The organism is Pseudoalteromonas sp. S327 (genome assembly GCF_005886415.1).
GTDB lineage: Bacteria > Pseudomonadota > Gammaproteobacteria > Enterobacterales > Alteromonadaceae > Pseudoalteromonas > Pseudoalteromonas atlantica.
On sequence record NZ_PNDP01000019.1, the window covers coordinates 1 to 57,671 of the forward strand.

Sequence of the window (57,671 nt, forward strand, 5' to 3'; positions counted from 1 at the left end):
GGCGGAGTGGACGGGACTCGAACCCGCGACCCCCGGCGTGACAGGCCGGTATTCTAACCAACTGAACTACCACTCCGCATTTTCGTTTCTGCTTAGGTCTCCCTTTGCAGCGGCGTGAATAATACGAATCAGCCCCTACTTCGTCAAGGGCTTTTTTGTTTTTTTACAGGTTTTTTAGTCATCTGACATCGAAAGGTTTAAAATTTCACCTGATTTGTCACTTTTTGAGCCATTTTTGCCGACTTGATTTTTTTCTGCATCGGCGTTGCTCTCATCGTTTACTTTCTTTTTGTTTAAAAAAGGCAGTTTAAAGTTAAATTTGATTGGCTTTTTCTGTACAAAAATACGAATTGCTAACCACCCTAACAATAAAATGAGCAAATTACAGCCCACGATTAAAGTCACTAATGTAGAAGTGGCCATTTTTTCTTCAACGGGCTCAGCTTCCAAGGCCAGGTTTTGATCAATAAGCGTAGCAGGGTCTATTTCTGGTACTGCTTCTATTGGCCTTTCTATCTCAAATTTGTATGTTGGTATTGTGGCCATAAACTCACGACCGTTTATATTAGTGCCAAAAACAGACAGTTCAACGCTGTATCTTCCCCAATCATAGTTTTTAATTGCTAGTTGGCGTGTATCACCCGCTTGCGCGTCAATAGTGAACATTTGCTCTTCATTGTTAGGGTAATAAATTTTTCCCTGCACAATAACAGTTTCGGGTTTAACTATGTTGCTATCTATATTAATAGATAGCTGGTGATCGTCAGTATCAAGCTCTGCCAGTGCGACCTCAGATTTAAATGGCGGTTCATGCACAATGATAGGGTCTTGCACAATCCGTCGCTGTAATAAGGGGGTCGCTATATAGAGTTCTGGTGTCCACTGCCCTGCTGGAAAGTCTAATTTAAATTCGCCAGTAAACACTCCATCGTTAGGGCGTTCATCAAAGCCGCGGCCATCGTCTTTAAATTCGGCAACTTCTTGAGTGCCTGCACCAAAGTTTGCATAGCTTTCATCGTTGGTACTTACAAAGTCAACGTTTAGGCTAACTACATCTGTGAATAAGTTAGCATCGATAGGCTCATCATCATTTAAAATTTCGCCCGTTATTTTTATTGTCTCGCCTCTAAATAACATAGGAGGTAATGGCTGTGCTTTTAAAGACACTTCCCCTAACACCACAATGCGGCTGTCGGGCAAAATGCGGCCAATAACTTGCCATGGGCCAGCCATCGGTTTTTTTATGGTGATTAAGTCGTAACTAAGCTCATCAAACCAATCGAGGTTGGGATCTTTAACGGCGTTAGTGGCAAAGTACTTGCTGCCATCGGGCCTGACTAAAATAACCGCGGGCGAACCTGGCTTTCTAAAAAATAGTAAGGTTATTTCGTCTAATTGGCTGTCTATACGAAAACGGTTATCTAGCAGCGGTATTTCATTTTGTTCGCCGTCGCGTTTAAGCAGCTCTACTTGCTTAACGGCAAACGCACTGGCGCTAAACAGTGAGGTGGCGCACAGTACAGTTATAAAATACATCGTTTTCATAGTTGGCCTTATTCAGCGCGCCATAAACAGTGGCCGCCTTCTTTGTCTATAAGATCGAGTCGTGCTTCGTGTGCGCTTTGCTCAGCGTCGTTTGCGCGCAATACAACTAAAGGTGCTCGGTCACTACTTAAGCGTCTTATGCCACCAGTCTGTTGCTCGCTGCCGTCATCTTTATTTTGGTTTAAGTTTAGCTTGGTTTGCCCGCCAGTCATGGCAAGGTAAACATCGGCTAAAATTTCAGAATCCAGTAATGCGCCGTGTAATGTTCGTTTTGCGTTGTCTATATCGTAACGGCGGCACAAAGCATCTAGGTTGTTCTTTTGACCAGGATGCAAGTCACGCGCCATTTTAAGGGTGTCGAGAACTTGGCAGTACTCGTGCGTATTTGGGTAGCCTTGGTTAAGCAGCGCAAACTCGTTATCCATATGGCCCACATCGAACGGGGCGTTATGTATTACAAGCTCTGCACCTTTAATGTAGTCAAAAAACTCTTGCGCTATATCGCGATAAAGTGGTTTATCACGTAAAAACTCGTTGGTAATACCGTGAACATCTATTGCTTCTTCTTCAATGCTGCGTTGTGGGTTAATGTAAACATGAAAATTATTACCGGTTAAACGTCGGTTTATTAATTCTACACACCCAATTTCTATAATCCGGTGCCCCTGTTTGGGGTCGATGCCGGTGGTTTCTGTATCTAAAACTATTTGTCTACGTGCCATATCGAATTTAGCCTGACTCTGGTATCTTTCTATAATCACTTTATTGTACATAATATCAAGGTAAAACAGTGCAAAAAACCGTAGAGATTTACACCGATGGCTCATGTTTAGGTAATCCGGGCCCTGGTGGTTATGGTATTTTTATGATTTATAACGGCCACGAAAAAAAATTAAGCCAAGGGTATAAGCTAACCACAAACAACCGTATGGAAATGCTCGCTGCCATTGTTGCCCTTGAATCACTCACCCGCCCTTGCACCGTTAACCTCACCACAGATAGCCAGTATGTTAAGCAGGGTATTGAGTCGTGGATTGCAAATTGGAAAAAACGGGGCTGGCAAACATCGGCAAAAAAGCCGGTTAAAAATGTTGATTTATGGAAGCGACTTGATAGCGCTTGTAGCGAGCACACGGTTACATGGAAATGGGTAAAGGGACATAGCGGGCATAAATATAACGAAATAGTTGACGATTTGGCCCGTGACGCTGCAGGCAGTAGCAACCTACTTGATGATGTAGGGTATCAACCTTAACCCGTTAAAGCTTTTGCACTTTTTAGTGCCATGAGTGTAAGGCTCATGGCTGGGTTAAAAAGTGCCTACTTACATTTTTTAACTATTATTATTTTTTTGCTCACACTGTTTAAAGTGCTGCTTTGATGTTTGTCTAAGCCCTGCCCCCTTTACAGGTGAAAACTGCGGCCTTGCATGCCACTTAGGTTTTATAGGCGTAAGCGGAGCCACGCGTTTTCGCGCCACCAGCATATACACACTCCCCATAGGTTTTAAATACTGTTTGGCAAAGCTGCGCCAAAATGCAAACCGCGAAAGCCTGTTACCCCGCGCAAGAGATGAGTAAATAAAGCGCTCATCGCTAATAATTTCAAACCCCAATAAATTAAGCCAATCTTTTACCCGCGCAGGCGTAAAAAAACGCCCCGTCCACGGCAGCTTTTGGCCGCTAAAGGGCAACATTTGCGCCAATCCACATAAACTAAACGGATTAAATCCGGTAATAACAATGTAACCACCGGGTATAAGTGTACGATGCGCCTCGCGTAATATGTGATGTGGGTCTGAGTGATACTCTAAGCAGTGGCTTAAAATACACGCATCAACACTGTGCTCATAAAAAGGCAGTTCGTCTATATCGGCTATTACACCTGTGTAAGGCCCCTCTTCGGCAACACATACTTGGTGTTTTATAGTGCTTATGCTGGTATTAAGCTCGCCACTTAAATTACCTAATTTAAGCATATGGTAACCAAACATACGCGGCAGCCATTGATCCATTTTTTGTTCAATGTCAGCACGTAAATAATCCCCATGAGGGAACTGCTGCCATGACAGCGGTTTGGGTCCTTCTTGAAAACTAAGGGCTGGTTTCATTTTTATAGCTCGTTATACTAGGTGTTACCCGTCACTTTATAGAGCAAATTAATATGGTGCAAGTTAAAGCAATTAAAGCATTTTCTGACAATTATATTTGGTGTTTAACTACCCATAATAGCGACCTAGCGTGGGTGGTTGACCCAGGCGACGCCCAGCCCGTTATGGCGCATTTAGCAGAGCACAACTTACAGCTTGGTGGCATTTTAATTACCCATCATCACAGCGATCATACCGGTGGCGTAGCCGAGCTTGTAAAACAGTTTTCAAACATTGCAGTGTACGGTCCTATTAACAGTCCGTTTGCGGGGATCACCAATACACTGGTTGATGGCGATAGCATTGAGGTATTGGGTACGCGTTTTAACATTATTACCACCCCTGGCCATACGCTTGATCACATTTGTTATATTCATGAAGAGTTGGCTTTTACAGGCGATACGCTTTTTAGTGGGGGCTGTGGGCGATTATTTGAAGGGACGCCTGAGCAAATGTGGGAGTCGTTTAATAAGCTGCGTGAGCTACCTAAAACCTGCAAAGTATATTGCACGCATGAATATACGCAAGCCAATTTAGCATTTGCAAAAGCCGTAGAGCCGCGTAACCCTGAGCTACTCCAATACAGCGATAAAGTAGATGCACAGCGTGCTAAGGGCGAAATTACACTGCCAAGTACAATAGGCCAAGAGCTTAAAGTTAATCCGTTTATGCGCAGCGACCTACCTACTATTACAGAGTTAATTCCAAAAGAATTTGTGTTGGTTACAAAAAACAATGAACCATGGGAAAACTTTGCAAGTCTGAGACGATTCAAAGACAACTTTTAGTTAAGATATGTTGACCTGTTGTAATTAATTTTGCAGCATCGTGGTTAGGTATATCCTAGGTAAAACCATTGGTTTAAAAATAGCGAATGGTTTTACCAACATGTTAAAGTTGGTCGTTAAGTGGCAATGTTGACTCATAACGGGTAGTATTCGCCGAGTTTTTTTACCTGATGTATTGGTATATATGAATAAATCTCCTCTATTAATTGCCTTGGCGCTTGCGCTAAGTGGTTGTCAAACATTAACAACCGTAGATTCAGACGCACAAGCTGCTACCCAAGCAAATAAGCGCTTAGAAGGCGCAAGCCCTAACGATATTAACAATGCATTGATGGTAAACGCCCAATATCAACACGTTGAGCAGAGCGAAGACGCCCCCGTTTTTGACGATGTGTGGGAGCGCATTCGCTACCAACTGTCTATTGATGTACCGCAAAACCGCCCTGTTGTTACCGAGCGAAATTACTATGCGCGTCATCAAGCTTATTTAGACCGCATTTCAAAACGCGCAGAACCTTACTTACACTTTATTGTTGAAGAAGTAGAAAAGCGCGAAATGCCTATCGAAATTGCCCTTTTACCTATTGTAGAAAGCGCGTTTGACCCATTTGGCTACTCTAATCGCAGTGCTTCGGGTATTTGGCAATTTATGCCAGCCACTGGCGAGCGTTTTGATTTAAAACAAAACTGGTGGTACGACGGCCGACGCGACATAGTGCAATCTACGCGTGCTGCCCTTGATTACTTATCGTATTTACACAAAACCCTTGAAGGCGATTGGTTAAACGCCATTGCCGCTTATAATTCAGGCGAAGGGCGTTTAATGCGTGCGATTAAGAAAAATCGTAAAAAGCATTTACCAACAGACTTTTGGTCTCTCGACTTACCAAGCGAAACCACCGCGTATGTACCAAAGCTTTTAGCCCTTGCCGATTTATTAAAACGCGCTGATGAGTTTAATGTAAAGTGGAAACCGGTTATCAACGCGCAAGTTGTAGAAGTAGTTGATGTAGGCACGCAGATTGACTTAGCACTGGCCGCAGATATGGCCGATATGACTCTTACTGAGCTATACAGGTTAAACCCAGGCTTTAACCGCTGGGCGACCGACCCTAACGGTCCGCATTTTTTACTATTACCCACCGATAAAGCGGAACAATTCAGCCAAAAGCTGGCGCAAACCGATGTTAAAGACCGCTTACGCTGGCAGCAATACACTGTGGCGAGCGGAGATAGCCTATCGGTTATTGCTAAAAAGTTTACCACTAGCACCAGTGCTATTCGCTCGCTTAATAAATTAAAGTCAAACACCATACGTATTGGCCAACAGTTATTAGTACCCTTAACCGATGGCGCAATTAATAGCGAACATTTACCTAAGCAAATGCGTTTAGCTGCTAATAAAGCCACCCGTACTAAGCTGTCGCACACGGTTAAAAGTGGCGACACCCTGTGGGACATTAGTCGCGAATACGATGTCACCATGGATGAGTTGGCCTCGTGGAATAAACTGAAGAAAAACTCAGTATTGCGCTTAAATCAAAAGCTCACTGTTTATAAATCAGCGAGTAAACCACAAGCAACTGCAAGTACTAATCGCACCATTACGTACAAAGTACGCCGTGGTGACTCGCTTGCTCGTATTGCGTCTAAATTTAATTTAACCGTAAACGAAATTATTAAGTGGAATAACTTAGCCGGCCAAAAGTATTTACAGCCAGGCCAAAAGTTAAAGCTTAAGGTTGATGTAAGAAGTAGTTAACCCACTGTTTAATAATTAAAAAAGGAGCGCATGCGCTCCTTTTTTTGTACGTATAAGCAGTTAATACCAATTCGCTTAATTAAATGCTCTATTTTGAGGCCGGAAAAACGTGTTAATAGCTAGGCAATAAATTCGCTATTTAGTTGTTCTCGGCAATTGCTCCTGCATGGCTCTACCTTCTGCATCCATGCAGTCGTAAATGAGCATTTTTTAACGAAGGTAGCGACACATTTAACCCCGCAAAATGATTAAGCATTATTGCGCATTGGTGTTACTAAGCTGGTAATTTTTCAAGCCATGCTTTTAACCACGGCTCTGCTACAGGCCATGGCTCAAAGTCTTCGCAGGCATCTATTTCTAAACGGTTTCCTACCGGCTTAGCTTGCAAGTCACGTAGTAGCTCATCAAAGCTGCGCCCTGCACCGCAAAACGTATCGCCGTAGCATCTATCGCCCATGGCTATAACACCAAATGGCTTATCAGTTAGCATCGGAAATGTGCTGTTCATAGCAAAGTAGAGCCCAGCTAAATTGTTAGGTACATCGCCTTGCCCTGTGGTAGAGGTAACAACTAATATATGTGAGGCGTTTTTAATATCATCAAGTGAGGCCTCACTAATAACGCTCGCAGTGTGCCCCGCTTTTTCAATTGTATTTGCAACGTCGTAGCTTAAACGTTCTGCACCGCCGTTAACGCTGCCTACAAAAATACTAATATGTGCCATTAATAATCCTTTTCTTGCTGTGGCCAACCTAGTTGCTTACATATACTAAGCATGTCTTCACCTAGTGGCGCTTTAATTACGATGGGTTTATGCGTGTAAGGGTGCACAAAACTAAGCTGCGTTGCAAATAGCATTAACCGCCGCAGTGCAAAATGCTCCCTAAAAAATTGATTATGCTGATTATCACCATGATTTACATCACCAATAATAGGTATTGATAAATGATTAAGGTGGCGCCTAATTTGATGCTTTCGTCCTGTTTTTGGAAAACACTCTACGAGCGAGTAACGCACCGTGGGGTATTTACCAATAGGAATTGGTAGCGTGGCTTGATGTAGGCAATTAAATTGCGTTTGCGCCGCTTGTGGCGCTTTATTTTGCGAGGCAAATTTGTCAGCTATTTTATCAAGCTCTTCTTTTAACGGTTTATCTAAAAACACCGATTCAGGCGCAAAACCACGTACAAGCGCTAAATAACGTTTTGTAATAGTGCCTTCAATAAATAGCTTGTTCATGTCTCGGGCAGATTCTGAACTTAAAGCAAATAGCAGCACACCTGATGTTGGTCTATCTAGCCTGTGCACCGGAAATACATGTTGCCCTAATTGGTCGCGCAGCATTTGCATTGCAAACTGGGTTTCATGTTTATCTAAAAAAGAGCGATGAACCAATAAGCCTGCGGGCTTATCTATGGCAACAAAGTATTCGTCTTGGTAAAGAATATTAAGCTCGCCGTACTCTACAGGTTCACCCTTTTCAGTCATGGGGTTTACCTAAAAAAGCATCAAGTTCACTAAGTAGCGTTATAATTTCGCCGCTGCCGGTTTTATCCACTAACGCCATTTCAGCCATAGGCGCAATGGCAAAATTTTGCGGCAATGGTTGGTTAAGCGTTATTAATTGCTGCATTTTTTCAATAAATACAAACTGTAACCATTGCTCAAATGCCATGGTATCGTGACAAAAAGGCACTTGAGATTGTAATTTATGCGCCTCTATTGGCGTGCTTTGCCACAGCTTATGTTTTTTTAAAAGTGTGCTTAATTGGTTTAAATAAGCCTGAGTTTGCTGATACATAACCACTCTTCTTTTTACGTTATAGGGCAATTATACCCTGTTCCCTCAATGCCTGCTATGGCGTATAATTGAGGCAATTTTGCAGTAAAAACAATTGAGATAACGATGAGCGAACACATAGCGACACTTGGCCAACTTTTAGATGGCGCCGGTACACAATGGCGTGCTTTTGATATTGGCAGGCATATTACTAAGCTTGATAAAAAACAGTTTTTAGCTATTGAGCAAGCACAAGTTCCTTATCCTTATCCGCTTGCGGGGCATGCATGGCTGGCTATTCAATTTTGGGATAGCAAAGCAAGTAAAGAACCTTATGTATGGTTTTTAAAGTTTCCACTTGATGAGCAAAGTAAATTAGTGAGCGCGAGCCGCGATCATTTCGCTAATATGGTAATTGAAGCCCTAGGCAGCAAAATAACCGGCGAGCAAGCCGATGGTAAGCTAGATAATAACCCTTATGTGTTTACCCCTAATGCAAATAAATTAGCGGCTTTTAACGCCCAACTTAAAGTATTGTTAAAGCAACCAGCCTCTAAATATTACGAGCATACGCAGCTGTACTTTAGTGGCACTTTAGGTTTTGATGATTGGCAAAGCGTTGCGCTACAAGGGATTGCCGATTTTGCACTACGCTTAAATAACGACAACAACTTAGCAAACTTGCAAAAAGCTTGGCCGCATTTACCACTAGAGGTATTGCAGCCTTTGAGCGCCATGCTTGAACATGTAGAAATACCGCCATCACTCAGTGAGCTTTTATTCGCCTATGGCCACACTGCCATTGAAAATAACGATACAATTGCACTAACTGCCGCACTGCGCTCACTTTCAAAAGGCCAAGCGCAAGGGCTGTGTACACAACTAGTAGATGCTGCATTAAGCTCATCTGTTGGCACTGATTCAGATGTACTTTTAACGATTGCAGGACGATGCTTTTCTCAACTAGAAGAGCCTGAGCGCTTACATATTTTTATGGATAATTGTGCGCACCACCAGCAAATTGCCGAGCTATTCCCGAGTATCTTTGCTGATTTAGTTGCAATACCCACTATACGCCCACACTTACTAGGCTTATTACGTAAAGAAAATCGCAGCGAAACGCTCGCTCGCGCAATTGGAAGGTTGTTCTCTTAATGGCTACTTTGTGGACGTTTATCGCCATTGGCGCTGTAATTTACTTATTTTGGCTAAACCGAAAAGTAGCAGAAGCTGCTAACAGTCATGCCGCGCGCCAAGCTGAGCAATTACAGGTTCAGTTAATGAGCGTAGCGTGCACAAAACGCCGCTTTGGCATTTTAAAAAATGGCAAACCGGGGATCAAAAGCGAATTTATGTTTGAGTTTTCAAGTGATGGCGAAAATGCCTATCAAGGTATTTTAATTATGGAAAATGAAATGCTAAAAAGCGTTGTTGTGCCGCCACACAAAATTTAATTCTAATCGTTAAAACCGGTGGGGTTAAAGTGAAACCACTAAAATAAGTTAATACATAAAACTAAGGCGTAACAAAAGTTACGCCCCACTCTTACAGCATCCTGCTTGTTATCCTTGACCCAAAATCCGTATTATCATCCCCTGAACGAGTAAACAACCCTATTTACCCTCAACATTGCATCCTGCAAAATCCATAACCATCCTGGCTAACCCACGTAAACTAACGCTTGGCTACTTACTTTAGCATCATCCTTGGTCATCCTTTTAAGTAGCTCCTGCCACTTTAAATGCATCCTGCATTTTCCACTTGCCGCCTTGGCCATCCTGCGTAAACTAACGCTCCTGCTACTTCCTGTAGCCTCATCCGTAAATATCCTTAGGTAGTTCCAACTACTAAGCGCTTCATGCACTTCCTAGTTCGTCCTTGCGTCCTTTTTAACTTGTCCTTTATGCTTCCTGCTAGCATCTGCTATGTTGCCTATTCCGTATCCTTGGCAGTAGCTTAGTCATTAAGCTATGTCGTCTTGACAAGTTAAATACTACGCGAGTTTTGGTTTCATCCCACTAGGTAAACAAAATTAATTTTTCGTAATATATATGAAAAAATATAAAACCCAATATAAAACAAAAACCTACCCTTTTAAAGCTGCATTTATGAACGACCGTAACTGATAATGCGCACGTCAATGTAAGATATGTCTCACGGGCATATGTCCGTAATGGCGCTTATCGCTTACAGACTTACTTTGCATATGGTTTATAAAGAAGCTCTCCGGATACTTTATTAAAGGCAAGTGCTTTAAAAGTGCTAAATCCTTCTGATTTAAAAAACGTATTATGCTCTTGGCGTGTAACAAAAACGGCAAGCCCTTTAGCCCCTGTGTTTTTAGTTGCTAAATCATCTAAGCCTCGTAACAGGTAGCGCCCAAGCCCGTGGCCTTGCACGTGCGGGTCTACCGCAATAAACGCTAAATAGTAGTAATCGCCAATCTCATTAAGCGCAGTGCGTATTGTTTGCTCTTTTTCTATTAGTTGGTTGGTTTGCAAATACCCTGCGCTCAGCATTAACTTTAAGCGCCAATGCCAATAACGCTCTGGTTGTAATTGGCTGCTTGACTCAAATACACACGCCACTGCTTTTAATTTATCATCGCGGTACAAGCCTATTAATGGCAGCTTTTCTTGCCAAAAAGCACTGAGTTCTTCGCGTATCACTGAGCGTAATTTTTTCTCGTAGGCAGCCATATTATGTTGATCATAACCTAATAAATTTTGAAGGAGCGGATCATCATGATAGGCCTGATAGATTAAACTCCCTGCAGTGCTTATATCTTCAGGGGCAAGGTATTGTACGCTTAATGTGTGCTCATTAGAGGTGACTGTCATTGTGTATCCTTTTTGCTTTACTACCCTCAACGTTGCCAAACTATTTACCGTATATAAAGTAATTGGTAATTGTATGGCGAAAATGTTTATCTATACTGCAAGTTAACTATATACCTAAAGCAAAAATACCGTCAATTCAGCGAGAGTTTAACTAGCAAAGCCTATAGTCTGGCTCTAAGCTTGGTTTAATTTAATCAGATGGAGTAATAATATGGATACAACAAAACACGATATGAAAACGTTGTTTGCACAATTGGGTTTACCTAGCTCAGAACAACAGATTGACGATTTTATTGCTTCTCACTCACTAGAAGACACAACGCTTTTACAACAAGCTCCTTTTTGGGATGAATCACAGCAGCATTTTTTAGCAGAATCGCTAGCAGAAGATGGCGCGTGGAGTGAAGTAATTGATGAACTTGATGTGAGGCTTCGCCAAGAAGGTAAGTAATACTAATTTGCTCAATTATGCGACCTATTTTGAGGTTCGATAAACGTGTTTATAGCTAAGCAAAAATTCACTATTGGCTGTTCTAAATGAAAAATTTTTAACACAGGTAGCGACCCGTTTAGCCCCTCAAAATGATTAAGTATTATTGCGAATTGGTATAATCCCCCCTCTGCTTATACCAAGGCTTTATGCTCCTTGGTATTGTTGCTACTATAGCACCCGCGCAGCAAACACTTGCTGCGCTTATATATTAAAGAGTTACAAATCTAATGAATGCAGTTGTATTTGATGCAATTAAAGTCCTTCTTGATGAAGGCAAAACCCCTACTGTTGCCCTAACTAAAAGCCGTTTAGCACAACCTGTGCCTATGCCGATTATTATTGCCGCAGTAAGCCAATATAAAAATAATCCTGATTCAATTCATAATTTAATGAAAAACCCTGAGCAGAGCATCGTTGAGCCTAAAACATCTCAACTCGATCGCATTGAGAAAAAACTCGATAGGTTGCTAGCCCTGTTAGAGCAAAAATAATTTGAGACTATAAATGTTCGTTGTTGATTTAACGTTTGACTGCTACCAAGACACCACCCTAGAGCACGCCGAGCAAGCCATTAACCGATTAGTTAATGCACTGCGTTTTAACGGCCAAATTATGGGTGAAGAATTCCCAACTGTACTAAAAGATGGCTATTTTATTACCCGTGTAATGTGCCCAACCGAAGACGCCATGCACCCATTAAATAATAGCCCTTTTGTAAAACACAGTATTGAGAAGCTGCACAGTGCAGGTTTACTTGCTCCTAAAATAAAAGTTATTGGCCAAGACATTCACTCAAACGGTGCCGATACCTGTAAATCGCCTTCAAGCTATATTTTATACACAACCTATGTGCATACTTGTAGCCCACTGTATTGTGGTGATGACTTTTTACCCGTGCCATTATTTACTATTCCGGCCATTGCTAATGGGGATTATAAAACACTCATAAAATGGCAAGAAGATTGGCAAGCTTGCGATCAAATACAAATTAACGGCGCTACTCGCTGTGAATTTCCAGCGCTTGAAGAAATATCAAGCACACAAAGTGACTTATACCGCCGCGGTAAAGACATTGCTAAACGTATCCGCTTTTTAACTCAAAAACCGGTTTATTATTATTTATACCGTGTAGGCGGTGTAGATAAAGCCTCAGAACTTGAGCGTAAATGCCCTAGCTGCAATAGTGAGTGGAAATTGCCAGAGCCGTGGTTTGGGTTATTTGATTTTAGGTGTGAGCCATGTGGGTTGGTATCTAATGTTTCGTGGGATTTTCAGTAACTAAAAGCCCGTACTTTGCAAAATAAAGTTACACACCTTATAAAAAATCAGCTTAATGCATTGCACTAAGCTGACTTTTTAATGCTCAATTAAATTAAGTAAAGGCCGCGAGTAAGGCTACAATATCGCTCTTTTCGCTGTAATAACTAAGCAACCTTTAACGCATCTTGCACAGGGCTTATCCTGCACAATAATTAACGATTACTGCACATTGGTTTAATTAATCTAAACCTCAAGCGCTTTTAAAAAAGATTCTATATTGGGTGCAAGTACATGATGCGGCTTTTTACCTACGTACTCTAAACATACCTCACCGGTATTTACCTGCACGGTAACCAGTAAGTCATCTTGCTCAGTTAAACCTATAAATAGGGTTTCTGGCTGCTTTAATTTTCGTTTCATTAATACATGACCGGTAATATTTTGTTGCAGCAGGTCAAAATCATCTTTATTCCAAGCTTGTAATAACTCCACACGGTGACCATCTATACTAGCTAAAATGCTACCGCCATACATGTGCCCATAAAACTCATCAACCCCTGCTGGGAAGCTCAGCTCAAGCGCGTTAGCTAAATCTGATAACGAACCTGCGGGGGTTTGCAAAGCACTTTTCCATTGAATATTGCCTTGTGCGTCTACCTCGCCAAACTCGCAAGGGCTAGGCCATTGTTCATCGTGTGCCATAAGCGGATATTTAGCGGTGTTTTTAACGGTTTTTTCACAAAATTGCGTGTGAAGTTGGGCCATTTGCATTGCAACAGACATACTGCGAAACTCATTTAAATTAGATATAATGTCCCTATTGTAACTATTTAAGAGCAAACATGACAGATTACAGCAATTCTCCAGACCTTAAAGGTAGTGTGTTAGGACAATCTACTGAATACGTAGATGTATATTCGCCTAGCTTGCTTTTTCCTATTGCCCGCAAGTTAAATCGTGATGCTTTAAATATTGACGAAGCCGAGTTACCCTTTAAAGGCCAAGATATTTGGACAGGTTATGAGCTTTCGTGGTTAAACGCTAAAGGTAAACCGCAGGTTGCCGTGGCGCTGTTTACTTTTGCGTGCCAAAGCAGCCATATTATTGAGTCTAAGTCGTTTAAACTTTACTTGAATAGCTTTAATCAAACCCGCTTTGAAAGTATTGAGGTGGTAAAACAGCATTTAATTGAAGACTTATCAAATGCGGTAAATAGCGATGTAGCGGTAACGTTATACGCACCTGATGACTATAACTGCTTACCTTGCACGCCATTACCAGGGCAATGTATTGACGATTTAGATATTGAAATAGATAACTACGATATTGACGCCTACTCACTTAAATCAAAAAGTGACACCCTGGTTACTGAGACCCTGCACAGCCATTTGCTTAAATCTAACTGCTTAATTACCTCGCAGCCAGATTGGGCCAGTATAATTATTCGTTACACTGGTGAGCAAATATGCCATGAGGCACTCTTGCGTTATTTAATTTCATTTAGAACCCACAATGAGTTTCATGAGCAATGTGTAGAGCGTATTTATAGTGATTTAACCACGCAGCTAAACATTAAAGAGCTTGAAGTCTATGCGCGTTATACGCGCCGCGGTGGGCTGGATATAAATCCGTATCGTTCAACGCACTATAACGATACGCCTTTTGCGGTAAAAATTAATCGCCAGTAATACCAATCGACTTAAATATCACCATAAAAAAGGAGCTTAAGCTCCTTTTTTATACCCGTTATAAGCTAGTCAATGCGCTTAGTCGGAATAGGCATTGCGCACACATCAACATAATTATGGGCGTATACAAACCAAGGTTCGGTACGATTTTTTCGCGCCTCAATCAATTCTCTAAATGATTGCGAGTCTGTTTTCATAACATTAAAGGTGCTTTTATCACGCTTAATATCGGCTAACACCTCAATGTTTGTAATTGGGTTAAATGGCGTATTAGCAACAGGCTTACGCTGTAAACGATTAAAGTGCTGCATACCTTCAAGCACTCTTCCAAATACGGTAATATTTTTATCAAGGTAGCGCGGTCCTTGGCCAATGGTGACAAAAAATTCAGTGCTTGCACTGTTTATCTCATTGCCACGCGCCATGGCAAACACACCGTGGCAATGTACCTGCCAAGTTTGTGTATTAGAGGCGTTTTGTGCGACAGCAAAACCGTTTAAAAACCCCGTTACAGGCGCGTAACCATCGCCTTGTAGCTCTGTAATTTTAAGCGGCTGTGCGGTGCTATGGTAAAACTCCGCAGGCACAGTTTTATTAGCCTTTTTAATTGCTTTATTGCCTGAGCTGTCGCCTCCTTGTGCCACAAACCCTTCAACAAAACGATAAACACGGGTATTTTTATAAAAGCCTTCTCGTGCAAGTTGTTTTATGTGCGCAGTATGTTTAGCTGCAAGCTGTGGGTTAAGCTCAACATAAGCCGCCCCTGTAGGCAGCGTAATTTTTAAAACATTTTGCCTGTCTACATTTCGCCATTCGTGCGCTTTAGCATGCTTTATTACCTCGCTTGCGCTACGGGTTGGGGTTTGTTGAGTGCCCGCGTGTTGCTCTGTGTATTGGGCGCAGCCAGTTAACCCTGTTATTAGTGCTGCTAAATATAGTCCTTTCATATAATCCTTATACTGCCTATTTAGTCCCAATCAAACTTATAGAGTAAATCAACATTTTGATTTAAACCACTGGTGATCTCTACATAAAACTGCGAAAGCAGCTGATAGCGAATAGCGACCTCGCTGAGCGAGTCAAATACCCCTACGCTGTATTTAACTTGTAAGCTAGGCGCTACATAGCCCGATATTTCAAGCTTAGTGTTATCGCCAGAGCCCGTTGAACTTAAGCTTACATCAGATAAACCAATGGTTTCGCCAACTTTAGATACAACGCCTTCACTACGGCTCACCCCTTGTGAGAGCAATAACTGAGTAAGCATAGCATCGCTGGAACTGTCGCCCTCGCCTAGCGGCTGCCCATTGAGTAAATAGGCCAGCGCTTGTGCTTGATCCATTGCCGGCTCAGAAAATACTTTTAAGGTAGGTTGCTCAACGTTACCAGTAAGCGTAACACCTGCCACAACATCGTTTGCTGTGGTGTCTGGATTACGTATGGCTTTAATATTTAAAAACGGTTGCTCAATCGAGCCACTAAACCCTATTTGCCCAGTACTAATAATTAAATCTTGGCCAAAAGCTAAATACGTACCATCGATTAAATTTAGCTCGCCGGTGGCAATTATAGGGGCACCTTGGCTCATTTTGATGGCTAAATCGCCCGCTATTTTCGACTCAAGACCAAACGATTCTATTTTCACATCGTTTTTAATAATCACTTTTAAATTTACATCGTAATCAAACGGTACGTTTTCTGCCGTTTCAGTTTGTTGATCAACAATAATCTCATCGCTGCTTACTTGAACGGCGCCCTCTGGCAGCTCTTCAATCATTACCCTGCCATAAGGCACAATCACTTCGCCAGACAGCTTTAATGCATTATTTGCAAGTCCAATAGTTAAATCAGGCGATACTTTAAACGTCACGCCTTGCTGCGCGCGTATAAAAAACTGCTCGCCGTTAACGCTTACATTTACCTCAGGCTGGGCGCCTTGCCAATCTACGTCGCCGGTTAGGTTGATTTTACCGCCCTGGGTGTCGTTTAAATTACCTTTAATTGTGGCGGTGGTTTTATCAAATAAAATGTTTACGTTAGATTTTTGCAATACCACCGGCAATTGCTCACCTTCTAAATTAATATCACTGACATTTAGCTCACCATTTAATAGAGGGTCTTGTAAAGTGCCGGCAACTGCCACGTTTCCTGTTATATCGCCTTTTAATTGCTCAAGGGTTTCGAGAAATGGATGTAAGTCTGATAGCAATATTTTATCTATATTAAGGTGACCGTTTAATGTTTGCTGATTTTGAATATCATCAATATTAATTTCGGTGGCTATTTTACCTAGCACACTTGAGCGTAAATCGGCCTCTAGCTTACCCGTTTGAGAATCAGTGTAGGCACTGACTTTTAGCGTTTCGATGGGTAATCTAAACCGGTCTTCCTCAGAGGTAAGAACAGCAACAAGGTCATGCGCATTTAAATTAGCGCGAAGTGTTTTTAATGCGCCCTCGTTCCAATTTGCAGCAAAGTCGCCGCTTATATCGCCACGCGTACGCATGTTATCTGGTAAAAAGTGTTTAAGCTCTTCAAGCGCTAAATTGCTCAACGTAGCATTAAATTGCCCCAAGTTTTTAGTTTGCGCAAGGGTGTTAATACATAGCTCACTTTTGTTTGAGCGCCAGCAATGCGCACTCACATCAAAATCGCTGGTTTGGGTATTAAACATCACCGCAATTTTTTTACTATTACTAAAGCTGAGTTTCTTATCACTTAGCGTTATGTTACTGAGCGAGCCATTCCATACGTCATTATTGAGCTTACCGGTTACTTCAAGTTCAGCAGCGCCTTGCTCTGCATCTATGGCGGCCACCAGCTGATGGTCGGTTTTATCGCCAGTGGCAGTTAGCTCAATACTATTAATTACCTGATCAGCAACCATTGCTGAGCCTACGTTTAAGCTCACATCGGTTTGCCAATCTGCGGCTGTATCGAGCTGACCTTTAAGGGTGAGTTTATTAACGTTTATGTCGTTATACATAAAGTTATCGAGTAATAACGATAAATCAACGACGGGGGTTAAACGGGGTCCTTTAACTTTTAAATCGGCCTTACCGTTTGCAACGAATGGCAGATTAGTTTGCTCATTTCCGGTAAGTGTTACTTTTCCGTCAACCTGCCAGGTGTCGTCAACTTGCCCGCTCAAGGTTAATTTATTGGCACCGCTACTTAAATACAGGCTGTCTATGTTGGCTTTTAGCGTATTGTTAAGTGTAAAGTTTGAGGCAAATTCAAGCGGTGTTTGGTTCAATGTACCTGCAAGTTGTGTATTATCCATTTGCAAGTGCCAGTTTTGCCCTTCGCTGTTAAAGCGCCCTTCTAGCTGGCCAGAAATATTACTTGTAAGCGCATCTGTTAAGTACTGCGCTTTTAAGCTATTTAACGAACCGGTGAAATCGGCTTGTATGCCCTTTTGCCAATTAACATTACCTTTAAATATTGCACTACTATCGTTTGCTTTTAGGCTTAAGGTACGTAGCTGCGCTTGGCTAAGCGAGCCGTTTAATTGCGTGTTTAATACTACAGCTGGATAGGCACCTAATTGACTATGCGCTTTTAAACTTAGCGTGTAATCATCCGCATTACCCGAGGCTGATAAATCAACATTATTTACTTTTAGCTCGTTACTTTGAGCGTCAATCAACCATTGCTCAACTTTACCGGTAAGTTCAAACGGATAATTTTTTTGTTTTAAATTAGCCGTTGCCGTTAGATTTAATGGGTACTGACCTGTAGTGCGTAAATTTATATTTAAATCAGATAGGTCACCACTTAACGCTAAATTCGCTTGGTGCAAGTCGCTATTTAGCACTACTTTAGCGTTTAATGGTAAGTTACCTGCAAGCTCACTAGTTAACTCTGTATTTAGTTGCCATTGTTGGTACTGCGCGCTAAGCGTTTGTAAGTTAACTTTTTCATCTTCTACATTTAATACAAGCGCTATATTTTCGATTGTGTGAGTTTGCTCACCTTGCTCAATATCCACCTTTTTAACGTCAAACTGCTCTACCCGTAAATTAAGGGGCGATGTAAACTCTATATCTGGTAACGCAGGCAGCGCTGTTAGCGCTTGGCCTTGATTAGCCGCTGCTTGATTAGATGAGGCGGGTTGCTCTTTAAGCTTTACCTGTACATCGCTAATAGTTAGGCTTTTTAGTGCTAAGGTTGCATCTTCAGCTTTCGCTGCAAGGGTAAAGTTATTTACGGTTACATCAGCACTGGCATGATTTAATACAAATTCGTTTATTGCTACATTTTTAACGGCAATATTAAAGGGAAACGTAATTTTAGTTAATGGCTCTGAGGTGCTTTGTTGTGTGGCTTCGGGTGCATTGCCAAGGGCAAGTTTGATTGACCGCGCACTTACATTTTCAATACATAGGCCATCGCACTGCCACCAAAATAAATCTATTTTAAGCTGCTGCGCTTTAAAATCTGTACTTTGGTTTTTAAAGCTCACATTAAACGGGTGGTTATATAAAAAGCGCCCTTTTTTAATCTCGATATGTAAGCCGTCCACCATTTTATTTGCACTATAAGCAATAAATTGATTACCGGGCGCAGTAAATAACAAACAAAATATAATAACGGCAAGCGTGATTAAAACACCGATGACGGCGGCGGATATTTTTTTAAATACTGACATTAAATTTCTGGCCCTATGGTAATGCTTAAACGTGTGCTTTTACTTTCTTTAGTAAGCCCCCATGCATGGTCTACTTTTACGGGGCCAATGGGTGTTAAATAACGAAAGCCAAAGCCTGCGCCCACTTCAAAGTCGTCCGAAAAGTCATTTGTGGCGGTACCGCCATCAACAAATAAAGCGGCGCGCCAATTTTGTGCAAATTGGTAATTGTATTCAATAGTACTGGTTAGTAAGTATTTACCACCAATTAAATCACCGTCTTCATCTTCAGGAGAAATAGACTGATAAGCAAAACCACGTACACTTTGGTCACCACCGGCATAAAAGCGCAGCGAGTAAGGTACGTTTTCAATATTATCGACCAGCATGGCGCCCACGTTTGCTTTTAAAAAAACTAAGTGTTTATCTAAATAGGTTCGCAGCCACGCATGCTGCAGCTGCACCCGCACTAAGTTTGTGGTTGAAAGTACATCATCTAAACCAAACTCAGCCGAAATTAGCCACTGCTCACCCCAATAAGGCGTTGTGCCTCCTTTTGACTTTTTACGGGCATAGCTAATACCGGGCATAAGCATTTCGGTGCTTTCTTCTGGTTCATCACCAATGCGGTATGTTTCTTGGTCTCGACGTAAAAAGGCCGTGCGTACCCACTTATCTTCAGTTAACCATTGGCGCTGCAGTTGACCGGTCAGTATTTCACTGTATATGTCATCGGCAAGTTCATCTTCTAACTTGTAACCCACTGATAAACGCCATAAATCGTCGTTAGGGTCATCTACCGGAATGGTGTACGCCATAGAAATATCTTGCTGTTTCTCAGCTACATTTAAATTGCTTTCCAGATAATGCCCATCTTCTGTGATCCAGGGTTTACTCCATTTAAAACGCACTTTCGGGCCCAGCTCGGTATTAAAGCCACCGCCTACTTCGTAGCTATTAGCAGGTTTGTGTAGCACATCAATATTTATAGGCACTTGTCCGTTGGCTCTTGCTGGTATATCGGCATAAATACGCACGCTTGCAAAATACGGTGTGCTTGAGAGCTCAAGGTTATAATCGGCAATTTGTGTGGCTTTATAAGCTTGCCCTTGGGTAAAAGGTGCAAGTGAACGAATGTATTTTTCTGCGGGGGTTTCGCTGGCAATGATTATATTGCCATACGTGTAGCGCACGCCGGTATCTATATTAAATGTAATAACGGCACTGTTTTTTTGCACTGATACCGCAAGCTTTCGGGCTGGCCATTTAGCATCAAAATAGCCTAGCTCTAATAGCATTGACTCTATTTTTTTATGAGCTGAGTCGTACCTGCCATGATTAAGAACATCGCCCTGGGTTAAATTTAAGTTTTTAATAACGTTTTGTAATTGCGAGTCGTTTTTACCCTCACCATTAAGCGTTATATTAATAGCTTCTATGCGCGTTGCAGGGCCGCGCTCTACTTTAACGATAAGCTCTTTGTCGTCTTTATCAAACTCAATGTCTACCGTTGGGTTGTAATACCCCAGCGCTTTAATACTGCTTTGCACTTGCTTTTTAGCATAGCGGCGCAAGGTTCTGGTGGGTTTTTCGCCAACCAGTTGTTTTAAATAGAGCTCAACGTTACTTTCTAACTCGCCACTAATCCCTTTAATTTCGTAATCTTCAATTACCCTTTGCTCAGCGCTGGCTTGAGTGCTTATAAAAAAAGCTAAAAAAAACACAAAACGTAATAACTGTTTGAACAAGTAAATATCCTTACTTTTTATTCTTTAAAATTTAACCACCAATGAGTTGCATACTACCATAGCCATAATGAGCAACACATTAACTTAATGGTAATCTTGCACCAAATTTCACTCCCTTTTAAAGCCTATAAAGTTAAAATTAATACGCTTTAAAGCAATATTTTGGTTACAATAGTGGCTACGAATACAAAATTAATTTTAAATGAGTTTTTAATGCAATTCCCTGATGATGATAACGGCCAACTTTTAGCCGAAATAGCCGCTGCTGGCGTTGATTTAAGTAAAATGCACCAAATCGATTTTTTCATTTTATTTGAACAACAAGCTGATGCTGAAAAATTTGCCAAAGAAATAATCTCTGATGCATTAGTACAAAGCGCAAACGTTGAAAAGTGTAAAGACACAGGCGTGTGGGAAGTGATTACTCATGTACAAATGGTGCCAGAGCACACATTGCTTGGCCAAGCAGAGCAATACCTTGAAAGTATTGCTAATAGTTATAATGGCTATGGCGATGGCTGGGGTTTAATGGACGAAGACGCCGCTTAGCAAAAATCAGTTAAGCTTAACCGCTTAACTGATTAGCTTTTCTAAAGTTGCCAGAGTAATCAAATAATTTATCAGATACCTTCCAGCCATACTTTTTACTTTTACGCGCGATAACAAAATCGGGGGGCACTAAATCAAACTGTGCCTTAATAACCTGCTCAGCACTTTTAAATTCGACAGGCGCTTGCCCCTGTCCTAAGCGTTTACCAAACTGTTTATTAAAAATATACTGCCCGCCTTTACTAGCAAGGTTATAGACCTCATCGCAACTTGCACCATCTTCATCAAAGTAGGTTATTTTAATTAAATCATCTTTAAGTTTTACCACTGATAACCCACTACAGCGCAGTACTAACGCATCTTTTAAATTAAGGGCGTTACGTAGCTTGTCGTCGGGGTCGGCCATTACTGCGCCGCAATCATGGCATTTACGAGCTGCTATATCGTTTTGAGCGCCACATTGTTCGCACTCTTTAAACCTAAACCGATAATCGCATTGCTCTTTATGGCCTTCGTCATCTTCTAATAAACCTTGGCAGCGCCTGCCAAAATGCTCAACTACTTTGCCATCAGAATCGGTTTTTCCCCAAAAAATATTTGCAAACCCACACCCAGGGCAAAGCACTTGAACGGGCTCATTATCGCTATCACCTTTTTTATCGCCCACCTCAGGGTGAAATAAATCAAAGCCGTTGCCTGCGTAATCTATAACTAAGCAGTCTGTTTTTCCTTCATTTAGCCTAAGCCCACGGCCAACAATTTGCTGGTATAAGCTAACCGATTCGGTGGGGCGTAAAATAGCGATAAAATCGACATGCGGCGCATCAAATCCGGTAGTTAAAACAGAAATATTAACGAGGTATTTTATGTTTTTTTGTTTAAATTGATTTATTAATTTATCGCGTTCTGCATTTGGGGTATCGCCAATTATAAGGGCACTTTGCTCTGCGGGTAAATAAGTTAAAATTTCTTGCGCGTGCATCACCGTTGCCGCAAATATCATCACGCCTTGGCGGGTTTCACTGTATTGTATTACCTGCTTCAGTATAGCTTGCGTTGCGCGCTCACTATTTTTTAAAAGCGCATTCATGTCATCAGTCGTATATTGACCAAACGCATTAGTAGCCAAGGACGAAAAATCATAATGACTAATTGCCGCGTCCACTTCATTTGGCGGCGTTAAGTAATTATGTTTGATCATATACCTGAGCGGTAATTCAAATATACAGTTTTTAAATGGACTTTCTTTATTACCTTTTACAAAACCATGGTAATGATGATGGTATATCCACCCCATTCCTAATCTATAAGGTGTGGCTGTTAAACCCAATACTTTTAACTGAGGATTATATTCTTTGAGCGCATTTATAACCTTTCCATATTGGCTTTTTTTATCACCATTTACTCTGTGGCACTCATCAATAATAAGCAAAGAATAATGCTCATTTAATTTATTTAAATTACGCGATAAAGACTGAACACTGGCAAAGGTAACTTGGTGGCTGAGTGATTTTTCTTTTAACCCTGCTGAAAATATACTCGCTTCTAAACCAAAACTTTTATATTTTTGTGCGTTTTGTTCTACCAACTCTTTAACATGTGCAAGCACCAAAATTTTTTGCTTAGCAATTCGCGCAAGCTCTGCAATAACAAGGCTTTTACCCGCACCGGTAGGCAGTACAATCACGGCAGGATCATTTGTTTTTCGAAAATGTAAAACGGTGCGCTCTACGGCCTCTTGCTGATACGGCCTTAATTTATAGCTCATGAAAATAGTAAATAGAATAACCAGAAATGCAGTTTAACAAATACTAAGCGACTGCGGGGAGTTTAAGGTAAGTTTTGGCCAATTAAATCTCGCGTACAAAGCGTAAGCCTTAGCCTAAGGTTTAGTTATTAAGTTATACGCCATTAAAAAGAGAAGCCGTGGCTTCTCTGTTACTTTATTAAGCTAGGTGCTTTTGTAAATCAACACCTTCAAACGCTTTAGGGCGACGGCCACGACCGGTCCATTCAATCACTTCGCCATCTACTTCAATACGATACTTAGCTTTTACTTTAGTACGTTTATCTGCAGTACCGTCTTGTAAATCTTCTAACGTAAGTCCTTTTTCTTTTAAAAGATCCAACACTTCCTGTTTAGCTTGTAGCTGCTCAGTATATTTTGCAATCGCATCAGTGATTAATTGTTGTGCTTTTTCTAGCTCAGTTAATGATGCTGTTTTAATAAAAGATCGAACTTCTTTCATTTATATCTCGCTAAATTATAGGGTTAGATTTTAATTCCTTTTTAGTATAAGCCTAAAATAGAAAATAGGCTACGAGAAGAAAGTATTAGCTACTTTTTAGAGTTTAAAAAAAAGCCGTGATTAAAATCACGGCTTTAACATTTAATAACTAATTAAAACTTAGTAGTTAGACTTAATTGTAAGTATCTACCAGTTACATCATATGCTTCAGAAACTGTATTAATACCTGTACCACCGCTAGAAGAGCTTTGGTTAGCAACTGGTGGTTGCTTATCAAATAAGTTACGAACAGTTAATGTCACATTTGTACTATCAGAGAAGCTATAGCCCGCTGAAATATCGTGATAAACAACTGATGGGAATTCGTTATACTTCTCTAGAGGAGTAAAGTCTGTGTAGTTGAAGTTACCTCCATCAACACTATCCTTTGAACGATCCCAGTAACGCATACGCCACGAAAGGTTTAAATCTTCTAGGCCGTAGCTTAAGTTAAGATTAGCTCTGTTATCTGGTGTGAATACTTGACCGGCTTTTTCAACTGTTTCACCACTTATGATTCCTGTTTCATCATATTTTATCAGGTGATTCCAAATCAGATTTGCACCAAATTCACCATGCTCAGTATCAATCTTGTACGCTAATTCAATATCTACACCAGCAGTTTCAATATTATTTTCGTTACTTGTTCCTGAGTTAACTTCAACTAAAGCACCATTTTGGTCACGTAAAGAATTTCCACCACAAGTTGAATCAAAGTCAGCAGCACTTACATCAAAACAACGATTTAGTACTGTAGTACGGCTTGTCGTTGAAATAGCATCTTCCACAGAGATATCATAGTAATCAACTGTTAAAGCAAACTCTTCAGTTGCTTGCCACACAACACCTAAGCTATATGTGTCTGCAGTTTCTTCTTGAACTTCTTCATTACCACCAATGAAACCACCAGTGCTTTGTGCTTCTGTTTGTGTTAATTCAAACGAGCCATTTGCAGCAACGCGAGCAGCAATCTCAGGAATTGATAAACAGTTCTGAGCTACATTACCTGTCGAAGAAGCCGTTACACCGCTACATGGATCAGTAACATTAGCAAAAGTTTCGCCTCTTCCACCAAATAAATCAGCAATGTTTGGTGTACGTATAGCTGTTGCTGCTGAAGCTCTAAATTTCAATGTATCAATTGGTGAATATTGAATACCCGCATTCCATGTTGTTTGACCACCAACAATTTCGTGATCTGAATAGCGAGCAGCTAAGTCAAGCTCAAGATTATCTAAAATAGGTAATATTGTTTCTACATAGTAATCGTTAGAGTAGTAACTACCATCAGTTGGTAGTGAGCGGTTAGTACTTGACGCACCAGTTTGGGCTAAATCACCAGGGTTAAAGAAACCACTTTCTAGGCGATGTTCAGCCCCCATAGCTACCCCAATTCGACCGCCTGCAAGTTCAACAGGTAACTCACCAACTAAAGAAGCTGAAACTATAAATTGCTCAGTTTGGCCAGCAATTTTGGCAGGTACTTTAACGTAATCAACAGCCTCTGCTGAAACAGAACCCTCACCAAATAAATTTAAAGGTACACAACCTTGTAAAACAGCTAGGTCATTTGCACATTGAAGTGAACCATCGTCGTTTTGCACTACATCAAAAGCTTGTGCTGCTCTTTCAATGTTAACTTGGCCACCACTGTCTTGACGTTGATCCGTTTTACCCCAAGATACATAAGTATTTAATGACCAGTCATCATTGATCATCCAATCTATACCAGTCGCAATTCGAACAGTATCACGCTCTAAATCAGTAGAACGAGCACCGAACTCAACCATACGGCGAACTAGCTCAGGAATGTTATCATCTAGTCCATAACCGTCATTAAGAAGATTTTCACGAAGTAACTCCGGAACCATAGGATTACTTAGCTTTATCCCACCTTCTCCGCCACGCTCTGGTAAGAATACATCATTAGTAGAAAATGGTGTTGGCTCAATAGTCGAGTTATAAGTTTTTGATGAATTCCAGTTCATTTCAGCAAAAAATTCAACTTCATCATTAATTTCTTGCTTGATGTTAAGGGCAGCGTACTTTCTTTCAAGAGGCGTGACAAGCTGTCGATAATCCGCTCTGTTAAACGCATCACCACCTTCAAGCCCTGTATAAGGGGTGCCATCAGCATTATATGAGCCTACTCTACCTTGAGGAGTATACGAAGAGAATACCTTCCCTACATACTCGTTACCATTTTCATCAAGTAGTATCGCTTCATCAAACTCAGAAAATGCACGGTCAGAAGGTTTTAGACCTTTGTCATCATCATAACCAATAGCGACGGTTACGTTACCAGAATCCCAACTGTTACCGGCGGTCAAGTTTAGCGAGTACTTTTCGCGATCGCCTTCGCCTGATATACCAGTTTGAGCATTAACTTCCACACCCTCTACGTTGTCACGAGTGATAATATTTACTACACCGGCTACAGCATCTGTACCATATATAGCCGAAGAAGCACTTTTTAAGATTTCGATACGCTCAATCATTGAGGCAGGAATGGCATTTAAATCAACGGCATAACCACTTGAAGGCGAACGGCCAGATACAAAACGTCGGCCGTTAACCAATACTAAAGTGCGCGCTTCACCTAAGTTTCTCAGTGAAGTTGTGTTTAAACCTACGCCAGAAGTACTGAATGAAGAGTTAGATTGATCTGCACCAGCAATAGCAACAGGTGATTGGTTTAAAACGTCAGCTACGTTCAATGCACCCATTTGCTCTATATCAGTTCTACCGATGATAGTCACAGGTACTGGTGTCTCTACGTCTGTACGCTTAATACGTGAACCAGTTACTTGAATACGTTCTACTTTAGCAACACCCTCTTCTGCAGCAGATGAACTTGCTGAAAACGCAGCTGCAGATGCTGCACCAAAAGCAATTGCTAAGCGCACTGCTTTTGAAACTTGATTATTTAACATGTGATTCTCCCTGAATACTTCTAATAGTTTATTTTTATACAGCTAGCTAATACTTAAAATTAACCAGCTCGCAAATATTAATATCATTTCAAGCACAAGGTCAACAAAGCTATAACCAAAAATACCTTTTATTTACAAAAGCTTGTGTTTTCATTTCGTTTACATGTACCGATTTTATCACTATTGTGAAATATACATTATTGTTGAATTCAGGCTTCTCGCATAAACTTAAAAACACTGCGGCAAACCAACAAAAACCAACGATAAAAACCAACCTTGGTTAACAATTAGTTTCACCTTGTTTGCATTAAGTGTATAAAATGTATTTAGAGTGAAATTTGTACTTTGAATAATTAATCTAATTAGAAAGGAAAATAAAAATGTATAAATGGCTATTACTACTTTGCCTTACCACTAGCAGTTTTGCTTTTGCAGGTGTTGAAGGCTTACCTAAGGAGTTTGCTGATTTTAGTATCAATAATGATATTACCGTCTCTTACGACGATTTGGACCAACTTCTAAAATTGACCGTTTTAGATACTGGCCGTTCGGATAGAAAAAAAGCGTCTAAATCGCAAGCATTGATTGGCACAAAAATGCGTTCGTCAAGAAAGAAAAATACAAAAAACGAAGCTAACAGGTTTTTCTTTGAAGAAGTTAGTAAGTCTGAAATAAGTGAAGGATTTAATAAAATACGTACAAGCCTAGAAAGCTTACCCAATGAGATAGCTTTAAATAACTTATCACTAAATGAACAGTTGGCTTATTGGCTAAACCTTTACAACACCGCAGTAGTTGAACAACTACTCAAACACTACCCTGTTAGAGACACTGAAAAGTTACTCTTTGGTAAAAATAGCATTTTAGAAGAAAAGTTTTTATATGTCTCAGGACATGCATTGTCTCTAAATGATATTCAAAAAATAGTTTTTAAAAAATTCACTAATAAGCCTATTGTTATGTATGGCTTTTACCAGGGTAATATTGGCAGTCCTAATTTAAGAGCCGAAGCATACTCCGGCAAAAAGGTATTTCATCAGCTTGAAGATAATGGTGACGAATTTGTTAATTCCAACAGAGGTTTATACATTGGGAAAAAAAATAAACTTTACGTCTCAAAATATTTCGAGCAAACAAAACCTTTATTTGAAAATTTCGAGAGTGATCTGCATTACCACCTAGAAAAATATGTAGATACAAGTATGCGATACGACGTAAAAAATGCTAAGTCGATTAGGTTTAAAATTGAAGATTGGAGCATTACAGATATATTTGGAACTGAGAGAGTTATCGGCGGCTCTTCAGCAACTAATAACGCAGCTATGCTTAATGCGGTAGTAAGTAACTCTACTTATCCAAAGGGCGCCGATGGAAGTGGCTCTGGTGTTGGAGCTGTAAACCTCAACTTTATTTCTGACTCAATCACCAATAAAACAATGGATTTTGGTCGGTTTTCTGCTGATCAAATTGAAAAATTAAAAGCATTAAAACTAAAAAATGAGCAGAATTCGGGTACAGTCAACATTAAAGACTTATCGACTGATAAAAGCGAAAATTAAAATTCAAATGTATTTTACATCCTGTTAATATAAAAATAAACAGGATGTAATTTATATGCAGAACTTTAAAGCTGCTCTTACTGCGTACAATACAAAAAACTTCCAAAAATCTCTTGATATAATTGATGAGTTTAAGCTTTCACATCTAGACGCCCATTTACTAAAAGCAGCTAGTTTAACTGCTTTGGATAAAAATGATAAAGCCATTGAAATATACCAATGCGCACTAAAAAACAACCCTACAAATATTTCATTACTAGAAAACTATACCGGACTACTTTGTAAGTTGGGCGATTTTATGGGTTGTTTAAATCTACTAAACACAACAGCAACAACCGTTTCAGTTAAGCTCTCCTTAAATAAACTAGAAGCATTAATAAAATTAAATCACTTACTTGAAGCTAAAAGATTAGTGAAATTAATAAGTACACCAACTAATTTAGAGTTTAGGTTTATATGGTTGAAAATAGAGCTACATGAGGCGTTAGGTGAGTTAGATATAATTGAGAATATTATTAATATGCTACCTGAAGCACAACAAAATAACTTTTATATAAGCTATAAAAGAGCCTGTAATTTAAGGAGTATGGGACGCTTTAATGAGGCTTTAGGTTTACTACTAAATATAGAAAAAAAGGAAAGTACCAAACCAGAAATATTATTTTTAATAGGCTGTATTTATAAAGATTTAAATAATACCCAACAGTGTGAACGCTATTTAAATAAATGCTTAGCAATTGCGCCTTATTATGTTCCTGCACATGAAAGCCTTAATAGGCTTTATCACTCAACGAAAAATAAAAAGTTGTTTTTAAATAGCTATGAATTAGTAAAGCAGAAATACGAACCTCACCCTGTAATTGAACATTCTTTTATATCGCAGCTTATAAAGTCAAATAACTATGGGTCGGCCTTGGATGTTTCAACTAATGCATTAAAACTATTTCCGAATGATCATGCAATAGTTCATGCGCATAGCGTGGTATTAGGAAAACTTAATGACCATGAAAAAGCTTTTAATTTATTGAATCAATTAGTTAAAAAAGTACCTCATGAAAGCAGGTACCGAATAGATTTAGCACACTACCTTATATTAAATGGAGACTACATAGAAGCAATTAGACAATTAGAAAGTGCTTTAAAATACGATTACTTTAATCAAGAAGTTTGGGCTTACTTAAGCACCGCGTGGCGCTTATCAGCTAACGATAAATATTATTGGCTGACGAATTACGATCAATACGTAAAAGTTTTTGAGCTTCAAAAACCAAAAGGGTATAGCACTAGCGGACAATTTTTAGAAAATTTAACTGACCTATTACTCAATTTACACGCACACAGTACACAATTGATTGATCAAAGTGTAAGAAGTGGTACCCAAACAGAGGGGCATCTCTTATTTAGAAGTAACAAGCTAATAAGCGACTTTAAGCATTCTATGAATAATTGCATAACAAGCTATTTAGCTAATCTGCCAAAAGACCAAAAACACCCTCTGTGTTCAAGAAATAATAATGCATTTAAAGTGAATGGAAGTTGGTCAGTCAAGTTAGGTAACAAAGGGTTTCATGCAAACCATATACACCCTGCTGGCTGGTTATCGGCACCAAGTTATATTTCTCTCCCCAAGGAATTAAATGAAAATGACACTAATAAAAGTGGCTGGTTAAAACTAGGGGAAACGTGTTTAAACCTTAAAGAAAGAGAAGAGATAGCGCGAAGTATTTGCCCTAAAACAGGTCAAATGATTATATTTCCTAGCTATATATGGCACGGTACATATCCTTTAAAAAGTACACAACCACGTTTAACTGTTCCATGCGATGTTATGCCTATACTTTAGATTAAAATCCAGTATTAGCTGATGGCTTTATACTTCCAGAAGAGTTTTCTGACTTGAGCTTAAATAGGGATATAAAGGTTTATTATACTGATTTAACCAGCACCTCGACTTAACAGCTGTAGATGGATGTCGGACAGAACGGCTTTAAAGTCAATGGAGTCTATAGGTACAAGAATAAGATCAACTAGAAATAAGCGTAAAGCATTATAAGCCACTCGCTTTTATTTTGAAGAGGTTATAGAAACAGGTCTTAAAAGTGGATTTAAAAAATTCGTTTAAGTCTAGAAAATGTCCCAGTTCAAGGCTCTCTGAACGATCTCAGCCTAGATGAACAGCGCGCCTATTGGTTAAACTTATATAATATTGCCATGATTGAAAAGCTAATTCAGTGGACTTCCCATAGTGCTGTGCAATGTGCTGGTGCTGTTAATGGGAGCTATTTAGCAAGTTTTTTTCAGAGAAAATAGAGTCTCAAACGCAATTTCCTTTGGAGGTGCTAAGTAAACTTTATAAGCTTAAAATTAATAGAGAAAAGAGCAGAGCCTCGGTGGAGATGAAAGATTTGCCAACGCAGAATTAGATTATATCAGCTCTCTACTGAGAGCTGTAAATTGTAAATAAGTATTAAAGCGACAAGTTATAAAACGCTTCAAACTCCTTTTCAGATATATTTTGCTTAATGTACTCACTAAAGTTTTTATATCTACCAGATGAAGAAGTATAGAGGGGCTTTCTAACTTGCCACACACTCGCTGTACTTACAATATTTCTTTTCTTATGGAATGTGCTGTTTTCATCTTTATATTCAATACCTAAAAAATCAAACAAGGGTATAAGAACTTTTTCAGGATTTGAAACTAATTCATCATAGTTTACCGTAAAAATATCATTGGTATATTTTTTTAACCAATGGCTTTTAACTTTTTGCTGCGCTGTATAGTAATGTAGTGTATCGCTAAGGTTAGTAGCATAATTTAAGCTAGGCCCTAAATGTTGAAAATATGCCGACAAACTATTATCTCGAATATCACGCTCCGTCCATATAATCTTAGCGTTAGGATAAATACGTTTGATTTGGTCAATATAGAGGTAGTTTTCAGGCCTTTTATCTGTAACGAATGCCCTCTTATTAGCTCTAAGCGCTAACTCACGGTTATAGCCCTCTTTAAACTCTATTGTACTGGCTGTATTTTCGAGCTTAATTGGATTAGCAATTAAGTTAAATAAATTTTTGTGAATATAGTCAATTTCGCCACCAGCACTAATATAATCAGATGCAGCAAGTATTTGCTCAATTAAAGTAGAACCAGAGCGGAACATGCCACAAATTATGATTGGTGTTAACTCACTATTTTCATTGCTAGTGACTGGCTTCTCCTTTCGTTCTAAAGTTAATTTGGTTAGTTTTTCAATCTCATATTTATTGTATTTCGGTATATATGAACGATTAACTCTATTTGCACTAAAATAATACTCCCAAGCTTTTTTATAATCAGCAATATCATTAAATACTTTACCAAGGGCATAATATAAATCAGCCACTATCGAATTATCTTTTTCTTGCTTAATAATTTTTAGGCTCACTTGCTCATATTCTAGCGCCAAAGCAGGGTTAAATGTAACTATGTCAGAAAGCCTAGCATGCGCTAAGCCATGCTTAGGGTTTATAACTAGCACTTGCTGGAATAGCTCTAAGCTTTTGCTTTTATTGCCCATTTGCTCATAGATATTAGCTAAATTAAAATAAGCATTTACATTGTTTTTTTGAATTTCTATTGCTTCTTCTAAGCAATATATTGCGCTTTTATGATCATTTAACAAATCAGAATAAACTAACGCTATCTCTAATTTTACCAAATAAATATCGGGAAATTGATTTTCTTGCGCACTTAAAAGGTGCTGCTTAGCTAAAAATCCATTACCTAACTTTCTAGCTAAGCTGCCAAGCAAGAAATGAGCATGCGCGTGATTAGAGTTTTGGCTTATAAATGCTTTTAATTTGCTGATTGCAGTATCAGAATCACCGCTCGACAAATACAATTGAACTAATGTATTGATGTAATCAAATTTGTTTGGAACAATCGAAACTAACCTTTCACTAATTAACTTAGCCTCATTAAGGTTTTTTTCACTCATTGAAACCTTGAATAATAGAATAAGGGCCTGCTCTGCAGTATTTTGATTAGCAGCTAATATATTAAGTGTTGTTTTTCCTTTATTGATTTGACCACTGTTTAGCTCCTTTAAAGCTTGCGATACGCTAACTTGCGTCATTCTTAAATTTCTCCATAAAAAAAAGCGAGCCTAAGCTCGCTTTATTTATATCACAAATAATTAGAATTTAAATGATACAGTTGTATGGAAATAACGACCCAGCGTGTCGTAGTAACCAGCAATAGCGTTAGCATTTGTTGATAAACTACCGCCTAAAAGAGGTGGCTCTTTATCTAAAACGTTATTAACACCTACTAATAATGAAGTGTATTCATTAATAGTGAAGCTAGCTTTAAGGTCAAGATAGCTTTGTGAGCTTATACCGCCTTGAGCAAGCGTATCATCACCGCTGTAATCGCTTACTTCACCGAAGTAGCGCCATTTAGCAGTCGCACGCCAGTAAGTATCCATGTCGTAGCTAAGAGTTAAAACATGACGCCATTCAGGTTGAGCAAAACAGCTGTTATCAAGAGTACCTACACAGTCATATGCTTCACTTACACCTGGAATATTATCGTACTCTTTACTAAGCATGTAAGTACCAATTAGGTTAGCTTTTAACATGCCACCGGCTACTTCAAAGTCATAGTTTGCACTTAAATCGATACCTTCCCAATGTAATTTACCAAGGTTAACGTTAGTTGCTACAACTTGGCCATCACCAATCCATAAGCTACCGCTACCAGATGTTCTTTGTACGTTATCACAGAAAACAGCATCACCAGTAAGTGCACAGTTAGTTACTATCTCTTCAGGATTGATAGCACCAATCGCATCTTCAAGTTCAATATCCCAGTAATCAATTGAGAAGTTGAACCCTTCAAATGGGTTAGCAACAATACCAAACGTTATTGTATCTGCAATTTCAGGGTCTAAGTCAGGGTTACCACCGAAGAAACCATTGTACTGAGATGCTGGGCTCGCAGAAACATTACCGTACTGAGATGCAGAAACACCTGTATTAGCACACTGTGCAGCAGATAATGAAGGAGTATCAGTAGCACAAGGATCTGTACCGCCCCATAAGCCTGTGCTTTGGTTAGCAAATAATTCACCATTATTTGCGGCACGAACTGCGCGGTTATAGCTTGTACGGATTTTCCAATCGTCCGTTACATTCCAATCAAGCGCTAGTTTATAAGTAGGCTCAGCACCAGAAGTACTGTAATCAGACCAGCGGTAACCTAAATCAACAGCAATGCTCTTAGCAAAAGGTGCATCTTCAAGAATAGGCAAGCTAACTTCTGTGTAGAACTCAGTTAGATCGTATTCACCATTTAAGCTTTTAGTAGTACCACCTTGGCCTAGTAATAAACCTTGTGCGTATACTTCATCAGCTGTACGGCTAAATGTTTCTTCACGGTACTCTGTACCAAATACTGCTGCAATTGGGTAATCTGAACTAGGAAGGCCAAAATCAAATTCACCAGTTACATAACCACCAACAATAAATTGCTCTGTTACACCGTTAAGAATAGCCGTACCTGTTAAAGAACCTGCCGCTTCTGATGTAATACCTTCAAACTCAAATACTTCATAAGGTATACAGCCATCGCTAGTTGCACAATCTTCACCATTTGCAGATAGAGCTGTGGCTATACGTGGACCAAAGAAGTCATTAATGTAAGCTGAAGAAGAAGACGTTGAACCATATTGAACAAATGCATCATATGACCACATATCGTTGATCTCGCCTTCTGTACCAAGTACTAAGCGGAACGAGTTATGTTCTAATTGGTCTGCACGAGCACCACCTTCAACGTTACGTTTACCGATGTATGTAGCAAATTGATCACCCGACGTTAAACCAAAGCGGTCAGTTAAGTCTTGACGCTGTTGGTCAGTTAAAAGTGGGCTGTCGAAGTCAATATTATAGTTTTCATTAAAGAACGTACCTGATTCAGCGATTTGTGCTGTAGTACGGTCACGCATGAACATAGCTTCTACGTATGGGTGAAAGTTATCATTAATTTCATAATCAGCAAATAAACCAAACGTATGGCGTTCATCAGGACGCATAAAGTGGTTTATTGGAGCATAGTTATATAAGTTACCTACTGAATCTTCAAAACCACCAGTACCGTCAAGCGTCCAGTAGTCGTAATCAGACCAATCAAAAGCACCATCAGCAGTTGGTGAAGATACGTAGAAATTTGGAACAACAGCATTACCTGAACCACCACATGACGTACCAGCCGCATTTAGAGCACATGATGAGTAATCACGAGCGCCTTGGCGAAGTTCGTTTTGCTTATTATAAGTAATGTAGCCTACAGCGTGACCTTTACCACCGTCGAAAGAACCACCTAAAGTAGCACTAAAATCAAAAGATGAACCATCAAGGCCAGAGCTACCCGTTGGGTAATCAAAATCTTTGTCATCCATTAGGCCTTGGATGTAGTCGTTGTCGTTATCATGTTGGTAAGCCGTAGCACCTACATCAACAGCAAAACCTTCAAATTTGTCGTCCATTACGAAGTTAACAACACCGGCTACTGCATCAGCACCGTAAGTAGATGAACCACCACCAGTTAATACTTCTACGCGCTGTATTAGAGAGGCTGGAATTTGGTTAACATCAGCCGATTGAGTGTAAATACCACCTGCTTGTGCGCGACGGCCATTGATTAAAACTAGAGTACGTTGCGAACCCATACCACGTAAGTCTAATGTTGCTGTACCTGTAGCGCCATTAGATTGGAAAGCAGTAGAAGAAGCCTCTAGTTGAGGTAAGCTGTTTAACATGTCTTCAACACGTGTAAAGCCTGAAACTGCAATTTCTTCTGCTGTTGTAATTTGTACTGGGCTAGCTGTTTCCATATCAGTACGCTTGATACGTGAACCAGTAACTTCGATTCGTTCAACTTTTTCAGCTGACTCTTCTTCTGCGGCAAATGAACTTGCAGAGAAAGCAGCAGTAGACGCTGCACCAAAAGCAAGGGCTAAGCGCACTGCTTTTGTAACTTGATTATTTAACATTTGATTCTCCCTGGGTCACCACTTGTTAGAAGCGACTTATTATTTAATTATTTATTATTGTTACAGCATGTTAACCGCAACTGATACAAATACTAAACAAAAACAATTTAAAAGCCAACTAATGTTAATGATTTTTTAAAATTAAATTTCAAATGTAAACAAAGTAGGTACAAAACAATCTTTTAAAGTAAATGTTATAACATCAAATAGATGATCAGACTTTTTAGACAGGAATTTGGTATAATTAAATTAGAGATAACTGACTAGGAAACATTTCTGATACTTCAACATTACAAACAAACGAAACCATCCCTATAATCGGCATAATTTGTTTATCTAAATACATTTGATAGTCGTAGCTATGCAGCCCTTGATACAGCTCAACACCGTGCGTTGTGTAAACAAATGTAACAAATTCACCTCTTTTTAGCGTAAATTCACTATTTTGTTTCTGAAACTTTTTTACTGCTTGTACATGGGGAGGGATATTTTTTTGATAGTCGGTTAAGTTTTGACCTAAACGTTTTTTAAAAACCAGCAAATGATCAAATTCGCCACGTAAAAGTTTACTAATGTAATCATTTACAAGGTCATTAATTTGCTCTGGTTGCTCAAAAAGGAGGGTAAATAAATCAAATTGAAACTGTTGAGCCAGTTTAGTCCAGTCACTTCTTACGGTTTCTAAGCCTTTAAAAACCAATTTTGATTCATCCGGCTTTATTAACTGCCCCACATAGCGTTTTTTAGACCCCACGCTTTTACCTCTTATGGTGGGTAAAAAGAAGGGGCTATAAAGCGATTCAAACTCTATTTCTAAATGGCTAGTTAAATTATGTTTAGCGTGTATGTTTTGCTGCCACAATGTGTTTATGTGTTTAGCTAACTGTTTACCTATTTTATTACACGCCTCAACACTTAAATCATCCGTTAGTTTTACAAAGGTCGAATCGGTATCTCCGTAAATAACACTATAACCTTGCTCTTCAATCCACTTTTTAGTTTGCAGCATTATCTCATGACCACGCAAAGTAATAGAGCTTGAGAGTCGTGGGTCATAAAAACGACAGCCTTGTGAGCCTAATACACCATATAAACTGTTCATTATTATTTTAATCGCTTGGGATAGCATTAAATCGTGATTATCTTTTGCCCGCTGGCGCTGTAGCGCTAGGCTTTTTATAAGCGCTGGTAAATGGTGCTGCTCTCTTGAAAACAATGCGTTATTAAAACCTTCAATACTGTTTTCAGGGTTTTCAATCCCTTCTATTAGTCCAAGCGGGTCTATATAAAAGGTTTGCATAATACTGGGGTACAGGCTTTTAAAATCAAGCACGATGACATTTTTATACAGCCCCGGTACCGACTCCATAACATAACCACCTGGGCTTTCAAACGTCAGCCCATGGTCGCCCATATTAGGTGCTACATAACCGCTGCGATGTAATAAAGGCAAATACATGTTTACAAAAGCCGCCACTGAGCCGCCGCGTTTTTCCAGCTCAAGGCCTGTTAATTGTGTGCGAATAACAGCAAAATCGAGAAGTTTTAGCTTATCGAATATTTTATTAACGAGTATGCAGTCTTGGCGATTGTAGTTAGCGAGCGCGAGTTTATCTTCATTAAATTGACGAATAATTTCTTGTAAGCTGTTACTAGCTTCAATTAATTTAGACTCGCCTAAAATTTCTTTAGCTACATTAGCAAGTGAAAAAGTTTCAAAACTATAAGTGGCATTTTTTAGAGTATCAATGCCATCAATTACACAGCGCCCGGGAATAGAAACCCTTGTAAAATGGCCTTTTCGAACATATAAAGGAAGGTTTCCTCTTCCTAGTAATAGTTTTACCCCAAGTGCCACAGAGCGCTCATAAATAACTGCAAAATCAAACTCAATAACATTCCACCCAATAATAATATCTGGGTCGCACTGCTTAATAAGTGTTACAAGTTGCTGTAATAGTGCAACCTCGTCTGCGCACCATATAATAGTATAACCAATCACTGGTTCGTGATGCTCAGGCTCTCCAATCATGATTACGCAATCTAAACCACAGCCTACCAAGCCAATAGAAAACAACACCCCACTTTCATTGCACTCTATATCAAGTGACAACTTAGAAAGCACAGGCGTATATTCGGCATTGGTTTTTAATTTAGCATCTAAAATTTCAGTGTAATGCGCATGATCCACTCGTTTACCCGTGACCCACGCTCCGCCTTTAATAAAGCGCTCCATTAAATAGCGTTCAATGGGCCTTATATCATCTTCATAAAGTGTAATACCGCGACTTTTTAACGCTTTGCTCGCGCTATAAAAGTGTTTTAGTGAGTAAAAGTAACAGCCACACATATCTTGCTGCTGAAAATTTTTTAATTTAAGCGGTTTTATTTCATGAAGAATAGACTCAGCAACTAAAATAGCATTTACTGTATTTGCATCCGTACTTTTTATAAAAAAAAGAACAGGTTGCGTTGAAGAAACGCTTTTAACCGGACCATGTTGAGTACTTAACCAAATTTCATATTGCACACCTTGTGCGGTATCATTAGCCTTCGCTGATAGTAAAAAACCTGATGTTAAATACAAAATGGAACCTTTATGAGCTTTTACAGTAAGCTTTTAAAATGTAAGTTTAATCAATAAAAAATGAGTAAAAATGATAAACGAGCCGATTCTAAAAGAAGCATTAGCTTTGATCAGTACAAAAAAATATAAACTAGCCATCTCTGAGTTAGTTAAAATAACATCTCAATATCCAGAGATAGAGCAAGCTTGGCTCCACTTATCAAAATGCTATAAAGAAATTGGTGAATTAACAAAACAAACCGCAGCCTATGACCAATTTGAAATGATAGCATGGTTTAACGAGCAATTATCTTGCGCTAAGAAGGATTTGTTACTCGGAGACTTTCATAATACTCAGCTAAAAATCCAGAAATTGTTAAAATTAGTACCAAACGAAAAACGATGCCTTTTGCTGCTTAGTAAAGCAGCGTTTAAAGCAGCTGACATGCATACTTACCTTAACGTTTCTCAATACAATTACCATTGTAACCCGAGCTCACCTGCTGTTGTTAACTGTTATTTTGAAGCACTTTTTCACACTAAACATTTTAATGAATTCATAGAATTAGCTAATAAAAAAGACAACAAAACACTCCACAACCATATTATCAGTTTATTAGCTGCATGCCATGTAAAACAAATGAATTTTGATTTAGCATTTAATTTATACGCTGATTTAGAAAGGAAGAGTTTTCACCCCTCAACTTGCCTATTAAGAATGGGCAATATCAAAAAAATTATTGGCGAGCCAACCACTGCGGTACAGTTATATAAAAAGGCTCTCGAAAAAGATAAAACGAATACTGAGGCATACTGGAATCTAGCAAATCTTAAAACCTATAAATTCAGTGAAAGCGAAATAAAAAATTTACAAGCCTCGATTTGTAACTTAACAAACCAAAATAAAAAAGCACTGGGTCAATTTGCTTTGGGAAAAGCCCACGAGCAGCAAAACAACTTTTACACTGCTTATAAGCACTATGCTGCAGGCAATAAAATAAAAAATAACCACATCAAATATACTCAAAGTGAATTTGACTATCGCTGTATTAAGTTTTTGACTAAAGACTTAATACACAGTTTGCCCAGAGTAAAACCTTCTTCTATACAATTAGTCTTTGTCGTGGGCATGCCCAGAAGTGGCTCAACTTTAGTAGAGCAAATTCTTGCTAGCCACTCTAAAGTTGATACCAGCTATGAATTAACAGAAATAATATCTATAGCGAGCTTTTTAGAGCAACAAAACAAGTCACAAGTTCCATATGGCCTAGATAGCCTTTCACAGCAAAAGCTTTCCAAACTATCAGCCCGTTACCTAAAATTTATTGAGCCTTTGAGAACTAATAAGCCGATTTTTGTTGATAAGCTACCTGCTAACTATCAGCATATTGGGTTAATTATGTCTTTATTTCCTAACGCTAAAATAATCGACGTTAGACGCGATAATAGAGCAACAGCTTGGAGTCTTTATAAACATATATTTTCAGAAGGGCATGCATATACATATAGTTTTGAAAATTTAGCGACGTATATAAAGAAATATTACCAACTTATGGATCATTGGAAGCAGTTATATCCAAACCATATTTTAACGCTTGAATATGAACAGGTTGTCGAAGGTTTTGATTCTGCACTTAAAAAAATCACTGAATTTTGCACTATAGAAATAGAACAAAGTTGTTATTCTTTTCATGCTACTAAACGCCCTGTCTTAACTCCGAGCTCAGAACAAGTAAGGCAGCCTATTTATACCTCCGCGTTAAAGGAGTGGGAAAATTACAGGCCTCATCTAGAGCCGCTGATGAAATTACTAAATTAATTTCATCCTTGCTTGTAGTTACACGGTTATAACTCTAAAATCCATACACTGTAATTATATACATATTTTAGGTTTATCTCCCCATGCTTTCTGACCAACTAAAAAAAACAATTAGGCAAGTACACCAGCATGTGGCTAGTAACCTTACTGATTACCGCCCACGCAGTAGCCAAAACTACCTTGTTGCCGAAATAGCAAAAACACTGGCTGGCGAATACCATAAAAAGCAGCGAATATGTGTTATTGAGGCTGGCACAGGGACTGGTAAATCACTTGCTTATTGTTTAGGCGCGTTACCGCTTGCCCTTGCTCAAAAAAAGAAGCTGGTTATATCTACTGCTACCGTGGCCCTACAAGAGCAATTAATAGCAAAAGAGCTGCCTTTTTTTAAAAAACACTCAGGGCTCGACTTTAAGTTTGACCTAGTAAAAGGTAGGCAACGCTATATATGTGCCCATAAATTACATAACGCTGTTAATGGCGATAGCCAAACGCAAATGGAGTTTATGCCCACACTTACCTCGCCGCTAAGTGATATGGAAACTAAATGCTTAAAAGGTCTTTACGATGCCTATGTAAATAAAAAATGGCAAGGCGACAGGGATAGCTGGGCCGACACCATACCCGATAGAGTGTGGAACTTAATCGCATGCGATAAACACGCTTGCCAGCGCCAAATGAAAGCCCATCAAACCTGCCCGTTTCAGCTTGCTCGTAATCAGCTTATGCAAATGGATGTGCTTGTTATTAACCACTCACTGCTACTGGCAGATTTGGATTTAGGGGGCGGTAAAATTTTACCCGAACCCGATAACACCATTTATGTCATAGATGAAGCTCACCACCTTGCGCATATTACCCGCGACTTTTCATCGGCAGCGGCCACTATTAAAGGCACCATTGATTGGCTCGATAAGCTCACTAAATTTAGTGGCAAAATGTCTAAAGTATTAGTAGGTCAAAAGGCCATTGGTCAAAATTTCAAATTGTGCGATAGCATTAACGATGCTAATAAAGACTTAAAAGTGGTGCGTGATATTCTTGATAATGCCGACTTTGAATACTCAAAAGACGATACATATCGTTTTGAGCATGGCGAAATACCAAAATCATTGCACAACAAAGCTAAAGATATAAGTGACGCCACACTAGATGCACTGCGTTGTTTAAATAAAATGCACGATACCCTCACTCAAGATGTAAGCGATGGCGATATAAAACCCTACGTTGCAGACCCTGTCTTAGCCGAAAGCGGGCACTATATAAACCGCTTAGAGCAATTAAATAAGCTGTGGTATAGCTATGCAAATAAAGGCGAAGGTACACCTCACGCAAGGTGGATCAAACGTTTAGAATATAAAAACCATCACGATCACCTATTAAGTGATTGCCCTATCGAAGTTGGCTACTACTTAAAAGACAAGCTATGGAATGAATGCGCAGGGGCGGTACTATGCTCGGCAACTTTAAGTGCTCTCGGTTCGTTTGACCACTTTGCCTATGAAAGCGGCTTAGCAAAAGAAGAAGGCGTTAAGTTTATTAAAGTGCCCTCACCTTTTGATTACCCTAAACAAGCAACCTTGCGTATTCCGGTAAGTAAAATTGAGCCAACCGACAAAGCATTTAGTGACCATATAGCGCAAACCTTGCCTGAGTACTTAAACACAAAAAAAGCTAATTTGGTGTTGTTTGCATCGTACTGGCAAATGGACCATGTGGCTAAGTTTCTTAGAACAAAAGGTTTTAACTTATTAGTGCAAGGCGAAATGTCGCGCGAGGCATTATTAAAAAAACACACCCAAAATATTGATAGCGGTAAAGGTAGTATTTTATTTGGTACGCAAAGCCTCTCAGAAGGGCTTGATTTACCTGGTAAATATTTAGAAAACTTAATAATTACAAAAATACCGTTTGCAGTACCTACATCACCAATAGAAGAAGCCCAAGCCGAATTTGTACAAAGTAAAGGCGGTAATCCATTTTTGTCTATTACGGTGCCCGATGCAGCAAAGAAATTGGTACAAAGCTGTGGTAGACTGCTGCGAAAAGAGAGCGATGAAGGCCGTATAACTATTCTCGATAGACGCTTAATTACCAAGCGCTACGGCAAAGCCATGCTCGACACCTTACCACCTTTTAAAAGACAAATAGATTATTAATGTTTGAACTTGCTTTAGATCCCACAACATTGGCAGTTTTATGTGCCGCGGCCCTTGCTGCTGGCTTTATTGATGCAATTGCCGGCGGCGGTGGCTTATTAACAGTCCCTGCACTACTCACCGCTGGCTTGCCACCGCATGTAACGCTTGGCACCAACAAGCTTGCGGCAAGCTTTGGCTCATTAACGGCCAGCTACACGTATTATAAAAAAAATCTATTTAGTCCTAAATTTTGGGCAAATTCCATTTTTGCTACAGCCATAGGCGCTGTGATTGGTACGTTAATTGTCGATCACTTAAGTATTGAATTTTTAAATAAGCTTTTGCCTATCATTATTATTATGGTGGCCTGTTATAGCTTGTTTGGTAGTTTAAGCACCACACAGGGCGATGATTTACCAAAAGTAACACCAATACTTAAACTAAAGCAGTGGTTACAGGGCTTAGCGTTAGGTTTTTTTGATGGCGTAGCAGGCCCAGGCGCCGGTACTTTTTGGACCGCATCTAATAGTTTATTTTATAAAATGAGCTTACTGCTTAACTGTGGTTTAGCCCGCTCAATGAACTTTGTATCTAATTTTATATCACTTATTACCTTTGTGGCACTTGGTCATGTAAACTTTTTATTAGGCCTTATCATGGGCTTTTTTATTATGTTAGGTGCTTGGATTGGCGCTCACTCAGCCATTCGCTTTGGCGGTAAGTTTATTCGCCCTGTTTTTAACACTATGGTTATACTGCTAGCATTAAAACTGATTTACGAGGCTTATTTGTAAATGCAAACACACGCGTTAGATAAATTACGCCAACAAGTTGCTACGCTTAAACAACAAGCTGAGCAATTTGATAGCGCAAAGTTGTTTTCTAAAAACCGCTATATGCAGGCGCAGCCTAGTTTATTTGACCGCGGCGTATTTAGTACTAAAAGCATGAACTTAACTGACTACGTAGCAGAAATTGAAGACGAAATTACCAGCTTACCACCAAGTGATCACCGCCATGCTTATGCTTATGCACTCGAGCGCATAGGTAATCAAGTACAAGCTGTATTTAGTGTTATTAAATCGACCCCCATCTGGGCAAAAGAAAACAAAAGCCAGTACAAACCTAGGCCAAAAAATACGGTTTATAAGCAAGCCGTAAAAAAAATAATGCAATCGTCGCACGAGCTATACGACGAGCTTAAACAAAACCACGAGTTTGAACGACGCTTAGTGTTAATGATTGAAGAGCGTAAACTACAAATGGAAAAAGCCAGCCCAGCGCAAGCGCAAAAACTTAATATGGAAATTTTAACCACGCATGCGCGTTTAGGCCGCTGCCGTAAAGCTATTTCGGCCACCGAAGATAAAATTCAACAAGTCGAAAAACAACAATTACGCTAATGCAGCTTTTTTACCACCCGCTTTACAGTGCTTTAACGCTTCCTGAGCGCCACCGTTTTCCTATTCAAAAATACCAAATGCTAAAAGCAGAAATAGAACGCTTAGGCTTTGGGGCTACACAGTTTAATACACCAACCAAAGCTACGCCCGAGCAGCTTGCACTGTGCCATAGCCCAGGCTACATAAATGATTTTTTAAACGCCACACTCAGTAATAAAGCAATTAAAAAAATGGGTTTCCCGTATTCACGCAAATTAGTAGAGCGTACGCTACTTTCAGTTGGGGCAAGTATTCAAGGCAGCGAATACGCACTAAAATATGGTTTTAGCGCTAATTTAAGTGGTGGCTATCATCATGCATATAGCGATTACGGCAGTGGCTTTTGTATTTTTAACGACTTGGCTGTGGCTGGCGCGCATTTAATCAATACAAACCAAGCCGATACCGTATTAATATTTGATTGTGATGTACACCAAGGCGATGGCACAGCACAAATTACGCAACATAATAACGCTATAGTTACTTGCTCTATTCACTGCGAGCAAAATTTTCCGCGCTTAAAGCAACACTCCGATTACGACTTCGCCCTACCTGCCAACACATCAGATACCGAGTACTTAATAACGTTAAAACAAGCCCTCGAATTTTGCGTGCGTATTCATAACCCCGATATTATTTTATATAACGCAGGGGCTGATATTTACGAAAAAGACGAGCTAGGGTTATTTAACGTATCGCTTGAAGGGGTTTATGCGCGCGATCATTTTATTGTTAACTACTGCAAAGCCCATAACATCCCACTTATGTGCGCTTTAGGTGGCGGTTATCAGCGTAATTTAAATGCGTTAATTAATGTTCATAAACAACTATTTAAAGCTGCTATCGATTTATTTTAGTGCTTAGTATACACTCAAATAAACGGACTCTATAAAAGGCGCTAGCACGATGCGACTGCACGACGACATACATAACTTTTACGAAAAAATTGTGGTTGAAGAAATCATTAAACGTAAACTAGATAAAGTTTACAGTGAAGATGTAATGGCCGATTTTTGTTGCACGGTACTTAATCAATTGCCGCCACGTTATATTAGATACGATGTAGATATGGCCTTTTATTTACCACAAAGTGAACGTATTCACATGGAAGAGCGCGTACAAACCGCTATTGATGTTGCTATTAGCCAAATTTCAAAAAAGAAAAATTTAGATGACCAGCCCACTTGATAACGCCCCTACACATGTAAAACTGGCAGTGGATTTAATTATGCTTTTGGAGCAGCACGAGGTTGCTCCAGAGGATGTATTAAAAGCGCTCGAAATTGTAAAAAGTGACTTTGAACAAAAACAAGCCACCGCTTAGCATTACTCTTTTGTTTGCACTTCGTATTTAGTCACAGTGCCATCGTGTTTGTTACAATCAATTTTAATCTCGCCAAACGTGCGTCTTGGGGTTGTTGAGCGACGGCACGTCATTTTTTGTGCTTTACTACCATATTGGCTTATGTACAACGCAACGGTTTCGTCTATTTTAAGCTGTTGCGCCGAAGTGGCCGCGTTATAAAAAGTATTGTATTGCGCCTGCCAACTTTCAACTCCAGCCTCTTTTGCAACGCCTAGCCACCCCATACCCATGTTAGTAGATTGTGTTAAGTACTGCCCTTTTAAAAACATAAACGACAATGTGTATTGCGCGCTTTTATAGCCAAGTGCTGCAGGGTCTTTTAGATACATAAAGGCCTGTTTATAATCACCTTTTTTATACGCTTTTATGCCATTGTACTCATGCTTTTTCATGGTTATGTCATCGTATAAATTAATAGGCGTAGACCCACAACCACTTAATAAACCCACTCCCATAATTGCTGTGATCAGTAAATATCGGCTCATGACTATTCCTTTTTTATTATTTTTATATGCGAGTACCAAATCTGGCTTACAGTTATTGCAAAGCCTGTTACTCTGTAAATTAATTTGTATAATTAAAATACTATCATGAGCTTAGCAAGTTTACTTCGGTTATTTTTTCTGGCTGCTATTTGGGGCGCGTCATTTTTATTTATGCGAATGGCAGCAAACAGCTTAGGCCCTGCGGTGTTAATAGAGTTTAGAGTTGGCTTTGCCGCACTCACCCTCTTTATTGTGGCGCTTTACTTAAAACGCCGCTTGGCGTTTACTAAACACACAAAGCACTTTTTTATAATTGGCGCACTTAACTCCGCCCTACCCTTTTTACTGTTTGCTTATGCCGCGCAAACGATTAGCGCCTCTACTTTATCTATTTTAAATTCTACAACGCCCATATGGGGCGCGGTGGTGGGCATTATTTGGAGCAAAACCAAACCGACTAAAAGCATGGTGTTAGGTTTGCTGTTGGGTTTAATAGGCGTGGCCATTTTAGTTGGGCAAAATCATTTTGTATTAAATAGTCAGTCACTTATTGCTATTGCAGCAGCGCTAAGCGCCTCCCTGTGTTATGCCATTGCATCCCATTATACAAAAAATGCCCCTAAGCTTGCCCCATTCGATAACGCACACGGCTCTATGTGGGCAGCCAGTTTTATAGTACTGCCCCTTATACTTTTTATGCCAATGCGCGAAGTACCTAGTACCAACGTTATGCTTGGCGTATTAGCACTTGGCGTGGTGTGTACCGCACTTGCTTATATTTTATTTTTTAAACTTATTGACGATATAGGCCCAACCTCAGCTTTAACGGTCACGTTTTTAATTCCGCTATTTGGCATTTTTTGGGGGCATTTAATTTTAGATGAGCAAATAGGGCCAAATACGTTACTCGGCGCATTATTTGTAATTGTGGGCACTATGCTGGTTACTGGTTTTTTACCACGAAAAAAGCACTTAGCTAAAACAAGCAAAGTGCCTTAAATTTTATATAGCATTATAGTTTAAATAAATTGTGGGTCTTTTGGCGCGTCGTGGCGGCGCGTTATATAAAGCACACAGTCGGTTTGGCTATTATTGCTATAGGCTCTTACGTGCTCAATAGGCACTGAAAAAGTATCACCTTGGTTAAGCGTTAATACTTCATCACCTAAGTCTATTGTTACGCTTCCTTGATGAACAAATATAACCTCTTCTTCAAAGCGAATATGAGGCGCAACCTGTGCATCAGGTTGTAACTTTAACGCAGAAATATTAAAGCCATGAGGCCAATTTAGCTGTGTTTGAATACATGTTTTGGCGTTTAAATTACCGACTAATGGCGCTTCATATACGCCATCAAACTGGCTAAGGTACGAGCGTTTATTCCAGTTAAAGTTGCTGGCTTTAACCACTGTTTGTGCCAGCTCTTCATCGGTTATTACTCTGTGCTGCGCTATTTGCTCTTGGCTGGTGACTGCCATTGGCTTTACACCATCGGGAATGGTTTCATTTAACGTGGTATCTACTAAGCTGCCATTTTCTAGCAAAATTAGTCCGTATTCTTTTGCCATGTCAAATACTTGCGGAGCCCAAAGTACTCTACCAGGGTTATCACTTCCAAGTACCGCATATAAATAGCCTACGCCGTCGCCAACATTTTCAAACCCTCTAAATATATCCATCGGGATCGAAATAATATCGCCTTCATTTAAAATTACTTTGGCATCTTTACCGTCAACACCAGTGTAAAAAGCCCACGTACCACTGTGTACTACAAAAATTTCTTCAGTTAAATGGCTATGCTGCGAATTTAAACACCCTGCAGGTTGGCGCGCACCACCAATATTAAACCCATGAGGAATAGAAATATGCACATGTTGATTTGGGTTTTCGGCAACGCCTGGGCCAATAATTGTAAAGTTTTCTTTTTGATCGCTCCCCGGCGAGCGCGTATCAATAAAGGCATTTTTACACGCAATTAAATCATCGTATCGTACTAACCTATCTGCAAATACACTCATTACTCTCTCCTAAATTGGTTACTGTGCGGTCCAACCGCCATCAATTTTAATACTTGTACCGGTGATCATTGCTGAAAGGCCGCTTAGTAAAAACACACAAGCATTGGCAATATCATCGGTTTGGGCAATTTTTTTCAGTGGGATCATGTCGTAAACAAACTGCTTAAACGTCGCATCTTCTAGCATGGGTTTAGTCATTGGGGTTTCTACAAAGGTGGGGGCTACGGTGTTCACGCGCACATTTTTATCGGCAAGTTCAACCGCCATTGCTTTGCTCAACCCCTCTACCGCATGTTTGCTCATGCAATACAAAGTACGTTTAGGTGAACCTACAAACCCCATTTGCGACGACATATTAACCACCGCCCCAGCGCCAGAATTTATTAGCGCTGGCAGTGCCGCTTGGCTAATTTTGTAAACGCTGCGAATATTCATCGCAATTACGTCATCAATATTTTCATCTGTTTGCTCAAGCATTGGCGCAACCCGATTTATACCAGCGTTATTTAACAGCCCATCAAGTGTTTTTAGCGCCTTTAAACGCTCAAAAAAAGCATCGCTATTTATATCTAGCGGCCAAATTTCTATTTGCTCAGGCGCGTATTTCTGTAATGTTTGTAAATCACTGAGGGTACGTGCTACTGCAATAACTTGAGCCCCTGCATCTACGCATTTTTCTACGCATGCTTTACCAATACCTTTGCCTGCACCTGTCACTAAAATGGTTTTACCCACTAAAAGCGTTTTATCAAATCCCATTTGTTCACCTAAATTCTATATTGCATTCGAAGTCATTATTAATTAGAGTGCAGTTAGATGCAAGACATTATTTAACCAATACGTCTCATCAAATGTGTATATAACAACGACTCACTAAGGACACTAGCAATGATAAAGCATTTAAAAAAGGGTCAACCAATTGACTCAAAACAAAAACAAAATCAATCAGTAAGAGATATTGTAGAGAATATTTTAGCGCATGTTGAAACCGAAGGTGACGCAGCCATTCGTGAGTACTCTGAAAAGTTCGACAACTGGACTCCGGAGTCTTTCAAACTTTCAGAAGACGAAATTAAAGCCTGCTATACACAACTTGATGAGCAATTAATTAACGATATTAAGTGGGCGCAAAGCCAAGTACGTAATTTTGCACAAATACAACGTGACTCAATGAAAGACGTAGAGGTAGAAACTCTTCCGGGCGTAACCCTTGGTCATAAACATATCGCTATGGATAGCGTAGGCTGTTATGTGCCAGGTGGTAAATACCCGCTATTAGCCTCTGCGCACATGAGCGTATTAACCGCTAAAGTAGCGGGTGTTAAACGCGTAATAGCCATGGCTCCACCGTTTAATGGCAAGCCATCACCTGAAATTGTAGTCGCGATGGATATGGCCGGTGCTGATGAAATTTATTGTTTAGGCGGCGTGCAAGCAGTAGCTGCAATGGCAATTGGTACACAAACTATTGCGCCGGTAGATATGATAGTTGGCCCAGGTAACGCGTTTGTGGCCGAAGCAAAACGTCAGCTATTTGGCCGTGTTGGTATTGATTTATTTGCAGGGCCTACCGAAACCCTCGTTATTGCCGATGACAGTGTAGATGGCGAGCTATGTGCGGCAGATTTACTCGGCCAAGCAGAGCACGGCCCGACTTCACCGGCTATTTTACTTACCAACTCAGAGCAACTAGCTAAAGATACAATCGCTGAGGTGCAAAGGCAGCTTACTATTTTACCCACTGCCGATATTGCAGGCGTAGCATGGGAAGATCACGGTGAAGTAATTGTATGTGACACCTACGAAGAAATGCTGCAAGTTGCTAACGACTTAGCGTTTGAACACGTGCAAGTGATGACCAGCAATACCGATTACTTTAAAGAGAACATGCAAAACTTTGGCGCTTTATTTTTAGGTCCGCAAACTAATGTTTCGTATGGTGATAAATGTATTGGTACAAATCATACACTACCCACAGGTAAAGCTGCGCGCTATACTGGCGGACTATGGGTAGGAAAATTCATAAAAACATGTACTTTTCAGCAAGTAACAGAGCAAGCCTCGGTGGTTGTTGGTGAGTATTGTTCACGATTATGTGCTGCAGAAGGGTTCGCAGGCCACAAAGAACAAGCAGACATTCGTGTAAGACGATATAGGAAGTAAATCTTGAAGCAAAAAAGAGTCACCTCATACGATGTTGCCCGTGTAGCGGGCGTATCGCAATCGGCGGTATCACGTGTTTTTAGACCTGGTTTTAGTGTGTCTAAAAAAACCCGTGAAAAAGTAATCGCAACGGCCAATGAAATGGGCTATCGCCCGAATGCTATTGCCCGTATGTTGATCACCAAACAATCGGGTATGGTTGCGGTTATATTGTCATCGCAAGCAAACCTGAATTACCCAGAGGTGCTTTCTGAGCTAAACAGAGAGCTGGCACTGCACAATAAGCGTGTGCTGCTCTTTACACTTGATAACGCAGAAGAGCTAGATGAATTACTCGAAAACATATGGACCTTTCAGGTTGATGGTGTAATTGCCCTAGCTGCTCACTTTGATAGTAAAAGCTTAAACTTATTTGCTAAACACAGTACGCCTATTGTGCTTTATAACCGCCATGTGCCTGAGTCGAATGCAAACACCGTTTGCTGTAATCACGACAAAGGCATTAAACAGTTAATTGATTTATTACACGAAGCTAACCATAAATCGTATTTAATTATCTCCGGCCCTACCGACTCAGATGTTGCAAACGAACGCAGAGAAATAGCCGAAAATTATTTACAAACCCTAGGCGTTAAAGACACGCCGGTTATTTATGGTGATTATGGGTATAAATCGGCACGCGACGCACTTAAAAAATGGTTAAAAAAACACCCCAAGCCCGATGCCATAATATGCAGTAATGACGCTATGGCAATTGGCGTAATTGATGAACTAAAAGAAAACTTTTGCATTAAAGTGCCCGACGACATGTCGGTTGTAGGATTTGATGGTATTAATGCCTCTTCGTGGTACAACTATCAAATAACCACAGTACAACAGCCAATGAAACAGCTTACTAAAGCCGCTGTTGATATTTTAATGGAGCGCATTGAAAACCCTCAAGCGGCTGCAGAAGTTCGGGTATTTACTGGTTCATTAATTGAAGGGAACTCTATTAAAAAACGTTAAATTAAGGAATTTTTGTGGCCAAAAATCCTGTTTATATTTTACCTGGTACACTGTGTAATGACCGCATGTTTGCAGCGCAAATTAACGCACTGCAAAATGCAGGTTATACACCGTGTGTAATACCCTTCACCGAGCAATCTAGCATTTTGCAAATGGTAGAACTTTGCAAAAAAATTGCACAAGAGCCGGGCCCATTTATAGGTTTTTCCATGGGCGGAATTGTTGCGCTTGCCCTGTTAAAATCAAACCCTGAGCTAGTTACCTCCTTGTGTTTAATGTCGAGCAATTATTTAGCCGATAAACCTGAGCGCCCTGCAATTAGGCTCAAACAAATTGAACACGCCAAAAGCAGCAGTTTAGAAGCCCTGCTTAAACGTGACTTTTTGCCGCACTACTTTTACCAACCAAATAAAGCCCATGAAGAGACCGTACTTAGCATGGCAAACGATCTGGGTATTAACGCCTTTAGCGCCCAGCTGAGTGCACTTGCCACCCGCGAAGATACGTTAAGCGTAATAAAGCAAAGTACAAAAAAACTACTCATTATTGGGGGCGAGCATGACCCGTTATGCCCGGCAAGTGTTCAGCAAAGTATGCATGAAGCAGCACCTAATAGTGACCTTGTACTGCTTGGTCATTGCGCTCACTTTGCCCCGCTTGAGCGAAGTAATACGGTAAACGCAATTTTATTAGACTGGTTGGAGTCTTTATCATGAATTTAAAGCAAAAGTTAAATGCAAAACAGCTACTGCTAGGTACTTTTATTAAAAGCACGCATTATCATAATACAGAAGTATTGGCTCACACTAACCTTGATGTTCTGTGCCTTGATGCAGAGCATGCGCCCTTTGATAGAGGCGATTTAGATAGCTGCATAATGGCAGCACGTACTAAAAATATGCCCACGCTTATACGTGTTAGTAATACAGACCACGCCACTTTATTAAGTAGCTTAGATATAGGCGCAGATGGCCTAGTGCTGCCGCATATAAAAACCCCCGAACAAGCAAAAGCAATTATTAAAAACTGTTTTTATGGCAATAACGGCCGAGGCTATGCCGGTTCAAGCCGCTTTGCTGGTTACACAACCCATGCCCTAACCGATAACCTAGCAAGCAATAAGTCATCAACCTGCATTATTGCACAAATAGAAGATGCCGATGCACTGGATAATATCGAGCAACTGTGCCAAATAGATGAAATAGACTGCATTTTTATAGGCCGTATGGATTTAACCATTTCCCTTGGCGAAACCAACCCAAGCGCCCCTATTGTACTTGAGGCAGTCACTAAAATAGCCAAGGCGGCGGCTAAATATAATAAATGCTGTGGCATGTTTGTAGGTAATTTGAGCGAGCTGAGCCATTGGCAATCATTAGGCGTGAGCTTTTATTTATTAGGCTCAGATCACAGCTTTTTATTAAGTGGCGCTAAGCAATTGCGAGAGCAATTTGAAACAGCAACAGGAGCCCAAAACAATGAACATTCATAATAAAAATAAAGCGTTAATACACGACTTTAGACAGGCTCTGTATAACTTTGATATAAACGCCTTGCATACACAAATTAATACCGTATTTAGCTATGATGCGCTCATTCAGCTGTGTTACCCGTTTGAAACACTTGCCAACCCTAATGCACTTATTGAGCAAGTTTATTTACCACTTAGCGAGGCATTTGTAGGCTTAGAGCGCCGCGATACAATAGTTATGGCAGGTAGCTCAATTAACGACTCAGACTGGGTAGGTTGTTGCGGTTATTATACCGGTTCGTTTGAAAAGCCATGGCTTGATATCCCCCCTACTGGGCACCAAGTTAGCATGCGTTTTCATGAATTTTACCGTATTAAAAATAACAAAGTGGTAGAAGTACAAGCTATTTGGGATATTCCCGAAGTAATGATGCAAGCTAAAGTATGGCCGCTTTCGGTGAGCTTAGGTAAAGAGTGGCATGTACCAGGCCCTGCAACGCAAGATGGATTAATCACAAACGCATACAATGAAGAGCACGCAGCACAAAGCTTAAAACTTGTGGGCGACATGTGTGAGCACCTTGGTTTTTATGCCAAAGGCGGTATAGAGGCCATGAAGCTTGAGCAATTTTGGCACTCGCACTGTAGCTGGTATGGGCCAAGTACCATAGGCACTGCACGAGGTATAAAAGGGTTTAGAAACTGGCATCAAATTCCGTTTTTAAATGCACTGCCAAACCGAGTAGGTGATGCAAGTAAAGGCTATTTATTTGCCGATGAAAACTATGTTGGCTTTACCGCGTGGCCGGGTATGAGCATGACTATTAGTAATGATGGTTGGTTAGGTATTGCGCCTGCAAATCAGCAAATAACCATGCGTAGTCTCGACTTTTGGCGCGCCGAGAATAACTTAATTCGCGAAAACTGGGTGCTGATAGATATTCTTGATGTGTACCATCAAATTGGGGTAGATGTGTTCGCACGCATGAAAGAGCTTACCAAAGCGCGCTATTTAAACTTTGCACCCTAGGACGTATAAACAAAAAAAGCTCTGTAAAACAGAGCTTTTTTATTACTTAAATAGACTATGCACCAGGGTTCGCAATACTTTGCGTGCGCTTTAAAATATCTAGGCCTTGTTGTTTTAACCAATAAGGAATATCAATAATGACCCAGTTTTCTACTAATTTATCGCCCTCGCGGTGATACACATCCACCACGCGCATATCTGCTGGGGTATTAGCACCTGGTAGGCCTAAAAAGCCCCCAATGGCCGTGTTAGTTAGGTTAGGCCAGCCAAAAAAGCAGGCAAACTCATCTTCAGCAAAACGGCAAATATGGCCGTTAAATACTTTACCCGTTAACCCTTCTCTAAACGGATACATGTGCTGCTGCTGATAACGCTTAATTGTGTAAGTTGCGCCAATGCCTGCTGGGCCATACCACACCATGTTTTCATCCCAGGTTTTACCAAGCACTTCGGGCGGGCACGTATCAACACCACTTTTATTAAGCGCGGTTAGGTTATCAATCATTTGATTTACCAGCGCCATTGTTTTTTCGCTTTGCTCATCGCTACTTTTACCCAAACGAATACCATCGTGCGTACGCGGCCCGGGATACGAAAAATATTGCCCAGTAGAGAGCGGCAGCGGGTTTAAACCTACTTGCATCATAAGGCCAATAATATCGACAAAAAAACCGGTCTGAATTATTTTTCCGTCTTTAACACAGTTAAATTCGGCATAGCGCAAAGTGGCAAGCTTATGGGTTGGCGCAATACCTAGCCAATCTTTATCAAATAAGCCCATAAAATGGCCCATGCTCATCACCCACTGGCCACCGTCGGCTTCGCTTTGCCCTGCAATAAAAATATCCTCACGGCGCTGCAGCGCACTAAACGAGCTAAATAATGGCTGCCAAACTTGGGCAATTACATCATTCGCACACTCAAGCTCATTAAACGGATGCACCCCTTTAAAGCTGTATTCACTGGCCATAAACTCATTAAATACGGCTTGTAAATCATTGCCTTGTGCTTTTTCTAGTGCAGTATGAAATTGACGAACTAGTTGTTTATCTTTAAGTATATCTGCCATGATTATTCCTCATTGTTTGCGCAGTCAAATTAATGTCTTCAAACCGCAGTTAAACACACTTTAACAAAATGTATTGCATTTAAAGAGTAATTAAAAGCCTGTGAATAGTAAGTTATAAATTGCTTTAAAATAATACTAATGAGAATTGACTTCGAAGTCAAAGTGATTCATGATGATTCAAAATAAAAAATACAAATAGGCTCTCAAGCCCGTAAAACCTAATCTAACAGGATTAATTATGAATGATTTTGGATTGTTGAATTGGAGCATTCTCATCGGGTACATAATTGCCAACCTAATACTTGGGTTTGTAATTAGTAAAAAGATCAGTAGTGCTAACGACTTTTACATAGGTCGAAAAACAACACCTTGGTGGGCTATTGGTATATCGGTTGTTGCTACTTATGTAAGTGCACTCACCTTTTTAGGTGCGCCAGCGTGGTCTTACAAAGAGGGGCTCTCGGTTATTGCCATACACCTTAACTACCCACTGGTTATTGTGGCGGTGGTGTGTTTGTTTTTTCCGTTTTTTTACAACGCGGGTGTGGCCTCTATTTACGAATACCAAGAGCGCCGCTTTGGTAAAAAGGCCCGCTTACTTATCTCTACTATTTGGTTAATATCGCAAACTATGGGTTCAGCCGCAGTGCTGTATGCAACCTCCTTAGTGTTGGCCTTTATTATCGATATAAATGTTATAACTGCGATATTTTTAGTTACCATAATCGCCCTTATTTATACCATGCTAGGTGGCATAACCGCCGTTATATGGACCGATGTAATTCAGTCAGCCATCTTATTTATAGGGGCTGGTATTATTATGTATGCCCTCATTACCTCTATGGATGGTTCATTTAGCTCAACACTGAGCGAGCTAAAAAGCCAAGGTAAATTAGACCCACTTAATTTCTCGCTCGACTTTACCCAAGTAACTACCGTGTGGTCTGGCGTGCTGGCTATGTCGCTATATCACATTACGGTGTATGGCACTAACCAAATGATGGTGCAACGCACCCTTGCCGCTAAAAATATTGGCGATGCTAAAAAATCCTACTTACTAATGGGCTTTATCGCGTTCTTTATTTACTTGTTCTTTATATTTATGGGCGTGCTGTTTTATAGCTACTACGGCGGGCGCACTTTTGAAAACGACAACTTAATTATTTTACAGTTTGCAGCTGATTATGGCTTACCAGGGTTAATGGGCATTATTGCCGCTGCGGTAATGGCAGCATCTATGTCGAGCCTCGATTCAGCACTTAACTCACTTTCAACCATAAGTACTATCGATTTTTATAAAAAGTACTTTGCGCCTGAAAAAAACGACGCTCACTATTTAAATGTTACTCGCTTATTTACGCTAGGTTGGGCGGTGATCATTATTATTCCGGCCATTATGTATCACCTATACAGCGAAGGCTCAATTTTAGAAATACTCACTAAAGTAGGCTCGTACTTTGTAGGTGCTCAGCTTGGCATGTTTGCCCTTGGGTTTTTCTCTAAGCACACCACCGAAAAAGGCTTATTAATAGGCACCTTAGTGTCGTTTATTACCGTTGCTGTGTGCGCACTGTTTACCGACATTGCATGGCCATGGTACTGCGCCATAGGGGCAATAACCTGCCTTGTATTTAGCATTGCGTTAAGTATTGCATTTGATGGCTATCAAGAGGATTACAACGAATACACCATTAAAGGTCAGTTAAAAGCATTTAAAGATGAAAAACGTCCAGAAAAAGAAAACGGCTGGTACTTAATTCCGGGTAAGTTTGACTCAATCAATTACTGGTTACTTGGCTTTTTTGTACTGAGCTTTGCCTCTCTCATGTTATTTGAATATTTTGTGTAAGGTGAAATAAATGAATATTTTAGAACAACTTTTCGAAAACTTCAGCGCTGCAGAATTGCCAAATCAAGCATTGCTTGCAGACTCCGTTCAATGGCAGGTAAGCCACCCTTTTGAGCCTATTAGCACAAAGCAAAATGTGATTAATGATTACTTTGGCGTACTTAAACATTCGTTACCTGACATAGAGCGCAAACAATTTATCTCTATCCAGGGCGACTACAAAGGTGAGCAATGGGTGTGTGCAACAGGCTATTTTACCGGCACATTTACACAGCCTTTATTGGGTATTCCTGCCAGCGGCAAAAGTGTGTTTATTCGCTACAGCGAAATGGCGCAAATAGAAAACAACCAAGTGGTTAATGTTTACACATTTTTAGATTTAATTGATGTAATGAACCAAGTAGGCGTAAACCCATTACGCCCAAGCTTAGGTTACCCAGGTTTAGTTATGCCCCCCACCACACTTGATGGCGTACCAACAGGTGATAAAAACGAAACGCTTAGCAAAACCAACGAGCAACTTGTAGTTGATATGCTCACAGAGCTTGGCCGCTATGACGGTAAAGACTTATACAGCATTAATTTAGAAAAATACTGGCACCCAGATTTTATTTGGTATGGCCCAGCAGGCATTGGTACAACCCGCGGAATTAGCGGCTTTAGAGAGCACCATCAAGGGCCGTTTTTAAAAGGCTTTCCTGATCGCGGTATTAATAAAACACTGTGTTTAGTAAGTCACGATAACTTTGTTGCTACCGGCGGATGGCCTCACATGTATGGCACTCATACCGGTGAAGACTGGTTAGGTTTACCGCCTTCTGGCAATAAGCTGTTCCCGCGTGTCATGGACTTTTGGCGCTGCGAAAACGGCATATTAAAAGAAAACTGGGTCGCTATTGATATCCCTCATTTATTAGATGGAATGGGCATTGATATTTTTGAGCAAATGCAACGCAAAATAGCCGCAGCTAATTAAGAGGTGAGCATGAACAAACACAATAATATGACCCAACCTTACTGGCTACCGTTATCGAGCGTGTTAAACCCGCAAGGTAACAAACAGCAGCCTTTAATCGGTTTTGATGACGAATTTGTTGATATCGTTGATTACATTTTGCGCATAACGCACCGTATTTGGGAGCAAAAAAACATTGGCTTATGCTATCGCTATTACGCCGATGTATGCCCTGTTTTTACCCTTGGCGCCTATGGCGAAAACATAGAAGATGTTATTCAAGGCACCCTTAAAACTATTGCCGCCTTCCCCGACAGAAGCCTAATTGGCGAAAACGTGGTGTTTTCAGAAGAAGCCAACGAGCACTATTACTCATCACATTTAATTAGCAGTGTAATGACCAACACTGGTAACTCTGAGTTTGGCCCAGCAACACATAAAACAGGCCGTGTTACAACCATTGCCGACTGCGTATGCTTTGAAAACAAAATAGTTAAAGAGTGGCTAGTGCGCGACAACGGCTTTTTAGTTAAGCAGCTTGGCTTAAACATTATTAATGTAGCCAAACACATGGCAAACATTCCGAGTAAAGAAAAACACACGCAGTGGCTAAACGATGAATTTAACCGTGTAATTGCCATAGATCACCGCGTAGCAAGTACGCCCATTGTAGAGGGTGAGCTTGCGGCATTTGCCCATACTTGGTTAGATACGCTATTTAATCAAAAACAGTTTGCTAAAGTACACGAATTTTACAGTTTAACGGCAACACAACAATGGCCTAGCGGCAGAATGGCCACCGGACTTGCACAAATTAATGGCGTATTTATACAATTTTTTGCAACCTGCCCCGACGCCAAATTAACGATTGATCATATAGCTATTACCCCATTTGACGAAACCACGACTGATGTAGCGATACGTTGGTCGCTAGCAGGCCACTTTAATCCGCAAAATAGCGAGCTAAGTGAGCTTAAACAGCAGCCTTACTTTATTTTAGGCGCATCGCATTTGCGTATTAAAAACAAAAAAATCATCGAAGAGATCACCGTTTTTGATGAAGTAGCACTTTATGCAAACTTATTTAAAGCACATGCATTAGTCAACAAATCACAGTGGGAGGAAAATGCATGATCAACGCTATTATCGATTTATACACTAAAGCCGACATTGAAGTCATAAGCAGCAAGTTGCTTCGCAGTAGCCGTTGGCAGCAGCACCACTTTACCGCCATGGGTGCT

At 40.1% G+C, this 57,671-nt stretch carries 50 protein-coding genes and 1 tRNA gene (1 of these 51 running past the window's edge); 29 read left to right on the top strand and 22 right to left on the bottom strand.

What is annotated here, in order from left to right:
- Nucleotides 1–2 precede the first annotated feature (2 nt).
- The 3 genes from CWB60_RS07360 to dnaQ form a co-directional block, all read right to left on the bottom strand.
- A tRNA-Asp gene (locus CWB60_RS07360) sits at nt 3–76 on the bottom strand.
- A 98-nt stretch (nt 77–174) separates the two neighbouring features.
- Nucleotides 175–1,545 carry a TIGR03503 family protein gene (locus tag CWB60_RS07365; RefSeq protein ID WP_024033683.1) on the bottom strand — a complete coding sequence of 457 codons (1,371 nt, stop codon included), beginning with the start codon at nt 1,543–1,545 and terminating at the stop codon, nt 175–177.
- A gap of 8 nt (nt 1,546–1,553) precedes the next feature.
- Nucleotides 1,554–2,267, bottom strand: a complete 714-nt coding sequence (gene dnaQ, locus CWB60_RS07370) for a DNA polymerase III subunit epsilon (protein WP_138579816.1) — start codon at nt 2,265–2,267, stop codon at nt 1,554–1,556.
- Between the two features lie 68 nt (nt 2,268–2,335).
- Here dnaQ and rnhA point away from each other — a divergent pair, with 68 nt between their 5' ends.
- Nucleotides 2,336–2,800 (top strand): ribonuclease HI, encoded by a 465-nt coding sequence (gene rnhA, locus CWB60_RS07375; protein WP_004585980.1) that lies wholly within the window; start codon nt 2,336–2,338, stop codon nt 2,798–2,800.
- A 78-nt stretch (nt 2,801–2,878) separates the two neighbouring features.
- Here the strand turns inward: rnhA and CWB60_RS07380 are convergent, their stop codons facing one another.
- Entirely contained in the window at nt 2,879–3,655 is a 777-nt protein-coding gene (locus tag CWB60_RS07380; RefSeq protein WP_055255234.1) for a class I SAM-dependent methyltransferase, read from the bottom strand.
- A 53-nt stretch (nt 3,656–3,708) separates the two neighbouring features.
- Between CWB60_RS07380 and gloB the strand changes: the two genes are divergently transcribed.
- On the top strand, nt 3,709–4,482 hold the full coding sequence (gloB, locus tag CWB60_RS07385; protein ID WP_096041965.1) for a hydroxyacylglutathione hydrolase: 774 nt from the start codon (nt 3,709–3,711) through the stop codon (nt 4,480–4,482).
- 184 nt (nt 4,483–4,666) lie between these two features.
- Complete coding sequence (locus tag CWB60_RS07390; protein ID WP_096041966.1) at nt 4,667–6,244, top strand: lytic transglycosylase; 1,578 nt, start codon at nt 4,667–4,669, stop codon at nt 6,242–6,244.
- Between the two features lie 274 nt (nt 6,245–6,518).
- Here CWB60_RS07390 and CWB60_RS07395 read toward each other — a convergent pair whose 3' ends face one another.
- From CWB60_RS07395 to CWB60_RS07405, 3 genes are read right to left on the bottom strand one after another with little or no spacing between them, the layout of a single operon-like run.
- Nucleotides 6,519–6,968, bottom strand: coding sequence for a flavodoxin (locus CWB60_RS07395; RefSeq protein ID WP_138579817.1), 450 nt, complete (start codon nt 6,966–6,968; stop codon nt 6,519–6,521).
- Complete coding sequence (gene truC / locus CWB60_RS07400) at nt 6,968–7,732, bottom strand: tRNA pseudouridine(65) synthase TruC (RefSeq protein ID WP_138579818.1); 765 nt, start codon at nt 7,730–7,732, stop codon at nt 6,968–6,970. The genes CWB60_RS07395 and truC overlap by 1 nt, the downstream gene beginning before the upstream one ends.
- Complete coding sequence (locus tag CWB60_RS07405; protein ID WP_029774011.1) at nt 7,725–8,045, bottom strand: YqcC family protein; 321 nt, start codon at nt 8,043–8,045, stop codon at nt 7,725–7,727. The genes truC and CWB60_RS07405 overlap by 8 nt, the downstream gene beginning before the upstream one ends.
- A 105-nt stretch (nt 8,046–8,150) precedes the next feature.
- On the opposite strand from CWB60_RS07405, the gene CWB60_RS07410 reads away from it, so the two are divergent.
- A complete protein-coding gene (locus CWB60_RS07410; RefSeq protein ID WP_138579819.1) occupies nt 8,151–9,179 on the top strand; it encodes a DUF3549 family protein in 1,029 nt (342 codons plus the stop codon).
- Complete coding sequence (locus CWB60_RS07415; protein WP_004585972.1) at nt 9,179–9,478, top strand: DUF3301 domain-containing protein; 300 nt, start codon at nt 9,179–9,181, stop codon at nt 9,476–9,478. Before CWB60_RS07410 ends, CWB60_RS07415 begins: the two co-directional genes overlap by 1 nt.
- A 741-nt stretch (nt 9,479–10,219) precedes the next feature.
- Here CWB60_RS07415 and CWB60_RS07420 read toward each other — a convergent pair.
- Entirely contained in the window at nt 10,220–10,864 is a 645-nt protein-coding gene (locus tag CWB60_RS07420; RefSeq protein ID WP_138579820.1) for a GNAT family N-acetyltransferase, read from the bottom strand.
- A 211-nt stretch (nt 10,865–11,075) separates the two neighbouring features.
- On the opposite strand from CWB60_RS07420, the gene CWB60_RS07425 reads away from it, so the two are divergent.
- The 3 genes from CWB60_RS07425 (at nt 11,076) to CWB60_RS07435 (ending at nt 12,635) form a co-directional block, all read left to right on the top strand.
- The gene (locus CWB60_RS07425; RefSeq protein WP_004585970.1) at nt 11,076–11,315 is read left to right on the top strand and encodes a DUF2789 domain-containing protein; all 240 of its coding nucleotides are present in this window, start codon (nt 11,076–11,078) and stop codon (nt 11,313–11,315) included.
- 269 nt (nt 11,316–11,584) lie between these two features.
- Nucleotides 11,585–11,848, top strand: coding sequence for a hypothetical protein (locus CWB60_RS07430; RefSeq protein ID WP_138579821.1), 264 nt, complete (start codon nt 11,585–11,587; stop codon nt 11,846–11,848).
- Between the two features lie 13 nt (nt 11,849–11,861).
- The gene (locus CWB60_RS07435) at nt 11,862–12,635 is read left to right on the top strand and encodes a Zn-ribbon-containing protein (protein WP_004585968.1); all 774 of its coding nucleotides are present in this window, start codon (nt 11,862–11,864) and stop codon (nt 12,633–12,635) included.
- A gap of 225 nt (nt 12,636–12,860) precedes the next feature.
- On the opposite strand, the gene syd is transcribed toward CWB60_RS07435, so the two are convergent.
- Complete coding sequence (gene syd, locus CWB60_RS07440; RefSeq protein ID WP_138579822.1) at nt 12,861–13,400, bottom strand: SecY-interacting protein; 540 nt, start codon at nt 13,398–13,400, stop codon at nt 12,861–12,863.
- A gap of 59 nt (nt 13,401–13,459) precedes the next feature.
- Here syd and queF point away from each other — a divergent pair, with 59 nt between their 5' ends.
- Nucleotides 13,460–14,305 carry an NADPH-dependent 7-cyano-7-deazaguanine reductase QueF gene (gene queF, locus CWB60_RS07445; RefSeq protein WP_055255227.1) on the top strand — a complete coding sequence of 282 codons (846 nt, stop codon included), beginning with the start codon at nt 13,460–13,462 and terminating at the stop codon, nt 14,303–14,305.
- Between the two features lie 65 nt (nt 14,306–14,370).
- On the opposite strand, the gene CWB60_RS07450 is transcribed toward queF, so the two are convergent.
- Genes CWB60_RS07450 through CWB60_RS07460 form a run of 3 tightly spaced genes read right to left on the bottom strand, consistent with a single transcriptional unit; the run spans nt 14,371 to nt 20,659 of the window.
- Complete coding sequence (locus CWB60_RS07450) at nt 14,371–15,252, bottom strand: peptidylprolyl isomerase (protein WP_138579823.1); 882 nt, start codon at nt 15,250–15,252, stop codon at nt 14,371–14,373.
- Nucleotides 15,253–15,272: 20 nt separating this feature from the next.
- The gene (gene tamB, locus CWB60_RS07455) at nt 15,273–18,956 is read right to left on the bottom strand and encodes an autotransporter assembly complex protein TamB (RefSeq protein ID WP_138579824.1); all 3,684 of its coding nucleotides are present in this window, start codon (nt 18,954–18,956) and stop codon (nt 15,273–15,275) included.
- Nucleotides 18,956–20,659 carry an autotransporter assembly complex protein TamA gene (locus tag CWB60_RS07460; protein WP_408003090.1) on the bottom strand — a complete coding sequence of 568 codons (1,704 nt, stop codon included), beginning with the start codon at nt 20,657–20,659 and terminating at the stop codon, nt 18,956–18,958. Before CWB60_RS07460 ends, tamB begins: the two co-directional genes overlap by 1 nt.
- A gap of 237 nt (nt 20,660–20,896) precedes the next feature.
- Here CWB60_RS07460 and CWB60_RS07465 point away from each other — a divergent pair, with 237 nt between their 5' ends.
- Nucleotides 20,897–21,232 (top strand): ribonuclease E inhibitor RraB, encoded by a 336-nt coding sequence (locus CWB60_RS07465; RefSeq protein WP_024033700.1) that lies wholly within the window; start codon nt 20,897–20,899, stop codon nt 21,230–21,232.
- Between the two features lie 16 nt (nt 21,233–21,248).
- Here the strand turns inward: CWB60_RS07465 and radD are convergent, their stop codons facing one another.
- From radD to CWB60_RS07480, 3 genes are all read right to left on the bottom strand, one after another.
- The gene (radD, locus tag CWB60_RS07470) at nt 21,249–23,000 is read right to left on the bottom strand and encodes a DNA repair helicase RadD (protein ID WP_138579825.1); all 1,752 of its coding nucleotides are present in this window, start codon (nt 22,998–23,000) and stop codon (nt 21,249–21,251) included.
- Between the two features lie 178 nt (nt 23,001–23,178).
- Nucleotides 23,179–23,481 carry an H-NS histone family protein gene (locus tag CWB60_RS07475; protein ID WP_004585960.1) on the bottom strand — a complete coding sequence of 101 codons (303 nt, stop codon included), beginning with the start codon at nt 23,479–23,481 and terminating at the stop codon, nt 23,179–23,181.
- A 152-nt stretch (nt 23,482–23,633) separates the two neighbouring features.
- Nucleotides 23,634–26,453, bottom strand: a complete 2,820-nt coding sequence (locus tag CWB60_RS07480) for a TonB-dependent receptor domain-containing protein (protein ID WP_138579826.1) — start codon at nt 26,451–26,453, stop codon at nt 23,634–23,636.
- A gap of 380 nt (nt 26,454–26,833) precedes the next feature.
- On the opposite strand from CWB60_RS07480, the gene CWB60_RS07485 reads away from it, so the two are divergent.
- Nucleotides 26,834–28,012, top strand: a complete 1,179-nt coding sequence (locus CWB60_RS07485) for a DUF547 domain-containing protein (RefSeq protein WP_138579827.1) — start codon at nt 26,834–26,836, stop codon at nt 28,010–28,012.
- A gap of 55 nt (nt 28,013–28,067) precedes the next feature.
- Nucleotides 28,068–29,855, top strand: a complete 1,788-nt coding sequence (locus CWB60_RS07490) for a 2OG-Fe(II) oxygenase family protein (protein WP_138579828.1) — start codon at nt 28,068–28,070, stop codon at nt 29,853–29,855.
- Between the two features lie 624 nt (nt 29,856–30,479).
- Here CWB60_RS07490 and CWB60_RS07500 read toward each other — a convergent pair.
- From CWB60_RS07500 to CWB60_RS07510, 3 genes are all read right to left on the bottom strand, one after another.
- Nucleotides 30,480–32,129 (bottom strand): tetratricopeptide repeat-containing sulfotransferase family protein, encoded by a 1,650-nt coding sequence (locus CWB60_RS07500; protein WP_138579829.1) that lies wholly within the window; start codon nt 32,127–32,129, stop codon nt 30,480–30,482.
- Nucleotides 32,130–32,189: 60 nt separating this feature from the next.
- Nucleotides 32,190–35,048, bottom strand: coding sequence for a TonB-dependent receptor domain-containing protein (locus tag CWB60_RS07505; RefSeq protein ID WP_024033706.1), 2,859 nt, complete (start codon nt 35,046–35,048; stop codon nt 32,190–32,192).
- A gap of 244 nt (nt 35,049–35,292) precedes the next feature.
- Nucleotides 35,293–37,635, bottom strand: a complete 2,343-nt coding sequence (locus CWB60_RS07510; RefSeq protein ID WP_138579830.1) for a DNA polymerase II — start codon at nt 37,633–37,635, stop codon at nt 35,293–35,295.
- A gap of 70 nt (nt 37,636–37,705) precedes the next feature.
- On the opposite strand from CWB60_RS07510, the gene CWB60_RS07515 reads away from it, so the two are divergent.
- The 7 genes from CWB60_RS07515 (at nt 37,706) to rsmS (ending at nt 44,340) form a co-directional block, all read left to right on the top strand.
- Complete coding sequence (locus CWB60_RS07515) at nt 37,706–39,433, top strand: sulfotransferase (protein WP_138579831.1); 1,728 nt, start codon at nt 37,706–37,708, stop codon at nt 39,431–39,433.
- Nucleotides 39,434–39,516: 83 nt separating this feature from the next.
- The gene (gene dinG, locus CWB60_RS07520) at nt 39,517–41,592 is read left to right on the top strand and encodes an ATP-dependent DNA helicase DinG (RefSeq protein WP_096739872.1); all 2,076 of its coding nucleotides are present in this window, start codon (nt 39,517–39,519) and stop codon (nt 41,590–41,592) included.
- Nucleotides 41,592–42,368, top strand: coding sequence for a TSUP family transporter (locus tag CWB60_RS07525; RefSeq protein WP_024033710.1), 777 nt, complete (start codon nt 41,592–41,594; stop codon nt 42,366–42,368). Before dinG ends, CWB60_RS07525 begins: the two co-directional genes overlap by 1 nt.
- Nucleotides 42,369–42,977, top strand: coding sequence for a primosomal replication protein (locus tag CWB60_RS07530; protein ID WP_138579832.1), 609 nt, complete (start codon nt 42,369–42,371; stop codon nt 42,975–42,977).
- Nucleotides 42,977–43,873, top strand: a complete 897-nt coding sequence (locus tag CWB60_RS07535; protein WP_138579833.1) for a histone deacetylase family protein — start codon at nt 42,977–42,979, stop codon at nt 43,871–43,873. The genes CWB60_RS07530 and CWB60_RS07535 overlap by 1 nt, the downstream gene beginning before the upstream one ends.
- Before the next feature lie 49 nt (nt 43,874–43,922).
- Nucleotides 43,923–44,204: a late competence development ComFB family protein gene (locus CWB60_RS07540; RefSeq protein ID WP_138579834.1), complete on the top strand. Its 282-nt coding sequence runs from the start codon at nt 43,923–43,925 to the stop codon at nt 44,202–44,204.
- The gene (gene rsmS / locus CWB60_RS07545; RefSeq protein ID WP_024033713.1) at nt 44,188–44,340 is read left to right on the top strand and encodes a pleiotropic regulatory protein RsmS; all 153 of its coding nucleotides are present in this window, start codon (nt 44,188–44,190) and stop codon (nt 44,338–44,340) included. Before CWB60_RS07540 ends, rsmS begins: the two co-directional genes overlap by 17 nt.
- A gap of 2 nt (nt 44,341–44,342) precedes the next feature.
- Here rsmS and CWB60_RS07550 read toward each other — a convergent pair whose 3' ends face one another.
- Nucleotides 44,343–44,867 carry a hypothetical protein gene (locus tag CWB60_RS07550; protein WP_024033714.1) on the bottom strand — a complete coding sequence of 175 codons (525 nt, stop codon included), beginning with the start codon at nt 44,865–44,867 and terminating at the stop codon, nt 44,343–44,345.
- Nucleotides 44,868–44,972: 105 nt separating this feature from the next.
- Between CWB60_RS07550 and CWB60_RS07555 the strand changes: the two genes are divergently transcribed.
- Entirely contained in the window at nt 44,973–45,866 is an 894-nt protein-coding gene (locus tag CWB60_RS07555; protein WP_138579835.1) for a DMT family transporter, read from the top strand.
- Between the two features lie 20 nt (nt 45,867–45,886).
- On the opposite strand, the gene CWB60_RS07560 is transcribed toward CWB60_RS07555, so the two are convergent.
- Both CWB60_RS07560 and CWB60_RS07565 read right to left on the bottom strand, forming a co-directional pair.
- Nucleotides 45,887–46,885, bottom strand: a complete 999-nt coding sequence (locus CWB60_RS07560; RefSeq protein WP_138579836.1) for a cupin domain-containing protein — start codon at nt 46,883–46,885, stop codon at nt 45,887–45,889.
- 18 nt (nt 46,886–46,903) lie between these two features.
- The gene (locus CWB60_RS07565) at nt 46,904–47,644 is read right to left on the bottom strand and encodes an SDR family NAD(P)-dependent oxidoreductase (RefSeq protein WP_024033718.1); all 741 of its coding nucleotides are present in this window, start codon (nt 47,642–47,644) and stop codon (nt 46,904–46,906) included.
- A gap of 129 nt (nt 47,645–47,773) precedes the next feature.
- Between CWB60_RS07565 and hisD the strand changes: the two genes are divergently transcribed.
- From hisD to CWB60_RS07590, 5 genes are read left to right on the top strand one after another with little or no spacing between them, the layout of a single operon-like run.
- Nucleotides 47,774–49,048 (top strand): histidinol dehydrogenase, encoded by a 1,275-nt coding sequence (gene hisD, locus CWB60_RS07570; protein WP_024033719.1) that lies wholly within the window; start codon nt 47,774–47,776, stop codon nt 49,046–49,048.
- Nucleotides 49,049–50,056 carry a LacI family DNA-binding transcriptional regulator gene (locus tag CWB60_RS07575; protein WP_029772146.1) on the top strand — a complete coding sequence of 336 codons (1,008 nt, stop codon included), beginning with the start codon at nt 49,049–49,051 and terminating at the stop codon, nt 50,054–50,056.
- A 14-nt stretch (nt 50,057–50,070) separates the two neighbouring features.
- The gene (locus CWB60_RS07580) at nt 50,071–50,772 is read left to right on the top strand and encodes an alpha/beta fold hydrolase (RefSeq protein WP_138579837.1); all 702 of its coding nucleotides are present in this window, start codon (nt 50,071–50,073) and stop codon (nt 50,770–50,772) included.
- Nucleotides 50,769–51,548 carry an HpcH/HpaI aldolase family protein gene (locus CWB60_RS07585; RefSeq protein ID WP_029772148.1) on the top strand — a complete coding sequence of 260 codons (780 nt, stop codon included), beginning with the start codon at nt 50,769–50,771 and terminating at the stop codon, nt 51,546–51,548. Before CWB60_RS07580 ends, CWB60_RS07585 begins: the two co-directional genes overlap by 4 nt.
- Nucleotides 51,535–52,557 carry an ester cyclase gene (locus tag CWB60_RS07590; protein WP_138579838.1) on the top strand — a complete coding sequence of 341 codons (1,023 nt, stop codon included), beginning with the start codon at nt 51,535–51,537 and terminating at the stop codon, nt 52,555–52,557. The genes CWB60_RS07585 and CWB60_RS07590 overlap by 14 nt, the downstream gene beginning before the upstream one ends.
- Nucleotides 52,558–52,612: 55 nt before the next feature.
- Here CWB60_RS07590 and CWB60_RS07595 read toward each other — a convergent pair whose 3' ends face one another.
- Nucleotides 52,613–53,626 (bottom strand): nuclear transport factor 2 family protein, encoded by a 1,014-nt coding sequence (locus CWB60_RS07595; protein ID WP_138579839.1) that lies wholly within the window; start codon nt 53,624–53,626, stop codon nt 52,613–52,615.
- A gap of 238 nt (nt 53,627–53,864) precedes the next feature.
- On the opposite strand from CWB60_RS07595, the gene CWB60_RS07600 reads away from it, so the two are divergent.
- The 4 genes in view from CWB60_RS07600 to CWB60_RS07615 are tightly spaced (at most 10 nt apart) and all read left to right on the top strand, a layout consistent with a single transcriptional unit that may run on beyond the window.
- Nucleotides 53,865–55,475, top strand: a complete 1,611-nt coding sequence (locus CWB60_RS07600) for a sodium:solute symporter family transporter (protein WP_024033725.1) — start codon at nt 53,865–53,867, stop codon at nt 55,473–55,475.
- Between the two features lie 10 nt (nt 55,476–55,485).
- Nucleotides 55,486–56,451: a nuclear transport factor 2 family protein gene (locus CWB60_RS07605; protein ID WP_138579840.1), complete on the top strand. Its 966-nt coding sequence runs from the start codon at nt 55,486–55,488 to the stop codon at nt 56,449–56,451.
- Between the two features lie 9 nt (nt 56,452–56,460).
- On the top strand, nt 56,461–57,564 hold the full coding sequence (locus tag CWB60_RS07610) for an ester cyclase (RefSeq protein WP_064386752.1): 1,104 nt from the start codon (nt 56,461–56,463) through the stop codon (nt 57,562–57,564).
- Nucleotides 57,561–57,671 carry the beginning of a nuclear transport factor 2 family protein gene (locus CWB60_RS07615; protein WP_138579841.1) on the top strand. The gene runs 744 nt beyond the window's last position, so only the first 111 of its 855 coding nucleotides appear in the window; it begins with the start codon at nt 57,561–57,563; its stop codon lies off the right edge, out of view. Before CWB60_RS07610 ends, CWB60_RS07615 begins: the two co-directional genes overlap by 4 nt.

Bases quoted from the DNA above. Each gene is read 5' to 3' on its own strand.
- CWB60_RS07365 (WP_024033683.1), bottom strand. From the start codon at position 1,545: ATGAAAACGATGTATTTTATAACTGTACTGTGCGCCACCTCACTGTTT.
- dnaQ (WP_138579816.1), bottom strand. From the start codon at position 2,267: ATGGCACGTAGACAAATAGTTTTAGATACAGAAACCACCGGCATCGAC.
- CWB60_RS07380 (WP_055255234.1), bottom strand. From the start codon at position 3,655: ATGAAACCAGCCCTTAGTTTTCAAGAAGGACCCAAACCGCTGTCATGG.
- gloB (WP_096041965.1), top strand. From the start codon at position 3,709: ATGGTGCAAGTTAAAGCAATTAAAGCATTTTCTGACAATTATATTTGG.
- CWB60_RS07390 (WP_096041966.1), top strand. From the start codon at position 4,667: ATGAATAAATCTCCTCTATTAATTGCCTTGGCGCTTGCGCTAAGTGGT.
- CWB60_RS07395 (WP_138579817.1), bottom strand. From the start codon at position 6,968: ATGGCACATATTAGTATTTTTGTAGGCAGCGTTAACGGCGGTGCAGAA.
- truC (WP_138579818.1), bottom strand. From the start codon at position 7,732: ATGACTGAAAAGGGTGAACCTGTAGAGTACGGCGAGCTTAATATTCTT.
- CWB60_RS07405 (WP_029774011.1), bottom strand. From the start codon at position 8,045: ATGTATCAGCAAACTCAGGCTTATTTAAACCAATTAAGCACACTTTTA.
- CWB60_RS07410 (WP_138579819.1), top strand. From the start codon at position 8,151: ATGAGCGAACACATAGCGACACTTGGCCAACTTTTAGATGGCGCCGGT.
- CWB60_RS07415 (WP_004585972.1), top strand. From the start codon at position 9,179: ATGGCTACTTTGTGGACGTTTATCGCCATTGGCGCTGTAATTTACTTA.
- CWB60_RS07420 (WP_138579820.1), bottom strand. From the start codon at position 10,864: ATGACAGTCACCTCTAATGAGCACACATTAAGCGTACAATACCTTGCC.
- CWB60_RS07425 (WP_004585970.1), top strand. From the start codon at position 11,076: ATGGATACAACAAAACACGATATGAAAACGTTGTTTGCACAATTGGGT.
- CWB60_RS07430 (WP_138579821.1), top strand. From the start codon at position 11,585: ATGAATGCAGTTGTATTTGATGCAATTAAAGTCCTTCTTGATGAAGGC.
- CWB60_RS07435 (WP_004585968.1), top strand. From the start codon at position 11,862: ATGTTCGTTGTTGATTTAACGTTTGACTGCTACCAAGACACCACCCTA.
- syd (WP_138579822.1), bottom strand. From the start codon at position 13,400: ATGTCTGTTGCAATGCAAATGGCCCAACTTCACACGCAATTTTGTGAA.
- queF (WP_055255227.1), top strand. From the start codon at position 13,460: ATGACAGATTACAGCAATTCTCCAGACCTTAAAGGTAGTGTGTTAGGA.
- CWB60_RS07450 (WP_138579823.1), bottom strand. From the start codon at position 15,252: ATGAAAGGACTATATTTAGCAGCACTAATAACAGGGTTAACTGGCTGC.
- tamB (WP_138579824.1), bottom strand. From the start codon at position 18,956: ATGTCAGTATTTAAAAAAATATCCGCCGCCGTCATCGGTGTTTTAATC.
- CWB60_RS07465 (WP_024033700.1), top strand. From the start codon at position 20,897: ATGCAATTCCCTGATGATGATAACGGCCAACTTTTAGCCGAAATAGCC.
- radD (WP_138579825.1), bottom strand. From the start codon at position 23,000: ATGAGCTATAAATTAAGGCCGTATCAGCAAGAGGCCGTAGAGCGCACC.
- CWB60_RS07475 (WP_004585960.1), bottom strand. From the start codon at position 23,481: ATGAAAGAAGTTCGATCTTTTATTAAAACAGCATCATTAACTGAGCTA.
- CWB60_RS07480 (WP_138579826.1), bottom strand. From the start codon at position 26,453: ATGTTAAATAATCAAGTTTCAAAAGCAGTGCGCTTAGCAATTGCTTTT.
- CWB60_RS07485 (WP_138579827.1), top strand. From the start codon at position 26,834: ATGTATAAATGGCTATTACTACTTTGCCTTACCACTAGCAGTTTTGCT.
- CWB60_RS07490 (WP_138579828.1), top strand. From the start codon at position 28,068: ATGCAGAACTTTAAAGCTGCTCTTACTGCGTACAATACAAAAAACTTC.
- CWB60_RS07500 (WP_138579829.1), bottom strand. From the start codon at position 32,129: ATGACGCAAGTTAGCGTATCGCAAGCTTTAAAGGAGCTAAACAGTGGT.
- CWB60_RS07505 (WP_024033706.1), bottom strand. From the start codon at position 35,048: ATGTTAAATAATCAAGTTACAAAAGCAGTGCGCTTAGCCCTTGCTTTT.
- CWB60_RS07515 (WP_138579831.1), top strand. From the start codon at position 37,706: ATGATAAACGAGCCGATTCTAAAAGAAGCATTAGCTTTGATCAGTACA.
- dinG (WP_096739872.1), top strand. From the start codon at position 39,517: ATGCTTTCTGACCAACTAAAAAAAACAATTAGGCAAGTACACCAGCAT.
- CWB60_RS07525 (WP_024033710.1), top strand. From the start codon at position 41,592: ATGTTTGAACTTGCTTTAGATCCCACAACATTGGCAGTTTTATGTGCC.
- CWB60_RS07530 (WP_138579832.1), top strand. From the start codon at position 42,369: ATGCAAACACACGCGTTAGATAAATTACGCCAACAAGTTGCTACGCTT.
- CWB60_RS07535 (WP_138579833.1), top strand. From the start codon at position 42,977: ATGCAGCTTTTTTACCACCCGCTTTACAGTGCTTTAACGCTTCCTGAG.
- CWB60_RS07540 (WP_138579834.1), top strand. From the start codon at position 43,923: ATGCGACTGCACGACGACATACATAACTTTTACGAAAAAATTGTGGTT.
- rsmS (WP_024033713.1), top strand. From the start codon at position 44,188: ATGACCAGCCCACTTGATAACGCCCCTACACATGTAAAACTGGCAGTG.
- CWB60_RS07550 (WP_024033714.1), bottom strand. From the start codon at position 44,867: ATGAGCCGATATTTACTGATCACAGCAATTATGGGAGTGGGTTTATTA.
- CWB60_RS07555 (WP_138579835.1), top strand. From the start codon at position 44,973: ATGAGCTTAGCAAGTTTACTTCGGTTATTTTTTCTGGCTGCTATTTGG.
- CWB60_RS07560 (WP_138579836.1), bottom strand. From the start codon at position 46,885: ATGAGTGTATTTGCAGATAGGTTAGTACGATACGATGATTTAATTGCG.
- CWB60_RS07565 (WP_024033718.1), bottom strand. From the start codon at position 47,644: ATGGGATTTGATAAAACGCTTTTAGTGGGTAAAACCATTTTAGTGACA.
- hisD (WP_024033719.1), top strand. From the start codon at position 47,774: ATGATAAAGCATTTAAAAAAGGGTCAACCAATTGACTCAAAACAAAAA.
- CWB60_RS07585 (WP_029772148.1), top strand. From the start codon at position 50,769: ATGAATTTAAAGCAAAAGTTAAATGCAAAACAGCTACTGCTAGGTACT.
- CWB60_RS07590 (WP_138579838.1), top strand. From the start codon at position 51,535: ATGAACATTCATAATAAAAATAAAGCGTTAATACACGACTTTAGACAG.
- CWB60_RS07595 (WP_138579839.1), bottom strand. From the start codon at position 53,626: ATGGCAGATATACTTAAAGATAAACAACTAGTTCGTCAATTTCATACT.
- CWB60_RS07600 (WP_024033725.1), top strand. From the start codon at position 53,865: ATGAATGATTTTGGATTGTTGAATTGGAGCATTCTCATCGGGTACATA.
- CWB60_RS07605 (WP_138579840.1), top strand. From the start codon at position 55,486: ATGAATATTTTAGAACAACTTTTCGAAAACTTCAGCGCTGCAGAATTG.
- CWB60_RS07610 (WP_064386752.1), top strand. From the start codon at position 56,461: ATGAACAAACACAATAATATGACCCAACCTTACTGGCTACCGTTATCG.